The organism is Janthinobacterium sp. BHSEK (assembly GCF_056174685.1).
In genome coordinates this window covers 55653-112719 of the sequence record NZ_JBWBYV010000010.1, presented here as the reverse complement: position 1 = coordinate 112719, position 57067 = coordinate 55653, and the positions used below count along the sequence as shown (strand labels likewise).

50 protein-coding genes and 1 pseudogene (1 of these 51 running past the window's edge) are annotated in these 57067 nt (G+C 62.8%); 27 read left to right on the top strand and 24 right to left on the bottom strand.

Annotated elements, in window-relative coordinates:
* The 4 genes from AC0V2Y_RS04295 to tssK all read right to left on the bottom strand — a co-directional run.
* A protein-coding gene (locus AC0V2Y_RS04295; protein WP_475413978.1) for an EAL domain-containing response regulator crosses the window boundary here: on the bottom strand, window positions 1-1402 show its 5' portion. The gene continues 809 nt to the left of window position 1, outside the view; only the first 1402 of its 2211 coding nucleotides appear in the window; it begins with the start codon at window positions 1400-1402; its stop codon lies off the left edge, out of view.
* A 174-nt stretch (window positions 1403-1576) separates the two neighbouring features.
* Entirely contained in the window at window positions 1577-3742 is a 2166-nt protein-coding gene (locus tag AC0V2Y_RS04290) for a sensor histidine kinase (protein WP_475413979.1), read from the bottom strand.
* Window positions 3739-6792: an ATP-binding protein gene (locus tag AC0V2Y_RS04285; RefSeq protein ID WP_475413980.1), complete on the bottom strand. Its 3054-nt coding sequence runs from the start codon at window positions 6790-6792 to the stop codon at window positions 3739-3741. The genes AC0V2Y_RS04290 and AC0V2Y_RS04285 overlap by 4 nt, the downstream gene beginning before the upstream one ends.
* A 162-nt stretch (window positions 6793-6954) precedes the next feature.
* Window positions 6955-8301: a type VI secretion system baseplate subunit TssK gene (tssK, locus tag AC0V2Y_RS04280; RefSeq protein ID WP_475413981.1), complete on the bottom strand. Its 1347-nt coding sequence runs from the start codon at window positions 8299-8301 to the stop codon at window positions 6955-6957.
* A gap of 173 nt (window positions 8302-8474) precedes the next feature.
* On the opposite strand from tssK, the gene tssF reads away from it, so the two are divergent.
* The 10 genes from tssF (at window position 8475) to AC0V2Y_RS04230 (ending at window position 21111) form a co-directional block, all read left to right on the top strand.
* The gene (gene tssF, locus AC0V2Y_RS04275; RefSeq protein ID WP_475413982.1) at window positions 8475-10280 is read left to right on the top strand and encodes a type VI secretion system baseplate subunit TssF; all 1806 of its coding nucleotides are present in this window, start codon (window positions 8475-8477) and stop codon (window positions 10278-10280) included.
* Complete coding sequence (gene tssG, locus AC0V2Y_RS04270; RefSeq protein ID WP_475413983.1) at window positions 10244-11269, top strand: type VI secretion system baseplate subunit TssG; 1026 nt, start codon at window positions 10244-10246, stop codon at window positions 11267-11269. The genes tssF and tssG overlap by 37 nt, the downstream gene beginning before the upstream one ends.
* 30 nt (window positions 11270-11299) lie before the next feature.
* Window positions 11300-11554, top strand: a complete 255-nt coding sequence (locus AC0V2Y_RS04265; RefSeq protein ID WP_070219429.1) for a PAAR domain-containing protein — start codon at window positions 11300-11302, stop codon at window positions 11552-11554.
* Window positions 11555-11566: 12 nt separating this feature from the next.
* Window positions 11567-14161, top strand: a complete 2595-nt coding sequence (locus AC0V2Y_RS04260; RefSeq protein ID WP_475413984.1) for a type VI secretion system Vgr family protein — start codon at window positions 11567-11569, stop codon at window positions 14159-14161.
* The gene (locus AC0V2Y_RS04255) at window positions 14158-16026 is read left to right on the top strand and encodes a lipase family protein (RefSeq protein ID WP_475413985.1); all 1869 of its coding nucleotides are present in this window, start codon (window positions 14158-14160) and stop codon (window positions 16024-16026) included. The genes AC0V2Y_RS04260 and AC0V2Y_RS04255 overlap by 4 nt, the downstream gene beginning before the upstream one ends.
* Window positions 16019-17134 (top strand): T6SS immunity protein Tli4 family protein, encoded by a 1116-nt coding sequence (locus AC0V2Y_RS04250; protein WP_475413986.1) that lies wholly within the window; start codon window positions 16019-16021, stop codon window positions 17132-17134. The genes AC0V2Y_RS04255 and AC0V2Y_RS04250 overlap by 8 nt, the downstream gene beginning before the upstream one ends.
* A gap of 70 nt (window positions 17135-17204) precedes the next feature.
* Complete coding sequence (locus tag AC0V2Y_RS04245) at window positions 17205-17579, top strand: DUF2345 domain-containing protein (protein WP_475413987.1); 375 nt, start codon at window positions 17205-17207, stop codon at window positions 17577-17579.
* Window positions 17576-19429, top strand: coding sequence for an esterase/lipase family protein (locus AC0V2Y_RS04240; RefSeq protein ID WP_475413988.1), 1854 nt, complete (start codon window positions 17576-17578; stop codon window positions 19427-19429). Before AC0V2Y_RS04245 ends, AC0V2Y_RS04240 begins: the two co-directional genes overlap by 4 nt.
* 3 nt (window positions 19430-19432) lie before the next feature.
* Window positions 19433-20560: a T6SS immunity protein Tli4 family protein gene (locus AC0V2Y_RS04235; protein WP_475413989.1), complete on the top strand. Its 1128-nt coding sequence runs from the start codon at window positions 19433-19435 to the stop codon at window positions 20558-20560.
* Window positions 20561-20631: 71 nt separating this feature from the next.
* Window positions 20632-21111 (top strand): GNAT family N-acetyltransferase, encoded by a 480-nt coding sequence (locus tag AC0V2Y_RS04230; RefSeq protein WP_475413990.1) that lies wholly within the window; start codon window positions 20632-20634, stop codon window positions 21109-21111.
* A gap of 4 nt (window positions 21112-21115) precedes the next feature.
* Here AC0V2Y_RS04230 and AC0V2Y_RS04225 read toward each other — a convergent pair whose 3' ends face one another.
* The 6 genes from AC0V2Y_RS04225 to AC0V2Y_RS04200 all read right to left on the bottom strand — a co-directional run bounded on the left by AC0V2Y_RS04225 (window position 21116) and on the right by AC0V2Y_RS04200 (window position 24617).
* Window positions 21116-21295 carry a hypothetical protein gene (locus AC0V2Y_RS04225; protein WP_475413991.1) on the bottom strand — a complete coding sequence of 60 codons (180 nt, stop codon included), beginning with the start codon at window positions 21293-21295 and terminating at the stop codon, window positions 21116-21118.
* Window positions 21288-21665, bottom strand: coding sequence for a DUF2750 domain-containing protein (locus AC0V2Y_RS04220; protein WP_475413992.1), 378 nt, complete (start codon window positions 21663-21665; stop codon window positions 21288-21290). The genes AC0V2Y_RS04225 and AC0V2Y_RS04220 overlap by 8 nt, the downstream gene beginning before the upstream one ends.
* Window positions 21655-21939 carry a hypothetical protein gene (locus tag AC0V2Y_RS04215; RefSeq protein WP_475413993.1) on the bottom strand — a complete coding sequence of 95 codons (285 nt, stop codon included), beginning with the start codon at window positions 21937-21939 and terminating at the stop codon, window positions 21655-21657. The genes AC0V2Y_RS04220 and AC0V2Y_RS04215 overlap by 11 nt, the downstream gene beginning before the upstream one ends.
* A gap of 1 nt (window position 21940) precedes the next feature.
* Window positions 21941-22330, bottom strand: coding sequence for an Imm1 family immunity protein (locus tag AC0V2Y_RS04210; protein ID WP_475413994.1), 390 nt, complete (start codon window positions 22328-22330; stop codon window positions 21941-21943).
* Entirely contained in the window at window positions 22327-23967 is a 1641-nt protein-coding gene (locus AC0V2Y_RS04205) for a SulP family inorganic anion transporter (RefSeq protein WP_475413995.1), read from the bottom strand. Before AC0V2Y_RS04205 ends, AC0V2Y_RS04210 begins: the two co-directional genes overlap by 4 nt.
* A gap of 68 nt (window positions 23968-24035) precedes the next feature.
* Window positions 24036-24617, bottom strand: a complete 582-nt coding sequence (locus AC0V2Y_RS04200) for a TetR/AcrR family transcriptional regulator (protein WP_475413996.1) — start codon at window positions 24615-24617, stop codon at window positions 24036-24038.
* Window positions 24618-24744: 127 nt separating this feature from the next.
* Here AC0V2Y_RS04200 and AC0V2Y_RS04195 point away from each other — a divergent pair, with 127 nt between their 5' ends.
* From AC0V2Y_RS04195 to AC0V2Y_RS04185, 3 genes are all read left to right on the top strand, one after another.
* Window positions 24745-25719, top strand: coding sequence for an SDR family oxidoreductase (locus AC0V2Y_RS04195; protein ID WP_475413997.1), 975 nt, complete (start codon window positions 24745-24747; stop codon window positions 25717-25719).
* 3 nt (window positions 25720-25722) lie between these two features.
* On the top strand, window positions 25723-26598 hold the full coding sequence (gene ku / locus AC0V2Y_RS04190; RefSeq protein WP_475413998.1) for a non-homologous end joining protein Ku: 876 nt from the start codon (window positions 25723-25725) through the stop codon (window positions 26596-26598).
* A gap of 120 nt (window positions 26599-26718) precedes the next feature.
* Window positions 26719-29031, top strand: coding sequence for a PAS domain S-box protein (locus AC0V2Y_RS04185; protein ID WP_475413999.1), 2313 nt, complete (start codon window positions 26719-26721; stop codon window positions 29029-29031).
* Here AC0V2Y_RS04185 and ligD read toward each other — a convergent pair.
* Window positions 29015-31512: pseudogene (ligD, locus tag AC0V2Y_RS04180) on the bottom strand (DNA ligase D). The gene AC0V2Y_RS04185 and the pseudogene ligD overlap by 17 nt on opposite strands.
* Window positions 31513-31722: 210 nt before the next feature.
* Here ligD and AC0V2Y_RS04175 point away from each other — a divergent pair.
* The 7 genes from AC0V2Y_RS04175 (at window position 31723) to AC0V2Y_RS04145 (ending at window position 37457) form a co-directional block, all read left to right on the top strand.
* Entirely contained in the window at window positions 31723-32046 is a 324-nt protein-coding gene (locus AC0V2Y_RS04175) for a hypothetical protein (protein WP_475414000.1), read from the top strand.
* 224 nt (window positions 32047-32270) lie between these two features.
* Entirely contained in the window at window positions 32271-32612 is a 342-nt protein-coding gene (locus AC0V2Y_RS04170) for a hypothetical protein (protein WP_475414001.1), read from the top strand.
* A 39-nt stretch (window positions 32613-32651) separates the two neighbouring features.
* On the top strand, window positions 32652-32990 hold the full coding sequence (locus AC0V2Y_RS04165) for a hypothetical protein (protein ID WP_475414002.1): 339 nt from the start codon (window positions 32652-32654) through the stop codon (window positions 32988-32990).
* A gap of 277 nt (window positions 32991-33267) precedes the next feature.
* Window positions 33268-35436: a TonB-dependent siderophore receptor gene (locus AC0V2Y_RS04160; protein WP_475414003.1), complete on the top strand. Its 2169-nt coding sequence runs from the start codon at window positions 33268-33270 to the stop codon at window positions 35434-35436.
* Window positions 35437-35451: 15 nt separating this feature from the next.
* A complete protein-coding gene (locus AC0V2Y_RS04155; RefSeq protein WP_475414064.1) occupies window positions 35452-36645 on the top strand; it encodes a PepSY-associated TM helix domain-containing protein in 1194 nt (397 codons plus the stop codon).
* A 161-nt stretch (window positions 36646-36806) separates the two neighbouring features.
* Window positions 36807-37151, top strand: coding sequence for a hypothetical protein (locus AC0V2Y_RS04150; protein WP_475414004.1), 345 nt, complete (start codon window positions 36807-36809; stop codon window positions 37149-37151).
* Window positions 37152-37196: 45 nt separating this feature from the next.
* The gene (locus AC0V2Y_RS04145; RefSeq protein WP_475414005.1) at window positions 37197-37457 is read left to right on the top strand and encodes a hypothetical protein; all 261 of its coding nucleotides are present in this window, start codon (window positions 37197-37199) and stop codon (window positions 37455-37457) included.
* A gap of 67 nt (window positions 37458-37524) precedes the next feature.
* On the opposite strand, the gene AC0V2Y_RS04140 is transcribed toward AC0V2Y_RS04145, so the two are convergent.
* The 6 genes from AC0V2Y_RS04140 to AC0V2Y_RS04115 all read right to left on the bottom strand — a co-directional run bounded on the left by AC0V2Y_RS04140 (window position 37525) and on the right by AC0V2Y_RS04115 (window position 45507).
* Window positions 37525-38082, bottom strand: coding sequence for a fasciclin domain-containing protein (locus tag AC0V2Y_RS04140; RefSeq protein ID WP_475414006.1), 558 nt, complete (start codon window positions 38080-38082; stop codon window positions 37525-37527).
* A 172-nt stretch (window positions 38083-38254) separates the two neighbouring features.
* A complete protein-coding gene (locus tag AC0V2Y_RS04135) occupies window positions 38255-39697 on the bottom strand; it encodes an efflux transporter outer membrane subunit (RefSeq protein WP_475414065.1) in 1443 nt (480 codons plus the stop codon).
* A 44-nt stretch (window positions 39698-39741) separates the two neighbouring features.
* Window positions 39742-42942: an efflux RND transporter permease subunit gene (locus AC0V2Y_RS04130; RefSeq protein ID WP_092605785.1), complete on the bottom strand. Its 3201-nt coding sequence runs from the start codon at window positions 42940-42942 to the stop codon at window positions 39742-39744.
* A 2-nt stretch (window positions 42943-42944) separates the two neighbouring features.
* The gene (locus AC0V2Y_RS04125; RefSeq protein WP_475414007.1) at window positions 42945-44198 is read right to left on the bottom strand and encodes an efflux RND transporter periplasmic adaptor subunit; all 1254 of its coding nucleotides are present in this window, start codon (window positions 44196-44198) and stop codon (window positions 42945-42947) included.
* A gap of 281 nt (window positions 44199-44479) precedes the next feature.
* Window positions 44480-45340, bottom strand: a complete 861-nt coding sequence (locus AC0V2Y_RS04120) for an alpha/beta hydrolase (RefSeq protein WP_475414008.1) — start codon at window positions 45338-45340, stop codon at window positions 44480-44482.
* Entirely contained in the window at window positions 45337-45507 is a 171-nt protein-coding gene (locus AC0V2Y_RS04115) for a hypothetical protein (RefSeq protein ID WP_475414009.1), read from the bottom strand. The genes AC0V2Y_RS04120 and AC0V2Y_RS04115 overlap by 4 nt, the downstream gene beginning before the upstream one ends.
* A 191-nt stretch (window positions 45508-45698) precedes the next feature.
* Between AC0V2Y_RS04115 and AC0V2Y_RS04110 the strand changes: the two genes are divergently transcribed.
* The 3 genes from AC0V2Y_RS04110 to AC0V2Y_RS04100 are packed head-to-tail and all read left to right on the top strand — an operon-like array spanning window position 45699 to window position 48093.
* Complete coding sequence (locus AC0V2Y_RS04110; protein ID WP_475414010.1) at window positions 45699-46658, top strand: LysR family transcriptional regulator; 960 nt, start codon at window positions 45699-45701, stop codon at window positions 46656-46658.
* Entirely contained in the window at window positions 46655-47638 is a 984-nt protein-coding gene (locus AC0V2Y_RS04105) for a D-2-hydroxyacid dehydrogenase (protein WP_475414011.1), read from the top strand. The genes AC0V2Y_RS04110 and AC0V2Y_RS04105 overlap by 4 nt, the downstream gene beginning before the upstream one ends.
* Complete coding sequence (locus tag AC0V2Y_RS04100; RefSeq protein ID WP_475414012.1) at window positions 47635-48093, top strand: hypothetical protein; 459 nt, start codon at window positions 47635-47637, stop codon at window positions 48091-48093. Before AC0V2Y_RS04105 ends, AC0V2Y_RS04100 begins: the two co-directional genes overlap by 4 nt.
* 3 nt (window positions 48094-48096) lie before the next feature.
* Here the strand turns inward: AC0V2Y_RS04100 and AC0V2Y_RS04095 are convergent, their stop codons facing one another.
* From AC0V2Y_RS04095 to AC0V2Y_RS04065, 7 genes are all read right to left on the bottom strand, one after another.
* Window positions 48097-48600 carry a DUF1993 family protein gene (locus AC0V2Y_RS04095; protein WP_475414013.1) on the bottom strand — a complete coding sequence of 168 codons (504 nt, stop codon included), beginning with the start codon at window positions 48598-48600 and terminating at the stop codon, window positions 48097-48099.
* A gap of 60 nt (window positions 48601-48660) precedes the next feature.
* Window positions 48661-49536: an extracellular catalytic domain type 1 short-chain-length polyhydroxyalkanoate depolymerase gene (locus AC0V2Y_RS04090; RefSeq protein ID WP_475414014.1), complete on the bottom strand. Its 876-nt coding sequence runs from the start codon at window positions 49534-49536 to the stop codon at window positions 48661-48663.
* Window positions 49537-49611: 75 nt separating this feature from the next.
* On the bottom strand, window positions 49612-50835 hold the full coding sequence (locus AC0V2Y_RS04085) for a sensor histidine kinase (RefSeq protein ID WP_475414015.1): 1224 nt from the start codon (window positions 50833-50835) through the stop codon (window positions 49612-49614).
* A complete protein-coding gene (locus tag AC0V2Y_RS04080) occupies window positions 50832-51542 on the bottom strand; it encodes a response regulator transcription factor (protein ID WP_475414016.1) in 711 nt (236 codons plus the stop codon). Before AC0V2Y_RS04080 ends, AC0V2Y_RS04085 begins: the two co-directional genes overlap by 4 nt.
* Window positions 51539-52078 (bottom strand): GNAT family N-acetyltransferase, encoded by a 540-nt coding sequence (locus tag AC0V2Y_RS04075; protein ID WP_475414017.1) that lies wholly within the window; start codon window positions 52076-52078, stop codon window positions 51539-51541. The genes AC0V2Y_RS04080 and AC0V2Y_RS04075 overlap by 4 nt, the downstream gene beginning before the upstream one ends.
* Window positions 52079-52096: 18 nt before the next feature.
* On the bottom strand, window positions 52097-52444 hold the full coding sequence (locus AC0V2Y_RS04070) for an SMI1/KNR4 family protein (RefSeq protein ID WP_475414018.1): 348 nt from the start codon (window positions 52442-52444) through the stop codon (window positions 52097-52099).
* Window positions 52441-53004, bottom strand: a complete 564-nt coding sequence (locus AC0V2Y_RS04065) for a GNAT family N-acetyltransferase (protein WP_475414019.1) — start codon at window positions 53002-53004, stop codon at window positions 52441-52443. The genes AC0V2Y_RS04070 and AC0V2Y_RS04065 overlap by 4 nt, the downstream gene beginning before the upstream one ends.
* A 139-nt stretch (window positions 53005-53143) precedes the next feature.
* On the opposite strand from AC0V2Y_RS04065, the gene AC0V2Y_RS04060 reads away from it, so the two are divergent.
* The 4 genes from AC0V2Y_RS04060 to AC0V2Y_RS04045 are packed head-to-tail and all read left to right on the top strand — an operon-like array spanning window position 53144 to window position 56982.
* Window positions 53144-54724 carry a sensor domain-containing diguanylate cyclase gene (locus AC0V2Y_RS04060; RefSeq protein WP_475414020.1) on the top strand — a complete coding sequence of 527 codons (1581 nt, stop codon included), beginning with the start codon at window positions 53144-53146 and terminating at the stop codon, window positions 54722-54724.
* A gap of 14 nt (window positions 54725-54738) precedes the next feature.
* Window positions 54739-55500: a lysostaphin resistance A-like protein gene (locus AC0V2Y_RS04055; protein WP_475414021.1), complete on the top strand. Its 762-nt coding sequence runs from the start codon at window positions 54739-54741 to the stop codon at window positions 55498-55500.
* A gap of 8 nt (window positions 55501-55508) precedes the next feature.
* The gene (locus tag AC0V2Y_RS04050; RefSeq protein ID WP_475414022.1) at window positions 55509-56174 is read left to right on the top strand and encodes a hypothetical protein; all 666 of its coding nucleotides are present in this window, start codon (window positions 55509-55511) and stop codon (window positions 56172-56174) included.
* Between the two features lie 10 nt (window positions 56175-56184).
* Entirely contained in the window at window positions 56185-56982 is a 798-nt protein-coding gene (locus AC0V2Y_RS04045) for a DUF6624 domain-containing protein (RefSeq protein WP_475414023.1), read from the top strand.
* Window positions 56983-57067: the final 85 nt, after the last annotated feature.

The following is a 57067-nucleotide window of genomic DNA, read 5'->3' as shown; positions in this document are numbered from 1 at the left end:
TGCGCTCCGTAAAGAAGGCGTAATGGTCGCGCCCCATTTCCTTGGCGCGCACCAGGGCCGTGTCGGCGTGGCGCAGCACGTCGTCGAGGCTGTCGCCGTCGGCCGGGCACATGGCGATGCCGATGCTGGTGGTCAGCGCCAGGCGCTCGCCGTCGACGCTGAGTTCTTCGCGCAGGCCGGCCAGGATGGTTTGCGCCAGCGCCAGCGTGCGGCCCAGCAGGGCATCGTCCTGCAGCAGGATCTGGAATTCGTCGCCCCCCTGGCGCACCACCGTGTCGCCCTCGCGCACGCAGCCGGACAGGAAACGCGCCACCACCTGCAAGGCCTTGTCGCCCACAGCCTGGCCGTGCGAATCGTTGATGTTCTTGAAGCGGTCCAGGTCCAGGCACATCAGCACCACCTGCTGGCCGTCGCGCAGGGCGTTCGCGCGCGCCTGTTCGAAACGCTCGCGCAGCAGCACGCGGTTCGGCAAACCCGTCAACGCGTCGTGGTAGGAGAGGAAATCGATCAGATGCTGCTCGGCCTTGCGCTCGCTGATGTCGAGGAACACGCCGATGTAGTTGACGACGGCGCCGTCCGGGCCATGCACGGTGGAGGCGCTGAGCAGGCAGGGATAGGTGTCGCCGCTCTTGCGCCGCGTCTGCACCTCGCCCGACCAGCAGCCGCTGCTGCGCAAGCCCTGGCGCAGGGCCAGCAGCACCGCTTCGCCCGTGTATTCGGCGTGCAGGCGCATGATGTCCGTGCCCACCACTTCCTGCGCCGCGTAGCCGGTGATGCGGGTAAAGGCGGGATTGGCGGTGACGATGACGCCGGCCGGGTCGGTGATCAGGATGGCGTCCTGGGTCGCTTCGAAGACCTGGCCCGACAGGCGCAGCAATTCTTCGTTGGCGCGGCGGATCTGCACTTCGCGCGCCAGGGTGCTGGCCACCTGCTCCAGTTCGGCCGTGCGCTCGGCCACGCGCCGCTCCAGGTTGGCGCGCTCCTGCGCCAGCTGCAGCTGCGCCCGCGCCAGACGCACGTGGGCATCGGTGCGGGCCAGGATTTCCTCGGCCTGGAAGGGCTTGGCGATGAAATCGACGGCACCCAGCGCAAAGCCGCGCACCTTGTCGTCCGTATCGTATTGCGCCGACAGGAAGATCACCGGCACCTGGCTCAGCGATGGAATTTCCTTCAGGCGGCGGCACACTTCAAAGCCGTCGAGGCCCGGCATGCGCACGTCGAGCAGGATCAGCTCCGGCGGGCGCGCCTGGGCCGTCCACAGGGCCAGTTCGCCGTTCGGCGCCTGGCGCACCGCATAGCCGGCGCCGCCCAGCAAATCGCTCAACAGCTTCAGCGAAGCCGGCGTATCTTCAACGATCAGTACTTCGCCCTTCGAGTTCACTTCCGAAAAATCGCGGTGCATGTAGCAGTTCTCTCAGCTTTGGATGAGGCGCGGCGGTCCGTTGCCGCGCTGGACAAGACATTTCTTTGCGATGAACTACGTACTATCATCATAATCTTTATTGCAATTTAGCACCATCCATCGGCCCTACTTAGTCCGTCTTTTCAGCGAAACCGATGTTGTCAGCCCACACTTTCACGTGTGCGCCAGCGCCTCCTCATTCTCCAGCAAGTCGCACAGCTGGCGGTACCGATGCTGGTCGAGCATGGCCTGCAGCGGCGCCAGCACGGGCGCCGCCGCCGGCGGCAAGGCGCCCAGCAGCAGGGCCACCCTGGCCAGGTTCAATTCGCGCAGCGCCACCAGCAAGGCGGCGCGCTCCTCGCCGGCCAGCAGCTGCAAGTCCTGCGCCCGCAGTGCCGGCGGCGCCTCGTGCGCCGGCATTGCGGGCAGCGGCACGGGCGCCTGCACGGGCGCCTCGGCCGCCTGCGCGGGAATGCTGAAACGGAAGGTGGCGCCCTGCCCCGGCATGGATTCCACCGTCAGTTCCCCTTTCATCAGCTGCACGAATTCGCGCGAGATGGCCAGGCCCAGGCCCGTGCCATCCTTCGGTCCCGCGCTGTCGGCCTGCACGAAGGGCTCGAAGATGCGCTGCTGGTCCTCCGGGGCGATGCCGATGCCCGTGTCGCTGACGGCGAACGACAGCATCCATTCATCGCCGCCGCGCCGCTCGCCGCGCACGCGCAAGGTCACCTCGCCGCCGCCGGCGAACTTGACGGCGTTCGACATCAGGTTCAGCAGCACCTGGCGCAGGCGCGTCGCGTCGAGCAGCACGGCCGCGGGCAGGTCCGCGCAATCGAGGCGCAGCGCCAGCCCCTGCTGCTCGGCGCGCATGCCCAGCATGTCCATCACTTCCTGCAGCAGCGGCGCCAGCGCCGCCACGGCCGTCTGCGCCTGCAGGCGGCCCGCCTCGCCCTTCGACAGTTCGAGGATTTCATTGATCAGGGTGAGCAAATGGTTGCCCGAGCGGTGGATGATGGCCAGGTTGCGCTTTTCATCGTCCTGCATGTTCGGCGAGGCGGCCATCAGGCGCGAAAAGCCGATCACGGAATTCAAGGGCGTGCGCAATTCATGGCTCATGTTGGCCAGGAAGGTGCTCTTGGCGCGGTTCGCCGCCTGCGCCTGGCTGACGGCCACCGACAGGGCGCTCGTGCGCTCGGCCACCAGTTCTTCCAGGTGGTGGCGGTGGCGCAGCAGTTCCAGTTCGGCCTCGCGGTGCGCCGTGATGTCGTAGTTCGAGCCCACCAGACGCATGGGCCGGCCCTGCCCGTCGCGGAAAATCACGGCGTCGGCCTTGATGTAGCGGATGGCGCCATCGGGCCACAGGATGCGGTATTCGTGCGTGAACGCCTGGCCGGCGCCCAGCGCGGCGCGCAGGGCCGCCTTGGCGGCCGGCACGTCGTCCGGCATCAGCGCCCTGCGCCAGATCGCCGCCGGCGCCATGCCGCTTTCCGCGTCGGCCTTGAACTGCGCATACATCTGCTCATCCCACTGCAAGGCATCGCTGCTGACGTTCCAGTCCCAGATGCCGATGCTGGCCGCGCCCGTGGCCATCTGCACGCGCTCCTCGCTGCGCTGCAAGGCGCGGTAGCGGCTGTCGAGCAGCGCCACCATGTCGCGGATGGAGCGGTACAAGGTGCGCAGCTCGCCCAGGAACCACGCTTTCGGCGGCGTGCCGGACGCTTCGCCCTGCCCTGCCTGGATGCCGGCGGCATACTGGCCGATCGCCTTCAGAGGCTTGAGCATCAGACACCACATGAGCAGCCAGATGCTGGCCACCAGGATCACGTCGAGCGCCACGATCATGGCGCCGATGCCCAGCGCGCGCTGGCGCAGTTGCGCGTGCAGCAGGGCCGGCGTCGCATACACGGCAACGCTGCCGATGACCTGTCCGCCCATCGTCACGGGGCGCCGCTGCACCAGCCAGCCGGCTTCCGCGGACAGCGAGGAAAAGCTGCCGATGGCGCCGGACGCAGTGCGGCGCAGGACCAGCGCTTCCTTGCCGATGCCCGGCGTGAGGGAACTGGCCACCAGGTCGCGCTTGCCCAGCATGCTGCGCATGATGGCCTGCATCTGCTTTTCATCGAGATTCCACAATGGCAGTTCGATGGCCACGGCCAGCTGGTCCGCGCTGACCGACAGGCTGCGCTCCAGCTGCTGCCAGCGCTGCTCGCGTTCTGACTGGTAAAACAGCACGGCAAACACCAGCAGCAGCGCGGTGACGACAAAGGTCAGCGCCACGCTGACGGCCAGCACGATGGACACGCCGCCCAGGCGCGCGCCCCTGGATGCGTGCAAAGTCATGCGTCTTCGCCCTGCGGCTCGCTGGCCGGCTGCGCCAGCAAGGCGCACAGCGGCTGGTACTGGTGCTGTTCCAGCATGGCGGCGATGTGCGCGGTCAGCTGCGGCAGGCTGGTCGCCACGCCGGCCAGCACGATGGCGCTGCGCCGCAAATCGAGGGCCTGCACGGATTCGAGCAGCGCCTGCCGCTCGGCCGCGCCCAGCTGGCCCAGCGCCTGCTGCAGGTCGAAGGCGGCGGCCGGCACGCGCGGCGCCGGGGCGGCCGTGCGCTGGAAGCGCAGGCCCAGCTGCTGCTCCAGCATGGCGAACAGGTGTTCCTGCTCGATCGGCTTGCGCAGGAAGCCGTCGGCGCCGGCGGCCAGCGCCTCCTGCTTTTCTTCCTCGAAGGCGGAGGCGGTCATGATCACCAGGCGCGGCTGCACCAGCGCCGGCTGCGCGCGCAGCCAGCGCGTCAGCGCCAGGCCGTCCAGGTCCGGCATGCGCCAGTCGCTGAGCACCATGTCGTAGCGCTGCGCCGCCAGCATGGCTTGCGCCTGCACGCCGCCCGCTGCCTCGTGCAGCTGGAAGCCCAGCGGCGCCAGCAAGCCGGCCAGCAGCTTGCGGCAGTTGTCGTCATCGTCGACCAGCAGCACCATGCGCCCGCGCTGGGCCGGCGGCAGGCGCGCCACGCGGCCCGGCGCCAGCGCCGCGATGGCCGGCTGCCGCAGCAGCGGTGCGCGCAGCACGAAGCTGAAGCGGGAACCGGCGCCCAGGGTCGATTCGACGCGCAGCTCGCCGCCCATCAGGCGCACGAATTCGCGCGAAATCGTCAGCCCCAGTCCCGTGCCGGCCTGCGCCACGGCGCTGTCGGCCTGCACGAACGGTTCAAAGATGCGTTCCAGGTCTTCTTCCGCGATGCCGCTGCCCGTATCGCGCACGGCAAACGCCAGCGCCACTTGCCCGTCGTCGCCCGCCTGGCAGGCCAGCGACAGGGTCACGCTGCCCTGCTCGATGAACTTGAGCGCGTTCGACAGCAAATTGAGCAGCACCTGGCGCAGCTTGGCGCCGTCGAGGCGCACCAGCGGCGGCACGCCGGCACGCTCGAGCCGCAGCGCGATGCCCTGGTCGCTCGAGCGCATGCGCACCATCTCGAGCACCTCGTCGAGCAAGCCGTTCAAGTCCACCGGCCCCGCCTGCAGCTGCATGCGGCCCGCCTCGATTTTCGACAATTCCAGGATATCGTTGATCAAGGTCAGCAAGTGGTGGCCCGCGCGGTTGATGATGGCCAGGTTGTGTTTTTCTTCCTCGAACATGCTGCTCGAATCGGCCATCATCTGCGAAAAGCCGATCACGGAATTCAAGGGCGTGCGCAATTCATGGCTCATGTTGGCGAGAAAAACGCTTTTCGCGCGGTTCGCCGATTCGGCCTCGGTGACGGCCACGGACAGGGCCGCCGTGCGCTGCTGCACCAGCTCTTCCAGGTGGTCGCGGTAGCCGAGCAGCTCCTGCTCGCTTTGCTTGCGCTCGGAAATGTCGACGATGCCGCTGCGCACCAGGCGCCGCCCTTCCATCGGCAAGCGCACCAGCCGCACCTCGCAGGGGAAAATGCTGCCGTCGGCGCGCCGCACATGGCGCTCGACCATGATGGGTTCGCCCAGCATGGCGCGGCGCAGATGCTCTTCCACCATCAGGCCCAAAGGCAGGCCGTCTGGCTGCTCCGTGCTGTACAGGTCGAACGGCCCGCGCGCCAGCAGCGCTTCGCGCGACATGCCCAGCATGCGCTGCGCGCTGCTGTTGGCGTCGATGAAGCGGTCCTGGTCCAGGTCGTACACGACGATGGCCTCGGGCGCATGCTCGACGAGGATGCGGAAGCGCTGTTCGCTTTCGCGCGCTTCGCGCTCGGCATGGCGCAAACGCCGCCGCTGCAGCAGCAGGGCGCTCAGCAAGCCGGCCATGACGATGAAGATGGCGCCCACCAGCAGCACGGCGGCGCGGTGTTCGTGCCACAGCTGCGGCGGACGGTTGAAGAACAGGGTGTGCGGCGGCAGCTGGCTGATGTCGGCATCCCAGCGCTGCAGCTGCTCCCAGTCGTACATGGGCACGGGGCGGACCGGCGGCAGCAAGGCACCCGGCGCGGCAGGCGCCTTGCCGTCCAACACGGCCAGCGACATCTGCGCCACCTGCTGCGCGGCCCGCTCGATGTGCAGGATGGAGCCGCCCAGGATGCCCTTGCCGACCGTCGCGTTATACATGCCGAAGGCGGGCACATTGGCCAGCCGCGCCAGCTGCACGGAAAACTGCACGGGCGTGGCGATGTTGCCATCCACATCGCGGTTGACGTTGCCCGCCACCAGCAGCGTATTGGCGGGCAGGTGCGCCACCGCCGCGCGCATCTGCTCGAGGGACAGGTTGTCGAGATACCGCATGGCCACCTTGCCCCGCCAGGCCAGCGCCGCCTGCTGCATGCTGCGCTTCAAGGCCTGGTCGGCCTCGCTGGTGCCGACGGCCATGACGATGCTTTTGGTCTCCGGGAACAGCGCCATCGCTTGCGCCAGGGTGCCGGGAAAATCGACGTTCGCCTTTTGCTGCCAGATGGACGCCGGGCTGCCGGCCGGCAAGGCCTTGCCCGAGGTGTTAATCGCCAGCACGGGCACGCCGCGCGCCAGCGGCGCCAGGTCCGACAGCAAGAAATCGAGCGCCGGCTGCTGCATGGCGATGATCAGGTCCGCCTTGCGCCCCATCATCTGGGTGTATCTTAAAAGCAACAAATCGCGCATCTCGTTGCGCAGCGCCGGGTCACCCTGGGTATTCAAGTTCAGGTGCTCGACCATGATGTCTTCGCTGGCCAGGCCCGCAGCGGCCATGGCGGCCACATAGGTGCGCGTGTACGATTCCACGCCGGCGCGGCCGTAATCGTAGGCGTTGAGGAACAGCACGCGCTGCCCCTGGTGCGCCGGCGCGGCGGCCGGCACGGCGGCAGGGGCCGCGGCGACACAGAGCGCCAGCAGCAATGCGCGGCCGCAGCGGCGCGCCGCTGTCCCACCCATCCCGCCGCCCGGCGCTTCACGCATCATTCGCCATGCCCATGCTCACCCTCGCCTGTCACCATGTTTCAACTATGCGCCGACCATTCAGCCACCGACACTTACAAAAACATGATAACGTCAACTGCCGGGGCAAGTCTATTGCTTAGGGCAATCATTTGACAATACACGCGCTCGCTACGCCAGCCATCGTTACGCGGCGGTGCCGCTGATACCGAACAATTCCAGCTTCAACCCTTTTATGCCAGACGGCACATAAATCGCAATCGCCTGGGCCTTGATCATGCCGTCATAAATACCGCCCTTGTTATCGATGGAAAAGTAATACGTGTTTGGCCGCACCGGCACTTCGGCGGGAACCTGTGCCAGATGGCGCAACTCGGCCCCCGGCAGCGCGCGGCCCAGCAATAGTTCGATATTGTCCGGAGATGAAATCTTGAACTGCAACGGCACCGTGGCGACCAGTTCCAGCGCCGGCATATCGGCGTTTACCGCAAGACAGAGTTCGGTCTGACGGTCGATGCGCGCAGCATCGAGCAAGCCATGATAATGGGTGTTTTGTTGCGCGTCGTTGGACAGTGGAATCGGGAAGTAACGCGACAGGAGAACAGTATCGATCAGGTCGCGAATGATGCCATCGAGCTTGCCGAAACCGGGCGCCGCGTCATCGTGAGAATAAGCGGGCAAGTCGCTCAGTGTGTATTTTTTCGAAAACGTCATCAAGCCACCGGCCAATGCCATCAATTTTTCAAACAAATACACGGGATGGTGGCGCCGGTAACTGGCGCAATGACTGAGCATGGCGCTGGCCGTGCTCAAGGTATGGAGCATCCAGAACGAGGAAACATCCCCGCCATGAAATTCCACCGTATTGTTACCAGGCTGACGGTGGCGGCTGTACAGCGCCTCAATCTTCGCGCCCATGCGCTCGATCAGGGAATCGAGCAGTTTCTGCAGCGAGGAATCGGCACTGATGGTCAGGCCAGGCGGCATGAAGGCGGCATCGATTTCAAAGCTGCCATTGCCAGCGCGGTACAAACGGATCACAGGGATGGCAAGGTAATCATTCAGGGGCTCCAGTTGCGACAGCAGATACACGCGTTTCTTCAGGTAGGCGACGTCTATGCTGACCGCCTCGCTGTACAGGTCCGGGGTTTCGATATCCGCCTGTGCATAGCGCGCGCCTGCGGAGCTCACATTGCCGCCATGTGCCTGCAGTGCGGGCAGCGCGGCATAAAAGGTAAAACTATGTTCGCTGGCTGGCAGCCTGGACAGGTCAACCGCACTGGGCAATACGTCGCCAAGCGGCGCCTCAAACAGTTCGCCATCCTGAAAGACGAGCGACATGGCGTCCGCCCGCAGGCTATTGTTGGCCAGCGCATCCATATTCCAGCTGACGCCATGCACGCCCCATAAATGTGGATTGATCAATGAAGCCAGACGCTGCAGGCGCGCTTCATGGTAGCGGTCCAGCTGCTGGAATTGCTGGGGACCGATGGCCAGGCCTTCGGACCAGAGCAATTTGGATGGCAATGTCATGGCGTTCTCCCTATTGAGCGTTGGAATCTTTCTGCCTTGCCAGTCTGATATTGCCAGCGTGGAGGTCATTGATGTTGCGCAGCAACCTTGTTCAATTATTTGCGCAAACGCAATTTACCCTTGAGCAAAGGCTCGGATACTGGCCATTCCACCGCCAGGACACAGGAAGAGAGATGGAGGACTTGCTGCCGTATTTCGAACGCGAGCTGGTGATGCTGCGGCGGCATTGCCGTGAGTTCTCCGAACGCTATCCGAGAATCGCCGGTAAATTGCACATGTCCGGCGAGTCGTGCGAAGACCCCCACGTGGAACATTTGATCGAATCGGTGGCCATGCTGGCGGCACGTATCTCAAAACGGCTCGATGACGACTATCCGCAATTTACGGAAGCCCTGTTCGAAGCCCTGTTCCCGCATTATCTGCGCCCCTTTCCCTCCTGCAGCATCGTATGCCAGCCCGCCCCGGCGGCTGGTGCGGGCGTATTGCACTTGCCGGCCGGCAGTGAAATGGATGCAACGCCTGTACGTGGCGTGCGCTGCCGCTTCAAGACGGTCTACGACATGACGACCGGCGCATCGCTACTGGACAGCGCCGTTTTCGATGCGATGATCAAGGCGCCGCCGGGCGTGCGCCTGCCGGCATCGGCCAGTTGCTCGCTGAACATCGGCATCCTGCATCCCGGTGCGGCGCCCGCATCGCTGCGCGTTTTCATCGATGGCGAAGCTTCTTTTTCCGCTGCATTGCGCGATGCCCTGTTCATGCATACCGTCTGCGCATTTGTGTCGACCGACGCGGTGCAATGGATGGCCTTGCCCGCCGTGCCCTTGACGCCCGTCGGCTTCGCCGACACGGATGCCTTGATACCTTTCGGTGCTCGCTCGCAGCCGGCCTACCGCATCCTGAGCGAGTATTTTGCCTATCCGGAAAAATTCAATTTCTTTGACATCGATACCGCGGCGCTGGGCGCCGCCCTGCCGCCTGGCAGCCAGCGCCTTACCCTGCATCTGTGCATGGCCGGCTTGCGCTCCGATTCCGCCACGGCGCGCATGTTGTCCAGCATTTCCAGCGAAAACCTGAAGCTGGGCTGCAGTCCCGCAGTCAATCTCTTCCGCCAGGAAGGCGTGCCGATTTCCGTCACCCGGCAGAAAACCGACTACTCCGTGCTGGCCCATGCCACCCATGCGCATGGCTACGAAGTCGTCACTGTCGATGCGGTGCGTTTGCTGCGCCAACGCGGCGGCGAAAGCACGCTGACGGAATTTCGCCCCCTGTACAGCCTGCGCCATGGGGAGGGTGCGTCTCAACAAGGTCATTACTGGGTCTTGCGCCACGATACGGCGCTGGCCATCAACAGTCCGGGTCACGAAAAGAAAATCACGCTGGTCGACAGCGACTTCAATCCCCTGATCCATGAAAAGGCCAGCCTGTCGCTGTCGCTGACATGCAGCAACCGCGATCTTCCCCTTGCGCTCAAATACGGCCAGCCGCAAGGAGACCTGCAGCCATGCGCTGGCGGCCCGGCACTGCACATGCTGCGACGCCCCAGCCAGCCGCGCCGCTTCTCACCGGGCGCGGGCCTGCACTGGCGCCTGATTTCGCACCTGACGCTGAATCATCACGCGCTGGTCCAGGAGGGCCTGCCGGCGCTGCGCGAAATGCTGACGCTGTACGACCTGTCCCGATCGGCGACCTCGCAACGCCAGATCGGCGGTATCGCCGCGCTGGCTCACTCGCCGACCACGACATGGCTGCGGCACCGGCGCGGCACCTCGCTGGCGCATGGCGTGGAGGTACGCATCACGCTGGACGAGGAAGCCTTTATCGGCAGCGGCATGCACCTGTTTGTGCAGGTGATCGATCACTTCCTTGGGCTGTATGTGCAAATCAACAGTTTCATCGAACTGGTGGTGCTGTCACTGCAAAGCGGAGAGGAGCTGATCCGATGCAAACCAAGAAGCGGACTGCAGAATCTGGTGTAGTCCAACACTTGCTCGCCGAACCTTACCGCTATCAGTTCGTGCAGGCGGTGCGTATTCTGCTGTGCTGGCTACGCCGGCAGAATGTGTCCCATGCGCAAGCCTTCGGCCAGGTGCTGCGCTTCAAGAACAGCCTGTCCTTGAGTTTTCCGGCCAGTGAAATCGAGCAGCTCTCGCTCGACGAGAATGAACAACTGATCCTGATACCGGCTTTCATGCGGTTTCTGGGCGTCGGCGGCACTTTGCCCTTGCACCACTCGGAACGGATCGCCGCCTACCGCTTGTCGAGCAAGGACGCCGGCGTCTCGGCCTTCCTCGATATCTTTTCGCACCGCATGCTCACGCTGTATTACGCGGCGTGTGAAAAGTATCGGCTGGAATCCATGCTCCAGACCCAGGCAAAGGACGAGCAACTACTGTTGTTGTCGGCACTGGCCGGCGTGCAGCGCGATGCTCTGCCGTCGAGCGCTGAACCTGATGTCGTGACACAGGACGTCGCGGCCTGGTACGCGGGTCTGCTGCGCTGCCGCCCCGTCTCCGCGCAAGCGATTGCCCCCGCGCTGGCGGAATACTGCGGCGTACCCGTCGCCCTGCAACAATTTGTCGGGGGCTGGGACTATCTGGAAAAAAACCGGCGCAGCCTGCTGGGCAGTATCAACTTCACCCTGGCGCGCGGCGCAACGCTCGGCCTGCGGCTGTGGCGCCAGGACATGCGCGTCTGCCTGCATATCGGTCCGCTGGATCCGGCGGGCCTGCAACGCTTCCTGCCGCGCAGCGCAGGTGCGGCGGCACTGGCGAAGATGCTGGCGCTGTTTGGCGTACCGGATTTGCAATACGAAGTGCGGCTGATACTGAGTCCGCCATGCATCAAGCCCCTGCTCCTGAGTTCCAAGCCTTCAGACAGGCGGCGCCTGGGCTGGACGACGTTCTTGCAGACGGCACAAGGCAAGGTACGCGGCGCCGAGGTGCGCTATTTACTGCAGCTGGATTGAACAATTCATCCCTGGAAAAGCGAGGCAAGCATGAAACATGCGGGACGCGGCGTCATCCGGCTCGGAGACGCAACCGATCACGGCGGCAAGGTCACCAGCGCATCGTCCGGCAGCACCGTGATGGGGAAGACGGCGGCGCTGGCCGATGACATGACTTTTTGCCCGAAGTGCAAGGGCAGCTTTCCCATCACGCCGGACGGCGCCGGCGCAAAACACATGGGCAAACCGTACGCCTATGACGGCGATGCCACCGCCTGCGGCGCCCGCCTGATCACATCGCTATAAGGGAGGCAGGCCATGCATGCAAGCATCCAGGCGGCGCTATCGGCCTTCGACCTCGCCGCGCAAGAGCGGCGCCTGCTGAAGATCGATTTCCCCCATGACGATGGACCGGATGGCGCCATACTGCTGGTCAATTCGCTGACCGCCAGGGAAGAAGTATCGCGCGACTTCCGTTTCGAAGCCGAGCTGCTGTCGGACGACGCGCACATCGCGCTCAAGGCCATGATGGGCCGCATGGTGAGCATTTCCATGGTGCGCGACGATGGCACGCTGCGCCACTTTAACGGCTATGTGGGCGAATTTTGCCTGCTGCGCGCAGACGGCGGCTTCGCCTGGTACCGCATGGTGCTGCAACCGTGGCTGGCCTTTGCCCGGCTGCGCCAGGACAACGTCTCCTTTCATGGCCAAAGCGTGATGCAGCTGACCGAAACAACGTTTGCGCACTACGGGCAGCGCGACTGGAAAACCAGCATCCATGGCGACGATCCGCAGATCACTTGCGCCAACCAGCACAATGAAACCGACTACAACCACCTGCACCGGCGCTGGGAAGCCCTCGGTTGGCATTACTGGTACGAACACCGTGCCGATGGCCACACCTTGTGGCTCGCAGACAATAGCACCCTGGCGGACATGATCGCCACGGCATCCGGCGACGGCGCCATGCGCTTCCACTCCGCGTCGGGCTCCATGGAAGACGATGGCCTGCAACAATGGCAAGCCATGCGCCGGATCGGCTCCGGGCAGCTGACCTTGGCCAGTTTCGACTATAAGAATCCGCAACCACGCCTTGCCAGCGGCTACTCCCTGAATCGCCAGGGCGATGTCTTTGCGCACGAATTGTATGAAAACACGGGTGCCTATGGCTACAGGAATGTCGATGACGGGGAGTCTCTGGCACAGCGCCGCATGGAAGAAAGCGACCATCTGCGCCAGTATTTCGAGGCGGCAGGCAATCACCGTGGCGCACAGCCCGGCCTTTGCTTCCGGCTCGATGGACATTTCAGCGCCGAGGAAAAACGCTATCAGCCTGGCCAGGAGCGCCCGGACAGTATTGCCGAACGCGAGTACCTGATCCTGTCAGTGGTGCATATCGCCAGCAACAATTATCAGGCGGGCCCCAGCGCGCCATCTGACTATGCGAACACGCTCGTGTGCGTGCGGCGGGACATCCGCTGGCGCCCGGGCCGCGGCTACAACAGCACACCGTGCGTGGTTGCCGGCGTGCAGACGGCGCTGGTGGTCGGGCCGGCCGGGGAAGACATCCATACGGATGCACTGGGACGCATCCGCCTGCAATTTCACTGGGACCGCCTGGGGGAATTCGATGAACGCAGCTCGCCATGGATACGCGTCATGATGCCGATGGCGGGAGCGCAAATGGGACAGATCGCCTTGCCACGCGTGGGCCAGGAAGTCGTCGTGCAATTTCAGGACGGTAATATCGACCACCCCATCGTCATCGGCGTCGTCTACAACAGCGCCAATCCGCCGCCGTGGCAATTGCCGCAGCAGCGCGCCCTGTCCGGCTTGCGCAGCCGCGAACTGGGCGCCCGCAGCGCCAACCACCTGGTACTCGACGACACCAAGGGCGCGATCCAGGCACAGCTGCGCAGCGAGTACCAGGACAGCCGGCTGTCATTGGGCAACATCACCCGCATCGACGACAACGCCGGCCGCAAGGAAGCGCGCGGCGCGGGTTTTGAATTGGCCAGCAATGCCTGGGGCGCCCTGCGCGCTGCCAAAGGCATGCTGATCACCACCGAAGCACCGGCAGGAACTGGATCGGTCAAACAGCTCGACGAAACGCAGTCCCGCCTGGCGCAGGCACGCCAACTGCATGAGGGACTGGCCGGCATGGCCGTCGACGCAGGCGCGCAGGACAGTACCGCACAACAGGGCGCCGTGGCAGACGCCATCCAGCGGCAAAACGCCGCCATCAAGGGCAGCGGCGGCGATTTCCCGGAACTGTCCGAAGCACATCTGGTGCTGGCCAGCCCGGCAGGCGTCGAACTGAGCACGGCCCAGTCCATCCACCTGGCCGCCAGCGAGCACGTGGCGCTCAGCAGCAGCAAGCATATTTCACTCGCCAGCGGCGACAGCATGTTTGCCAGCATCGCCAAAACCTTCAGCCTGTTCGTGCACAAGGCCGGCATGAAACTGATCGCCGCCAGCGGCAAGGTAGCCATCGAGGCCCAGAATGACGAGGTGGAAATCCTCGCCCAAAAAGTGCTGTCGCTGATCAGCGAAGCGGACTGGGTCAACATCAAGGGCAAGAAAGGCGTGCGCCTGCACGGCGCCAGCCACATGCTGGAAATCAGCGACAAGGTGCAGTTCTTCACCTCCTCGCCCGTGCTCTTCAATGGCAACCTGGAAACCCTGGCGCCGAAGAGCGTGTCGCAGGAATTTAATGAACGACCACACAGCAGTTTTGACCAGGAAGTGTTGCTGGTGAATGCCGACGATACACCGGCCGTTGGCCTTGCTTTTGAAATCCTGCGCGATGACGGCAACATGCCCGGCAAAAGCGCGGAAGACGGTTCCACGCAACTACAAAAATCCACGGGCATGGACAGCTACATCATTCGCTATAAGGGAGAACTGCCATGAGCGACAACGATGAGTTGAACAAACGAGGTAATCATCCAAGTCAATTTACACAAGGTGTGGGCGGATGGGCGGAGTATGCAGTACAGATGACCAGAACCAGCGACACGGCACGCCATGAAGTCGCCAAGCCACCCGGCAAAGTGATACCGATCATTTTTCTGCCGGGTGTCATGGGCAGCAACTTACGTATGTCCAAGGCGCGGCAAAAACGGTTGGAGCGCCCCGACAATCGAGCATGGCGACCGGACGACTTGATGGGGGTGGGAGGAATGGCAGATGTTGCCGCCGGAACTGGTTTGGGCGGATGGTTCAGAGAGGCTACGCCTCAACAACGTCAATTGGTGTTTGATCCCAATGAAACAGAAGTCGAATACTACCATTACACAGAAAACAATGGGCGATTTGACGCGGAGGGACCAGAAACAATGGCTTCCGATATGCGACATCAGAATGTTCCTGACAGTCTGACACCCATCCCTCCCCTGATGGGCTCGAACAGAATCAACCCCGGCAGTCGTCCTGTTCAAGGGAAACCGCAAGCGTTCGCAACTCCAGCGCAGGTAGCGCGATGGCGCGGCTGGAGCGAAGTGCTATTTGATGGAGCTTATGGCTCCATGCTCCAACACACTGAAAAGCACATGAACAATATAGTGTTAGGCGGGAAGCTGCATCCAGTCTGGCGCGGGACAAGTGGCTTGGGTGCGTCGGTGATGAAAGATCCTTCCACGTTTGGTGGCGTATCAAGCAATCCCATAACGGAAGAAGACTTGAAAAAAATCGCGGCATGCTGGTATCCAGTTCACGCGATGGGCTACAACTTTGTGCAGAGCAATGGCGTCACTGCCGTGACAATTACCAAACGCATAAGAGGCCTGGTCAAAGGTTATCGCGAGCGAGGATTCAAATGTCATGAAGTCATTCTGGTCACGCACAGCATGGGTGGCTTGCTGGCCCGCGCCTTGATACACCCTGACTATGGAAAAATAGTCAACGATAAGGACCTGACCATACTTGGCATTTATCACAGTGTTATGCCAGCCATCGGCGCCGCCGGAGCATATAAACGCATGCGCTTCGGTTTTCAGGAAAAAGACACTACTGCGGGTGAATACGAAGCAGAGGTACTTGGCATCAATGGCATCCATGCGACCGCCATTCTGGCGAATGCTCCGGCACCGCTGGAGATGATGCCTGGCGTCGTCTACGGTGAAAAATGGCTCAGGGTGGTAGATCAGCAAGACAAAGAACTGTGGAGCTGGCCGCGCGAGGGTGCTACAGCATTGGATGCTATTTACTTGCAGCCACCGAATGCGTGGTGGCGGCTAATAAATCCAGAATGGATAAATCCGGCAAAAATAGAAGAAAAAAATGGTGGTGGTTTGATGAACGTTAATCGCAGACTAAAAAACGCGTTTGAATTTTTAGAATCAATAAAAGATACGTTCCACTCCCTTACTTATGCAAGCTACTGCGCATCACCGAAGCGTTTGAGTTATGGCAACGTCGCATTCAAAGTAATCGATGGGCTTAACAGCGGGCTACCAAATGCCAAAGAAAGACCCAAGTCACTCTCTCCTGAAAAATGGTCTCTGCACGGAGACAACGCCAAAAATGAGCTTATTGTTCAAGCTGGCCCTCAAAAACTACGATTGCGGCTAATGCCAGCCAGTGCCGCTGGCGATGAAACAGTACCCTCAAAAAATTTAGAAAAGTGCTTTAAAAAAGAACGGTTATTTATTCATGGGGTGAAAGATGGAACTGATTACGGGCACCAAGATAGCTATTCGAATCCAAATGTACTTGCATCAATGCTATATTCCATTATACAAATCGCAAAACAGCAAAGTGGACTTGATCATGTTTAGTCAAAAAAAAATTCTTTTCACCACTATTGCAATGTTTGGATTGTTCCAACCTTTCAAAGCGCTAAGTTCGATCGAGGAGAATGCCGTGTCAGAAAATATCGCTCTTACTAAACGTCTTGAAGTGCTCTTTCTAAAAACGAAATTGGCATGTTTTGGGCGCTACACCCTGCGTATACCGCAAGAGACAGAATTGATTTTTGGGGAAACATCACTACCATCAACGATTGAAATAAGAACCGATGGATTGGCAGGACGCGACAAACAAGCTCTAGAAGATATTGAACGAATAAAATTCAACAACCCCACTTCGGAAATTATCTACAATGGAAAATCCCCAGTCGAAGACATTTGGCAGATTCAATATTTTCCTGACAAATATACCAAAGATGAAGGCAATGTATATTTCAATACGTACATTACAAAAGGAAATATCACATTTACCATAGGAGACACTACTCCTGAAGGAAAAACAAGAATGGATGTCGCTGCCAAACAAATAGTTCGTGCAAATAATTTTCGATTACGCGAAGAATCTGACATACCGACCGAACCGGGAAATTGCATTCCTTACGGATTCATTAAGGGAAATAGCTATGAGGAACAGGAAATAGTTAGTGCGGGGCTGTATTTCCCCAGTTTTCCTGACGTCACATTTTCAGTAAGCTCGAATAAAAATGCATATATGGATTATTCGAGTGAATTGTATGAAAAAATGCACATTGAACTATCCCTCTTGGGCCGTATTGATATGGCCAAGAAAAGACAAGGCAATCGCTATCCCAAGCGAACCCTGCTACGCGAGGGCAAACGCAACGTCCAGCACTGGCAGGGGGAGGAATCGCTGATACGACGAACAGATGGCGTGCACGATTTTGAATGGGCCCTGGTCGGCAAACCGCGCGATGTCGCGAATCCATCTGTGCTGGAGGTGCACATGTACACGAAGGTTGCCCACAACACCGTCGGCGCCGCCGAAGCCGCGTCGCTGACGGACGAGGAGGCGATCGCATTGTGGGACAAGCTGCTGTCCGGCCTGAAGTTCCGGGTGAAAGTGCCGGGCGCGCCGCCGGGCTCGTACTACATCGATCCGGACAAGCCGGCGCAGTGACGGCCAGGTAAGCGTGGCATCAGCATAACTAGCCGAATGCAGTCATCGTACTTTTGTCCGGGAAGCCTTCATGCTCACCTTGTGTACCACCCGACCTTCCGACTTTGCCGCACAAGAGCCGCATCTGCTGAAACCAGTTTTCCTTCAGAGGCCAAATTTCTTTCCGACGACGCATATATCACTCTCGAGGCCAAGTGATGCTGGCGCTCAGGATAGCACCGGACAACAAGGCTCCGCCGCAGGCGATTTCCCGGAGCTGTCCGAACCACATTTGCTGCTGGCCAGCCCGGCAGGCATCGAACTGAGCACGGCCCAGTCCATCCACTGGGCCGCCAGCGAGCATGTGGCGCTCAGCACCGGCAAGCATATTTCACTCGCCAGCGGCGACAGCACGTTTGCCAGCATCGCCAGCTACATCATTCGCTATAAAGGAGAACTGCCATGAGCAAATGTGACGACTTGAATAAGCGCGGCAATCATCCTGCAAAGTTTAGCCAAGGCGTGGGAGGGTGGGCGGAACTCGCTGTTTCGATGACGGAAACAAAAGATACTGCTCGGCATGACGTCACCGTGCCGCCAGGCAAAGTCATTCCTGTCATTTTTCTGCCAGGCGTGATGGGCAGCAATCTAAGGATGAGCAAGGTTCGGCAAGAAGAATTGCGCCGTCCAGACAATCGGGCTTGGCGGCCAGACGATATGATGGGTGCGGGAGGCAAGACGGCGGTCCTCACAGGCAACGGCTTGGGTGGCTGGTTCAAAGATGCATCGCCACGGCAGCGTCAATTGGTGTTCGATCCCACAGAAACCGAAGTCGAGTATTACCACTATACCGAGAGCAATAGCCGCTTCGATCCAGATGGTGCGGAAACCAAAGCCGCAGATGCGCGGCATCAAAATGTGCCTGACAGCTTTACCCCCATTCCTCCTCTGATGGGAACGAACAGGATAGCGACAACATCACGCCCGAATCAAGGCAAAGCCTGCTCGTATCAAAGCCCAGCGCAAATAGCCCGTTGGCGCGGATGGAGTGAAGTGTTATTTGCTGGTGCGTACGGAACAATGTTGCGGGCTGCCGAATTGCATCTCAATAACATGATTTCCGACGGTAAGCCACATCCTGTCTGGCGTCAAACAAGTGGCCTTGGCGCACTGCTTTTGCAAGATCCAGAAAATTTTGGCGCGTCATCTGGGAAAGCCATTACCGTCAGCGATTTAAAGAAAATTTCTCCTTGCTGGTATCCCGTGCACGCGATGGGTTATAACTTTATCAAGAGCAATGGGGTATCCGCCGTCACTATTGCAGAGCGACTACGCGGCCTTGTCAAAGGCTACCAGCAACGCGGATTCAAATGTAACGAAGTCATCATCGTCACACATAGCATGGGGGGCTTGCTGGCCCGTGCATTGATACACCCCAGCTATGGAAATATGTTAGACGATAAAGATGTGAAAATTCTGGGCATTTATCACAACGTGATGCCGACCATTGGCGCCGCAGGAGCGTATAAACGCATGCGTTTTGGTTTTCAGGAAAGAGAAGGTTCCATTGCCGAAATAGAGGCCAGCATTCTAGGAATCAATGGTGTACATGCTACCGCCATTCTGGCTAACGCACCGGCGCCACTGGAAATGTTGCCAGGTGCGGCATATGGCCAGAATTGGGTGAAAATTGTAGATGCACAGGATAAAGTTTTATGGAGCTGGCCTCGCGATAAGGCCACTGCACTGGAAAGCATTTACCTTCAACCCGCCAATGCGTGGTGGAGGCTAATCAATCCAAAATGGGTAAACCCCGCAGACCTTCCTTATGAAAAAGGTGGGGGTATAGAAAGAACAATGGAGAGAATAACATCCGCTTCAAAATTTCTATCGTCCATAGAAAAAAAATTCCACCCAAAGACTTATGCAAGCTATTGCGCTTCCCGAAATTTTTTAAGTTACGGCGACGTCGTATTTAAATTAATTGAAGGTCTTCATAGTGGCTCAAATGATCCGTGGAATAAATTCGAGCCGTTACCTGAAAAATGGAAGTTACTTGAAGATGATGCAAAGGGACAACTCCTGGTCCAGGCCGGAGGTAAATTCTTAAAGTTAAGGCTACAAGCAGCTAATGCACGCGGTGATGGAACGGTGCCGTCAGACCGTTCTGCCCAGCATATCACAGGCACACTTTTCGTACATGGCACGGCGGAAGCGAACGGTTATGAACACCAGAACAGCTACGCCGATACAAATGTAATGGCATCCATGCTGTATTCCATCGTACAAATTGCCAAGACGGCAAAATGGGAGTAAGCCATGAACAATAAGATAGAGAAAACAATTTTCCTCACGATTACGGTTATTGCGATGGTATTCCTATCCGCCTACGCGAAAAAAAATTCAGCCAAGGAGATCACAATGCCTGAAAATTTCAAAATCAGCAAACGCCTGGAGACACTATTCTTAAAAACAAAAATAGTATGCTTCGGGCGCTATGCCCTAGAGGTTCCGCAAGAAGCACAACTCATATCAGGAGGGACAACAATTCTTTCGGAAATCAAGACCATACCAGGCGGAATAACAGAAAAAAACGAACGCATAGCAGAAGAAATTGAAAAAATAAAAAAAGATGACCCAACCTCTGAAATTACATACAATGGAAAAGGTCCAATAGAAAATAGCTGGCAACTTCAATACTATGATGGAGAATTCTCCAAAGAAGGCGGGCGTTTAATCTTCAAAACCTACATCACAAAAGGAAACCATATATTCATTCTTGACGGATCAACACGAAAAGGTGAAACAATAGCAGATTCCATAGAAAATCAAATGGTCCGCGCTAATAACTTACGTCTGCGCGATGAAAATGAAGTTCCCAAGGAACCTGGCTATTGCGTCAAAAATGGTTTCATGACCGATAACAAATATGATAGTCAGGAAATGGCAGATGCAGGCCTGTATTTCCCCAGCTTTCCAGACGTGACTTTTTCCATCACATCAAATAAAAATGCCTACGGTGACTATCCTCCTGCCGAATATGATGCAAAAGTACGCGGGAAATTATCATTACTTGCTCGCATCCAGGAAGCAAAAGACCAGCAAGGCAAGAATTATCCCGCTCGTACTCTGCTACGCGAGGGCAAACGTGACGTGCAGCACTGGCATGGCGAGGAATCGCTGATACGGCGTACCGATGGCGTGCATGATTTTGAATGGACACTGGTCGGTACGCCGCGCGATATCGCTTATCCAGCGGTATTGGAAGCATCCATGTACACGAAGGTCGCCCACAACATGGTCGGCGCAGCCGAAGCCGCGTCGCTGACCGACGAAGAGGCCATCGCCTTGTGGGACAAGCTGCTGTCCGGCCTGAAGTTTCGGGTGAAGGTGCCGGGTGCGCCGCCGGGTTCGTATTACTTCGATCCGGACAAGCCGGCGCAGTGACAATTGACAAACTCATGCTGGCGCCGTGCAAGCCATTGCGCTAGCATGCTCCTTTTTCCCGGAAAACCCCCATGCCCATCACCCTGCGCCCCGCCCTGCCCTCCGACATCGACGCCCTGTGGGCCCTGCGCACGGTAGCCGTGCGCGTCAGTTGCGCCACGCACTATGCGCCGGAACAGATCGACGCGTGGACGGCCTCGCCCGTGCCGGCATCGTATGGCGCCATGCTGGCTGCCGGTGGCGGCATCGTGGCGATGCAGGACGGGGCCATCGCCGGCTATGCCATGCTCGATGCGGACAAGCAGGAAGTCGATGCCGTATTCGTCGATCCCGCATACGCGGGCCTGGGTATCGGCAAGCGCCTGCTGGCGGCGCTGGAGCAGCTGGCGCGCGGGCGCGGCATCGTGCGCCTGCACCTGTCCGCCTCGCTCAATGCGGAACCGTTTTACCGGGCCGCCGGTTTTGTTGCCTTGCGCGCGGAAGCGTATGCGCATCCGAGCGGCATCAGCCTGGCCAGCGTGGCGATGGAAAAGGCGCTGGCGGCGGCCTGAACCTTCAGTCTTCTGCCGCAGCAGCGCTGGCCTCGGACTCTGCCAGGCATTGCTGCAGCTTCGCGATCAGGGCGCGCACTTCGTCGTCGCCCAGGTCCAGCGGATCGCCGTGCGCGCCGACGGCGATCAGGCAGATGGCCGAGCCGTCGTACCAGGCATCGAGGCGATCCTTGTCTTCATTCATATTGTTCTGCCTCACGTTGCAAATCCATCAATAGATCAGCCGGCGCCGCGATGGCACCCGGTCCTTGCGGCACGGGGAACACGGACGCCAGTTGGCCGTTGCCCGCCATGCCGGGCAGCCATTTGGCCAAAAGATCGTCGAGCGCGATGGCGCGGGGCTGGAAATGTTCCCACTCGCCGCCGGCGCACGCTTGCGCGAACGCCGCTTCCGGCCAGAACGGTATCGCCACCTTGCCATGGGCTTGCGCCGTGGCCCAGCCGTCATGGTGCAAACCCCATACTTCTTGCGTATCGGCCACCTTGCGCACGAAATAGCCATGGCGTTCGGCGGACGGCAGGCCCGCCACCTGCTTGAACTTTTCAGGGTGCACGGTTTCCCCCTGCCTCGTCCCATACCCGCAGCTGCGGCGTGCACCAGCCCGTCACCAGGTCGAGGGCATCCAGTATCATGTCTTCCCGCGCCTCATCCTGCGCGCCGTCCTGCGCAGACGCGCGCAATTCCTGCAGCAAGCCGGCCACTTGCGCCGCCGTCACGCCGCTGGCCTTGTAGCGCAGCAGGATGGCGCGCAGCGTCAATAAGCCTGCCCGGGCATCGAGCGCGGCCAGCAAGTCCCTGTCGATCTCGGCGATGATGGTGTGCGCCATATCAATCCGCCTCCCAGGCGATGGCGGCCGGCCGCGCGCCGCCCGTCCTGAAAAAATCGGCAAAGGCATGCTGGCAGTGTTCCACGTCCACGCACCACGCTTCCGGATATTCGTCCACCTGGCCATTCGCCAGCAGGTAGCTGCAAACGCCGTCCGCCTCCTCGTCGCCCAGCGAGTGAAAACTCAGGTCGTCCTGCCCCGACAGATACATCAGCCAGGCGTTGCCGCCATTGCGCAGCATGCACAGGGCCGGGCCCTGCTCCGCATCGGTCGCCATGGTCATCCACAGTTCGCACTGCGCCAGGGCGCGCGCGTCGGTCAGCGCCTGTTCCAGCGCAAGGATATCGTCGACGGCGCGTGCTTCGCCATGCAGGTTCAATTCCATCGTCATGTTTTGCTCCCGCTCAAATCGTTCATCGCCAGCGCCGTGCTCAGGTACAGCTTGCCGCTCAGGTCTTGCAGCAGGCTGCTCTGGCGCAGGCGGTCCATCACGGGCCCCTTCACCTCGGCCAGGTTCAGGCTGATGCCGCGCTTGGCCAGTGCGCTGTTGAGCTCGATCAAACCCAGCAAGGCCGTGCTGTCGATCTGGTTGACGGCCGACAGCACCAGCACCAGGTGGCGCGCCGTCGGATGTCCCCGCAACTCGTCTTCCACGCGCTCCGTGACGGCTTCCACATTGCCGAAGAACAGGCCCGCATCTATGCGCAGCAGCAAGACGTCGGGCAGGGTTTGCGCCTCGTAGCGCTCCACGTTGCGGAAGTGCTCGCTGTTCGGAATACGCCCCAGCACGGCGATATGGGGACGGCTGGCGCGCCAGATCAGGGTGCCCATCGACAGCAGCACGCCGATCACCACGCCCGCTTCCACGCCCAGCACCAGCACGCCGGCCGTCGTCGCCAGCAGGGCCAGCGCATCGCTGCGGTCGTAGCGCCACGACAGTTTCAGGGTATCCCAGTCCAGCAGGCTGCTGACGGCAAAGATGATGGTGGCGGCCAGCACGGGCAGCGGCAGCAGGGCCAGCCAGCCCGTGGGCGCCACCAGCGCCAGCGCCAGCAGGCCCGCCGTGATGATGCTGGCCAGGGGCGTGTTGGCGCCCGCCTGGAAATTGACGGCCGAGCGGGAAATGGAACCGGTGACGGGAAAGCCGCCCGACAGCGCGCTGGCCACGTTGGCAGCGCCCAGGCCCAGCAGTTCGCGGTTCGTATGCAGCTTTTCACCGCGCTTTTGCGCCAGGGTCTGGGCGGCGGACATGCTCATCAGAAAGATGATGAAGGCGATCAGCAGGGCCGGCGACAGCAGGGTGCGCCAATGGGCGCCCGAGGTGGCCAGGTTCAGCCCCGGCAAGCCGCTGGGCACGTGACCCGTCGTCTGCACGCCCATCGCTGCCAGGCCGCCATAGGCGACGAGCGCGATGCCGGCCAGCACCAGCGCCATCGGCGCCAGGCGCGCGCCCACATCGGCGGCCACCTTGTTCAGCCCGCAGCGCTGCAGCAGGCGCGATGCGTAGCGCTTGGCCAGCCACAGGAACAGCAGGCCGGACAGCCCCAGCACGAGGCTGGGCGCGTGCCAGTGGGGAAGCATTGCGCCCAGCAGGGGCGTAATCTGGCCCCAGATGATCAGGATGGCGGCGCCATTGCTGAAACCGCTGATCACGGGGCGCGACAAAAAGCTGGCCATGAAACCGAGGCGCAGCACGCCGCACAGCAGCAGGACGAGGCCGCTGATGAAGGCCAGCTGGGCGGCCAGCACGATATACAGGGAGGAGCCGGGGTCGGCCAGCGGCGCCAGGGCCGCGGCCGTCATCAGGGAAACGATGGCCATCGGGCCCACCGATTGCGTCATGCTGCTGCCGAACAAGGCATACAGCACGGGCGGCAAGATGCTGGCGTAGATGCCGACCACGGGCGGCAAGCCGGCTACCAGCGCGTAAGCCATGCCTTGCGGCACCATCATCATGGCGACAACGATACCGGCGGTGATGTCCCCGGCCAACAGAGGACGCCGGTATTGCCTGAGCCAAAGCAGCATGATGCGATCCCAAAATCTGAAAACCGAAGCCTATCATGCGACGAGGCCGGCTGACAGGGGGAAAGCCATCAGTCTGGCAGCAATTGCGCCTTCACGGCATCGAGGATTTCCATCGACAGCGCTTCGTCATCGACGGAGCGGGCCAGCACCATGGCGCCCACCATGGCGGCAAACGTGGCGATCGCCTGCTGGCGCCGCCGCTGAGGCGTGCCATCGGGCGCGCCGTCGGGCAACAAGCCTTCCAGCAGCGCGAACTGCTGCCGCGTGGCTTGCGTAAACACGGGGCGCGCGCCGGGCGACATGCGCGCCACGTCGACGCCCATGGCCGCCGCCGGACAGCCGCCGCCGGGCTGCTCGCGGTGCCGGGTGGTCAGGTAGCTGTCTATAATCGCCGGCAGCGCCCGCTGCGGGTCGCTGGCAACCTTCGCCCGCCAGCCTTCCAGCGATTTCTCCAGGGCGTGCTGGCACGCCTCGATCATCAAATCTTCCTTGGACGCGAAATGGCCGTAGAAGCCGCCATGCGTGAGGCCCGCGTTCTTCATCAGGTCGGCCACGCCGATGCCGTCATAGCCCTTTTCGCGGAACAATCTTGCCGCCACGTCGACGATGCGCTCGCGGTTCAGCGCCGCCTGCTCCCTGCTCACTTTCATGCTGCCCTCCTACATTTATGTCAATCATCATATAACTTTACGCCCGTTTGCGCCACTCTGTTAGCAAGCGCACCGTTTGATGCCGGCGCCGCGCAGATACTGGATCTTCGTTTCCAGGGAGGCCAGCATGAACGAAAACAAGGACCAGTCCGCCGGCAACTTGCAGCGCGCCATCCAGCAAGAGCAGGATGGCCGCGATGCCGCCAAGCCAGACCAGGAAAGCAAGCCCCCCGTGCAGACGGGCAGCCGCAGCCAGCCGGCGCCTCCCCTGCCCGCCCAGCACCTGGACAAGCCGGGCATCGAAGCGCAGATGGCATTGAAACCCCGCTTCCTGGCGCCCGACTACTGCGGCAGCGGCAAGCTGGCCGGCATGGTGGCCGTCATCACGGGCGGCGATTCTGGCATCGGCCGCGCCGTGGCCGTGCTGTATGCGCGCGAGGGGGCCGACGTGGCCATCATTTACCTGAACGAACATGCGGACGCCAACGAAACGAAGCGCTACGTGGAAGCGGAAGGCCAGAGCTGCCTCTTGATTCCCGGCGACGTGCGCGACCAGGGCTTTTGCCAGCAAGCCGTCAGCCAGGTGCTGGACAAGTTCACGCACATCGACGTGCTGGTGAACAACGCCGCCTTCCAGGAACACGCCGAATCCCTGCTGGACCTGAGCGAAGAGCGCTTCGACCTCACCATGAAGACCAATGTCTACGGCTACTTTCACATGGCCAAGGCCGTGCTGCCCCATTTGCAGCGGGGCGCGTCCATCATCAACACGGGGTCCGTGACGGGTTTGCAGGGCTCGAAACACCTGCTCGACTATTCCACCACCAAGGGCGCCATCCATGCGTTCACCATGGCGCTGGCAGGCAACCTGCTGGACAAGGGCATCCGCGTCAACGCCATCGCGCCCGGCCCCGTCTGGACGCCGCTCAATCCGGCCGACAAGTCGCCCGAGGAGATCCAGAAATTCGGCCAGGACACGGACATGCGCCGCCCGGCCCAGCCCGAGGAACTGTCGCCCGCTTACGTCTTCCTGGCCTCGCCCGCCTGTTCCAGCTACATCAGCGGCATCGTCCTGCCCGTCACCGGCAGCGTGGGAGACTAGCCGATGGCGCGCGCACTGTGGAAAGGCGCCATCAGCTTCGGTCTCGTGCACATCCCCGTCGAGCTGATTTCTGCCAGCCTCGACCATGAACTGGACTTGTCCATGCTGGACCGGCGCGACTTCGCGCCCATCGGCTACAAGCGCTACAACAAGCAGACGGGCAAGGAAGTCGAGTGGGACGACATCATCAAGGGCTATGAATACAAGACGGACGAATACGTGGTGCTGTCCGACGAGGATTTAAGGCAGGCGAACGTGAAGGCCACGCAAACCATAGCCATATTGACCTTTGTCGATGCGGCGGAGGTGCCGCTGACCTTTTACGAGCACCCGTATTACCTGCTGCCCGCCAAGGGCGGCGAAAAAGTCTATGCCTTGCTGCGCGAAACCTTGCGCAAGGCCAACAAAGTGGGTATCGCCAGCGTAGTCATGCGCACCAAGCAGCATTTGTGCGCGCTCGTCTGCGTGGACGACGCCATCGTGCTCAACACCCTGCGCTACGCCGATGAGCTCCGCGCCACGGACGACCTGGACTTGCCCGCCAGCAACCTGAAGGCGGCCGGCATTTCCGACAAGGAACTCAAGATGGCCCTGTCGCTCGTGGAAGGCATGAGCGAAGCGTGGGAACCGGAGCAATACCACGACAGCTACCGCGAAGACGTGCTGGCGCTGGTCAAGAAGAAAATCAAGGCGAAACAGACCAAGACCATCACCCCGCCCGCGCCCGCGCCGGAAGAAGAGCACGGCAGCAATGTGATCGACCTGGTCGCCCTGCTGCAGCAAAGCCTGGGCAAGAAGGCGCCCGCCGCGCCGGCACGCAAGCGGACGGCCTCGTCCCCCGCCCGCAAAGCGGCGCCCGCCAGGCGCAAGGCGGCCTGAAACGCAATACTCGGCCCGGGAGCAGCGTCAATAATACAAATGCATTGACTTTGATCAAGCTTCTCGCTACGTTATGCACAGGCCTGCCAGCCGGCAAGCCCTGTCTCGCGTGCGGAAAAAATGGATGCCGAGTTAGATCAGCTTATCCTCAGCGGCGCCCCTGGCGGCGTCGTCATCACGAACGAAGAGCATGCCGTCGTGCGCTGGACGGTGGGTGCCCAGCGCATCTTCGGCTATGCCAGCGACGAGGCGCTGGGCCGCACGCTGTGGGAGCTGATCTCTCTGCCAGGACAAGCGGAAGCGGCCCTGCTGATCGACGAACAGCTGACCCTGCACGGCAGCTACGACCGCGAATCGCTGCGGCGGCGCAAGGATGGCGAACTTATCCACGTCGATGTGGCGTGCCAGGCCGCACAGGCCGGGGCGGATGCCCCCCGCTACCTGATTTCCACCATGAAGGACACGACCTTGCTGAAGGCGGCGCGCGACGCCCAGTTCGTCGAGGTACGCTATCGCGTGCTGTTCGAATCGACGCCGGACAGCGTCATCATGGTCAATGCCACGGGCGCCATCGTGCTGGTCAACCAGCAGGCGCAGCGCCTGTTCGGCTACGCGGAAGGCGAATTGAACGGCAGGCAAATCGATAGTCTGCTGCCGCAACGCCTGCGCCATTCGCACGTGGCGCACCGCGCCCGCTATTTCGACCAGCCCCGCACGCGCACCATGGGCGCCGACCTGGAATTGCTGGGCTTGCGCAAGGACAACGTCGAGTTCCCCGTCGAAATCAGCCTCTCGCCCATCCAGACGGAGATCGGCACCTTCGTCATCAGCGCCATCCGCGACGTCAGCGACCGCCGCCGGGCCGAGCAGAAGTTCCGCGGCCTGCTCGAATCGGCGCCGGACGCCATCGTCATCGTCAACGGCGACGGCGAAATCGTGCTCGTCAACTCGCAGACGGAACGCCTGTTCGGCTATTCGCGCGCGGAGTTACTCGGACGCAATGTGGAAGTGCTGATCCCGGCCCGCTACGCGCACGACCATCCGCGCCACCGCCATGCGTTTTCCACGGCGCCGCGCGCCCGCTCCATGGGCGCAGGGCTGGAACTGTATGGCTTGCGCCGCGACGGCACCGAATTCCCCGTCGAAATCAGCCTGTCGCCGCTGGAAACGGACGAAGGCGTGCTCGTGTCGTCGGCCATCCGCGACATCTCCGAGCGCAAGCGCATCGAACGCACGCTCAACGAACAGAAAGTCGAACTGGAGCGGGCCAGCCAGGCGAAGGACCGCTTTCTCACCAGCATGTCGCACGAGCTGCGCACGCCGCTGAACGCCATCCTCGGCTTTGCCCAGCTGCTGGCCAACGAAGCCCTGCCCGCGACCGTGCTGCAAAAACGCACCTTCGTGCAAAACATCGTCACCTCGGGCCGCCACCTGCTCACCCTGATCAATGAAATCCTCGACCTGGCGAAGATCGAATCAGGCAGCCTGAGCCTGTCGATGGAAGCGGTGACGCTGCCCGGGCTGATCGAGGAAGTGCGCGTGATGGTGGAAGAACAGGCGCAGCAGCGCCAGATCCACCTGATCTTTCCGGCCTGCGACGCGCTGACGCTCAGGGCCGACCATACGCGCCTCAAGCAAGTGCTGCTGAACCTGCTGTCGAACGCCATCAAATACAACCGCCCGGCCGGCAAGGTGGAGCTGGAAATTTCGCAGCCCGATGCGCTGTGCGTGCGCATCGCCATCCGCGATACGGGCAAGGGGCTGGACGACGCGCAGATGGCCGAATTGTTCCAGCCGTTTAACCGCCTGGGGCAGGAGGCCGGCAGCGAAGAAGGCACGGGCATCGGCCTGGTCGTCACCAAGCGCCTGGTCGAACTGATGGGCGGCCGCATGGGCGTGCACAGCTGCCTCGGCGTGGGCAGCGTGTTCTGGATCGAACTCGACACCATGGCCGCGCCGCCCGACAGCACGCCGCTGGACACGGAGGGGCTATCCGAGCCTGCCGGCGAAACCGGGGACGAGGTCAACGGCCAGGCCCTGCTGCTGTACGTGGAAGACAATCCGGCCAGCCTGCGCCTGGTGGAAGACATCGTCAGCTTCCTGCCCCATCTGCGCATGATCTCGGCCACGGACGCGCGCCAGGGCATCGCGCTGGCGCTGGAACGCCATCCCGATGTCATCCTGATGGATATCAACCTGCCCGGCATGAATGGCAACCAGGCGCAGCGCATCCTGCGCAACGATCCGCGCACGGCGCACATTCCCGTCATCGCGCTGACGGCCAACGCCATGAAGGACGACATCCGGCATGGCCTGGCCGCGGGTTTTTTCCGCTACCTGACCAAACCCGTCGAGATCGCCCTGCTCAACGCCGCCATCGAAGAAGCCCTGCAACTGGCGCGCGCCACCCTGCCATTCAAGCCGGAGGAGTAAAGGCCAGCTTTTTCATGGCCGCATCGAGCCCTTTCGCGCTGCGCGCATAGCCATCCCACGGCCCGTTGCCCACGTCGAGGCGGCTGTGGACATTACCCACGTTCCATTGATCGCCCGCCTTCAGCTGGTCGAGTTCCTCCCAGGCCAGCGGCACGGAAATGCCCAGCCCCGAACGCGTGCGGGCCGACCACGCGCACACGGTGGTGGCGCCCCGGCCGTTGCGCAATAATCGATGAAGATCTTGCCGACCCGGTTGGACGGTCCGCTTTTCAGGACAAAGCGCTGGGGAATCAGCTGCGCCATGTGCGCCACGATGGCTTGCGAAAACGCCTTGACGGTATCCCAGTCGTGTTTCGGGCGGATCGGCACGACCACGTGCAAGCCCTTGCCGCCGCTGGTCTTCAGCCAGGCGGGCAAGCCCAGTTCCGTCAGGAAGGCGCGCAGCAGCACGGCCGCTTCGCGGATGGCGGGCCAGGCCACGCCCTTGCCCGGGTCGAGGTCGAACACCAGGCGGTTCGGCGTGTCGTAGGCGCCGGCCAGCGCGTTTTGCGTGTGAAATTCCACCACATTCCACTGCGCCGCCGACAGCAAGCCCTGTACGCTGGCCACTTCCAGCATGGAGGCATGCTCGGGATCGAGGCCGGGGTCGAGCTGCCGGACGCCGGGCATGGCGGACGTGTCCGCATGCTTCTGGAAAAACAATTCTCCGCCCACGCCGGCCGGCGCGCGCACCAGCGACACGGGCCGGCCCCGCAAATGCACGAGCATCAGCTTGCCCACCAGCGCGTAGTAGCGCACCAGGTCGATCTTCCTGGCGCCGCTGTCCTTGTCGATCACCCTGTCCGCATGGCTGACCTTGAAACTGGCCGGCAGGACGCCGTCCAGCGTGGATGTGTTCTGCATCGTCTTCTCCCCGTCGATCCGCTGTGGCCGCTCGCGCACGATGGCGGCCGGCTGTTTGTCCGCGCGCAAGCCGTGAAAGACGGCGTGGCGCACGGCGCCGCCGCTGGTCCATTGCGCAAAACCGACCTCGGCCACCAGCTCCGGCTTGACCCAGATGGGCTGGCGCACGCCGCCCGCCTTGCCCGCGAACGGACTCGTCTCGATGGCCAGGGCGTCGAGGCGGTGCCGCAGGTCGCGCAAGGCCGCATCGTCAAAGCCGCTGCCCACATTGCCCGCATAACGCAGCTTGCCCTGTGCATCGTGCACGCCCAGCAACAGCGAACCGATGCCTTCACGCGCGCCCTGCGGCGCCGTGTAGCCGCCGATGACGAATTCCTGGCGCAGCCCGCATTTGAGCTTGATCCAGTCGCCGGATCGCCGCGTGACATAGGACGAGCCGCGCCGCTTGCCGATCACGCCTTCCAGCCCCAGGCGGCAGGCGTGGGCCAGCAATTGCCGGGGCTTGGCGTCGAGCGCGCCGCTGAAGCGCACCAGCGGCGAGGCGGGCAAACTCCGCAGCAGCTGTTCCAGCAAGGCCCGGCGCGCCTCGACGGGCTGGCCGCGCAGATCGTGGCCGTCGAAATACGGCACGTCGAACAGGTAATACACGATGTCGCTCGTCGTTTCCGCATCGAAGGCGCGCTGCAAGGCGCCGAAATCCGGGTGGCCGCCGGCGTCGTTGACGACGATTTCGCCGTCATACCAGCCTGGCGGCAAGCCCAGCTGCTCCAGCGCCTGGCGCAGCTTCGGCAGTTTCGCCGTCCAGTCGTTGCCATTGCGCGTGATCAGGCTGACCCGTTCGCCATCGCAACGCGCGAGGATGCGGTAGCCGTCAAATTTCACCTCGAAAATCCAGTCTTGCGCGTCCGGCGGCGGCGCATCGACGAGGGTGGCCAGCTGCGGCGACAGGGTGGCGGGCAGCCTGACGGCGGGCGCTGCCGCCTGCTCCGCGCTCTTCCCGCGCCTGGGCATGGCCTGGTGCTTGACGCTGTCGGGGAATTCGTCGACGACAGAAAATTCCAGCGCCGGCCGGGCATATTCGTCTTTTTCCTTGATCAGCAGCCAGGCGGGCTGCTTTTCGCTGCGCTTGTCTCCCTTGCCCTTCATGCGCACCAGCACCCAGTTGCCGTGCATCTTGTGGCCGTAGAGGGTGAATTTCAGCTCGCCGGCCGCCAGCGCGGCGCGCGCATCGGGCGTGGCGGACTGGGCCTGCCAGGTGCCCTTGTCCCAGATGATGACCTTGCCCGCGCCATACTGTTTTTCGGGGATCGTGCCTTCAAAACCGGCGTAGGCAAGGGGATGGTCTTCCACCTGCACGGCCATGCGCTTGTCGCGCGGGTCGTAGCTGGGCCCTTTCGGCACGGCCCAGCTTTTCAGCGTGCCATCGAGCTCCAGGCGAAAGTCATAGTGCAGACGGCTGGCCCAGTGCTTCTGGATGACGAAGCTGAGCCCGTCGCCCGCCGCCTCGCCACCCTCCGCAGGCTCGGGCGTGGCGGCGAAATTGCGCTTGGCTTGATAGGTTTTCAAGGCGGCTTTCATGGCGGACCCATGCGGTGACGATGGCATCGAGTCTAGGCCGCCGCGGGCCGTGGCGCGGTACGCCAGCTAACAGAGTGCCTGCCCCGGCAAATGTAAGTGTTTGTAATTGACAGAAAACCTGTCAACGCAATTGCCGGACGGCGCGTTTTTGCCTCAGTGACAGGGGATTGATCTCCTGAACTACAACCCCACTTCTCGAGGAACTGCATCATGAAAAAACGCACTGTCAACATTGTCGCTACTCTGATCGCCGGCTTGTTCGCTACCGCAGCCTTTGCTCAAACGCCAGCCGTGCCGGCCAAGGCCGAAGCCAAGCACACCAAGGAAGTGGCAAAAGCGGAAGCCAAGGAAACCAAGGCCGTCGTGAAAGCCGATGCCAAGGAAGCCGCCGTCGCCGCCGATGCGAAAGCCGATGTCGCCAGCGCCAAGGCCGATGCCGCCGCCACCAAGGCCAAAGCCCATCACAAAGCGAAAAAAGCCAAGGCCAAGGCTGCCGAAGACAAAGCTGAAGCGACCGCGGCAGCAGCCAAATAATCCCCTCCGCGCGATTTTTTGCGCCACGAAAAAAAGACAGCTTCGGCTGTCTTTTTTCGTTTTCATGTACGCATCACGCAACAACAGCCGATAAAACACCTGATTGTAAGAAAGTGTAAACAAGGTCAACGGCAAGCTTCCGGGGCGCGTTTTATGCTCAGTGACACGGGAATCATCCCGGCACCAACAGACGTACCAGACAAACCACCACTGAGGACTGCACCATGAAAAAAGCAATTTTTACCCTGATCGCCGGCCTGTTCGCTACCGCTGCCTTCGCCCAAACGCCTGCAGCGCCAGCAGCCCCGGCAGTGCCCGCCAAAGTGGAAGCGGCCCACACCAAGGCCGTCGTGAAAGCCGATGCAAAGGAAGCGCAAGCCGTCGTGAAAGCGGACGCGAAAGAAGCGAAAGCCGTCGTCGCCGCGAAAACGGAAGTCGCCAGCGCCAAGGCGGAAGCGGCCACCACCAAGGCCAAGGCCCACCACAAAGCCAAGAAAACCAAAGCCAAGGCTGATGCCAAGCTGGCTTCGGCCACCGCTGAAGCAGCGCCGGCAGCAGCCAAGTAATCACCCAGACAATCGCTTACCACTCTCCAGGACAATACAATGAAAAAAGTTATCGCCACCCTCGTCGCCAGCCTGTTCGCTACCGCAGCCTTCGCCCAAACCCCTGCCGCCCCGGCAGCACCGGTTCCCGCCAAGGCGGAAGCGGCCCACACGAAAGCCGTAGCAAAAGCGGAAGCCAAGGAAACCAAGGCCGTCGTGAAAGCCGATGCGAAAGAAGCGGCCGTCGTCGCCGATGCGAAAGCCGACGTGGCCAGCGCCAAGGCCGACGCCAAGGTCAGCAAGGCCAAGGCCCATCACAAGGCCAGCAAAGCCAAAGTGAAAGCGGACGCAGCGAAAGCGGCAGAAGCCGTTCCGGCGGCGCCAGCGCCAGCGAAGTAATCGCGGCAGTGACCACGGGAGCGCTTCCGCCGGGTCTGCGCTTCCGTGGTGGCTTCGCCCCATTACCAAGGACAGCTTCGGCTGTCTTTTTTTTCGCGCCCGGCAATGGTTGCGCGTGACCGGCAATTACGGCCGCCAGCAGGAAGCACCCGCGTAAAACCATGTAAAGATGTAAAAAAACAACGCTTTTCAGTCACAAAAAGGCCCCATTCCGGCGACTCCTCAAATAGAATTGAGAATTATTCTCATTCTCATCCTTGATTCAGGAGCCGTTTCAATGCCAGGTCGCACCGTCCTTTCCGCCGCACCGTCCACCCCATCCTCCCCCTCCGCGCTGTCGTTGCGCCCGCTGGCCCTGGCCATTTCACTGGCGCTCGGCGCCGGCATGGCGCATGGCGCCGACGGCGCCCCCGCCGATGACGCTGGCGAAGATACGCCCGTGATGCAAACCATTACCGTCACGGGCAGCAGCGACGCGAACGCCTACACGGCGCGCAAAAGCGCCTCGGCCAGCAAGTTCGACCTGTCGCTGCGCGAGACGCCGCAGGCCGTTTCCGTGGTCACCCGCGCGCAAATGGACGATTTCAGGCTCGATAGCGCCAGCAAGGTGCTGGCGCAAACGACGGGCGTGACGGTGGAAGCGGTGGAAACGGACCGCAGCTATTACACGGCGCGCGGCTACGACATCACCAACTTCCAGTTCGACGGCGTGGGCATTCCTTTCGTCTTCGGCAATGTGATGGGTGACCTCGATACGGCGCTGTTCGAGCGCGTCGACATCGTGCGCGGCGCGAATGGCCTGATTTCCTCGACCGGCAATCCGTCGGCCACCGTCAACTTCGTGCGCAAGCGCCCGACCCAGGGCCTGGCCGCTGCCGCCGGCGTCACGCTGGGCTCCTGGAACACGCGCCGGCTCGATGCCGACGTGTCCACGCCGCTGGGCGCCGATGGCAAGGTGGCGGTGCGCTTCGTCGCCGCCCACGAGGAAGGCGATTCCCACCTGGACCGCTACTCGCCGCGCAAGGATGTCGCCTACGCCATCGTCGAAGCGAAGCTGACGCCGGACACCCGCCTGGCCGTGGGCCACAGTTACCAGAACAACCTGGCCAGGGGCGGCATGTGGGGCGCCCTGCCCGTCGCCTACACGGACGGCACGCCGACCGACTACCCGGTTTCCGCCTCGACGTCGGCCGACTGGTCGCGCTGGAGCATCCTCAACAACAGCACCTTCGCCGAACTGGCGCACCAGTTCAATGCCGACTGGCGCGTGACGGCCACCGCCACCGACAACCGCTCCACCTCGGATTCAAAGCTGTTCTACGTCTACGGCACGCCGGACAAGGCCACGGGCAACGGCTTGTTCAGCTACCCTTCGCGCTATGCCTCGGCCAACAAGCAGCGCCTGCTCGATGTCGCCGCCACGGGCGAATTCACGCTGGCCGGGCGCCGGCATGACCTCAGCATGGGCCTGGCCTGGTCGAAGTCCACGCTGGACGACGTGTCGTATTATGGCCGCGGCATCGGCACGGCCCTGCCGAACGGCACGGCCTTCGACGGTTCCTACCCGGAACCGCTCTTCGATGCATCGACCAATGGCAGCGCCTACAAGGACGAACGCAAGAATGCCTACCTGGCCGCCCGTTTCAACCTGGCCGACAATGCCAAGCTGCTGGCGGGCGTGAACACCGTCAAGGCCGACAGCACGGGCAGCGCGTACGGCGTCAGCCAGGCCAAGTCGCAGAGCGACACCACGCCCTACGTGGGCCTGGTGTACGACATCGGCCGCCATGTGTCCGCCTACGGCAGCTATACGGAGATCTTCAACCCGCAAAGCAGCATCGGCCGCACGGGCCAGACCCTGGCGGCGGCCACCGGCAAGAGCCTGGAAGCGGGCTTGAAAAGCGACTGGTTCGACGGCCGCCTGAACCTGTCCGGCGCCCTGTTCAAGACGCGCCAGAAGAATGTGGCCGAAGCGGCCGGCACCACGCCCGACCTCAAGACGTTCTACAAGGGCGTCGATTCGAAATCGCAGGGTTTCGAGCTCGATGCCTCGGGCGAACTGGCGAAAGGCTGGCAGGCGAACGCCGGCTATGCGCAGCTGCGCATCCAGGGCGACGACGGCCAGGATGCGCGCACCTTCATCCCGCGCAAGCGCTTCCACCTGGCCACCACCTATCACGTGCCGGCGGTGCCGGCGCTGAAGGTGGGCGCCAGCCTGACCTGGCAGGACGCCATCTACAACAAGGTCGACGACGGCACCACCCTGCACCAGGGCGCCTACGCGCAACTGGGCCTGATGGCCAGCTATGCCATCAGCCGCAACGTCAGCCTGTCGCTGAACCTGAACAATGTGACGGACAAGAAGCACCTGACCAGCCTGTACTGGACCCAGTCGCTGTACGCGGCCGGCCGCAATGGCAGCGCCACCCTGAACTGGAAATACTAGGGAGCCGCCATGCGACTGCGTCCTCCCATGGTTGTTCTGCACCGCTGGTTCGGCCTGGCGGCTGCGCTCTTCCTGTTCATTTCCGGCCTGACGGGCGCCGTGATCTCGTGGGACCACGAGCTCGACGCCTGGCTCAATCCGCAGCTGTTCCGCGCCGCCAGTGCCGCCGATGCCGGCCCCGCCAAATCGGGACTGGAGCTGGCGCGCCAGCTCGAGGCGCAGGACCGGCGCCTGCGCGTGAACTACACGCTCACGGCGATCGAGCCTGGTCACACGGCGCTGATCTCGGTGGAAGGCCGGCCCGACCCGGCCACCGGCAAGCCGTTTGAACCGGGCTTCAACCAGGTGGCCGTCGATCCGGCCACAGGCGCCATCCAGGGCACGCGCCAGTGGGGCGCGGTCTCGCTGACGCGCGAAAACCTGCTGCCTTTCCTGTATAAGCTGCACTACACCATGCACATTCCCGATGGCTGGGGCATCGAGCTGGGCGTGTGGTTCATGGGCATCATCGGCATCGTGTGGGTCCTTGACTGCGGCATCGCCCTGTACCTGTCGTTCCCGAACTGGCGCAGCTGGCGCAAGTCGCTGGCCTTCCGCTGGCGCGAAGGGGGCCACCGGCTGAACTTCGACCTGCACCGCTCGGGCGGGGTGTGGGTCTGGTTGCTGCTGCTGGTGCTGGCCGTCACCTCCGTGTCGATGAATCTGCAAACCCAGGTGATGCGTCCCCTGGTGGCGAAGTTGTCCACGCTCAGCCCGAACGCCTTCGACAGCCGCACGCCGCAGCCGCCGGAACACCCCATCGAGCCGCTGCTGACGCGCGAACAGGTTGTCGCGCTGGCGAAGACGGAAGCGGCAAGGCGGGGCTGGACGCTGCCGGCCGGCGGCGTGTTCTATTCTTCCGCCTACGGCCTGTATGGCGTCGGCTTCTTCGCGGCGGACAACGACCATGGCGACGGCGGCCTGGGCAATGCGTGGCTGTACTTCGACGGGCGCGACGGCAAGCCGGCCGGCGGCGTGGTGCCCGGCACGGGCAGCGCGGGCGACATCTTCCTGCAGGCGCAATTCCCCCTGCATTCGGGCCGCATCCTGGGCCTGCCCGGGCGCATCCTGATTTCCGCCATGGGCCTGGTGGTGGCCATGCTGAGCGCGACAGGCCTGATCATATGGCTGCGCAAGCGCCGCGCCCGCGCGGCGCAAGCGGGCAGCTGAAGACATCCTGCAAGCCATCCTGAAGGCGGACGCCACGCAGATGTAAGCGTTTGTAATGACCGTCAACGCCAGCGTCCGGGGGCGCGTTTTATGCTCAGTGATACGGGAATCACCCCGGCACCAACAGACATACCAGACAAACCACCACTGAGGACTGCACCATGAAAAAAAGCATTTTCAACCTGAGCGCTACCCTGATCGCCGGCCTGTTCGCCACCGCTGCCTTTGCCCAGACGCCTGCAGCGCCAGCAGCCTCGGTTCCCGCCAAAGTGGAAGCAGCCCACACCAAGGCCGTCGTGAAAGCCGACGCCAAGGAAGCGCAAGCCGTCGTGAAAGCGGACGCAAAAGAAGCGAAAGCCGTCGTCGCCGCGAAAACGGAAGTGGCCAGCGCCAAAACGGAAGCGGCCGCCACCAAGGCCAAGGCCCACCACAAGGCCAAGAAAACCAAGGCCAAGGCTGACGAAAAGCTGGCATCGGCCACCGCCGAAGCGGCACCCGCCAAGTAATTCCTTCTCACTGCATTCACCCGAAAAAACACCAAGGATCTCATCATGAAAAAAGTCATCGCCACCCTGATCGCCAGCCTGTTCGCCACCGCCGCTTTCGCCCAGGCGCCAGCCGCTCCCGCCGCCACGCCAGCAACGCCTGCCGTTGCAGCTGTACCGGCAGCGAAAGCGGAGGCACCGGCCGCCGCCAAGCCAGCGGAACACAAGAAAGCCAAGCATCACAAGGCGAAGAAAGCGGCACCGGCAACGCCAGCAACTCCGGCCGCACCAGCAGCTTCCGCACCGGCAGCTGCGCCAGCCAAGTAATCGCGGCCGCGCAAACCAAAAAGACAGGGTTTTCCCTGTCTTTTTTTTCATCCGCTTTTTTGTGTATTTATTTCGGCATCAGCACCGTGTCGATGACATTGATCACGCCATTCGACTGGTACACATCATAGGTGCTGATGTTGGCACTGTTGCCGCCTTCATCCATCACGACGATGTTGTGCATGCCGTTCATGGCGAACATCAGCTTGCCGCCGCTGGCCGTGGGCAAGGTGGCTTTACCGTTATGCATCTTGATTTCCTTCGCCAGCGCCTTGAAGTCGTATTTGCCGGGCACCACGTGGTAGGTGAGGATTTTCGTCAGGCTCGCCTTGTTTTCCGGTTTGACCAGGGTCTCGACGGTGCCGGCCGGCAGCTTGCCGAAGGCCGCATTCGTCGGCGCGAACACGGTGAACGGCCCCTTGCCTTTCAGGGTGTCGACCAGGCCAGCCGCCTTGACGGCGGCGACCAGGGTCGTATGGTCGGCCGAATTGACGGCGTTGTCGACGATGTCCTTGCTCGGGTACATGCTCTGGCCGCCCACCATGGTCGCCATGTCGGCGGCAAAGGGGGCGCTGGCGGCCAGCATGGAGGTGATGAACAGAGCTGCGGGAACGATGGTGCGCATGATGGTATCTCCTGGATGACTGCGTTTGCGTGATTGCAGGAGTATTTACGCGGCCTGTCCGCAAACGGATTCAACTGGTTTTCAAAAAAAACGGCGCCGTGCAGATGCCCGACGCCGTTTCGCGATGTTTTCCTTGCCGCGGGCCGGGGATGCCAGCCCGCGATGCCGGGAATCAGTTGGCCGCGACTTGCGGCTCCGTCTCGCCCCAGCCGCCGCCCAGGGCGCGGATCAGCGCCACCGTGGTGACGGCCCGGTTGCCGCGCAGCTGCACGGCGTTGCGCTCGATGGCCGCCAGGTTGCGCTGCGCGTCCAGCAGATCGAGGTAGCTGGAACGGCCCGCATCGTACAGCTTTTGCGCCAGGTCGGCCGAGCGGCGCGCCGAGACGACGGCTTCGTCGATCTGCTGCGTCTGGCCTGACAGGATGCGCAGGCCGGCCAGGTTGTCTTCCACTTCGGCGAAGGCCACCAGCACGCTCTGGCGATACGTCGCCACCGACTCTTCCAGCTGCGCTTCGCTGCGGCTCACGGCCGCCTTGTTGCGGCCACCGTCGATGATGGGCATCGACATCAGGGCGCCCAGCAGCCAGGAGCGGCTGCTCCACTTGAAGATATCCGAGAAGGTATCGGACGCGCCGCCGCCGGAAGCGTTCAGGGTCAACGCCGGGAACATGGCCGACTTGGCCACGCCGATGCGCGCATTCGACGCTTCCATGGTGCGCTGTGCCGAGGCGATGTCGGGACGGCGTTCCAGCAGCGACGATGGCATGCCGGCCGGGATCACGGGCAGGAAGCCGCTGTCCTGCAGCGGGTTGACGCCCGCCGTGAAGCTGGCGGCAGGTTTGCCCAGCAGGACGGCCAGCGCATGCTCGCTGGTGGCGCGCTGGCGCTGCAGGCCGATGGCTTCGGCGCGCACGGTCGACAGCTCCGTGCGGGCACGGGACAAATCGAATTCGCCGATGTCGCCCAGGTCGTAGCGGCGCTGGTTCACATGCACGCTTTCCTCGCGCAGGCGCACCGTCTGTTCCAGTGTCGCCAGCTCGGCGTCCGTGGCGCGCAACTGGAAGTAGGTTTGCGCCACGTCGGCCTGCAGCGACAGCAGCACCGAGCGGTAAGTCGCTTCCACGGCCAGCGCATCGCTGCGCGAGGCGCTGACGTTCGATGCCACCCTGCCGAACAGATCGACTTCGTAGCTGGCCGTCAGGCTGGCCTGGTAGACGTTGGTCGCCGCCACCGGCGCGCCGTTCGGCAAGCCGAGCGACACGGCGGAAGCGCGGTTGCGCTGGCCGCCCACGTTGACGCCCACTTGCGGAATGCGGTCCGCTTCGGCGATGCCGGCAATCGCCCTCGCCTGCTTGACGCGGGCGGCGGCCACGGCCAGGTTGGCGTTCGCCTGCGTGGCTTCGTTGATCAAGCTGGTGAGAGCCGGATCATTGAAGGCCAGCCACCACTCGCCGCGCGCCTGGCGCTCGGCTGGCACGCCCTGCTTCCAGCGCGTGCCGTCGGCTGCCGTCTGCACGGCGGGCGCTTGCGCTTCCTTGAACGCCGCCGGCGTCTCGATCTGCGGCTGCTTGAACTCGGGCGCCGCGCAGGCGGCCAGCAGCACGGCGGCGGCCATGGCGCTCAAGACGGGCGCCGCACGCCGGATGATTGCATTGGTTTTCAATATATATCTCCTTCCAGGTTCAATGCTGGCGCGGCGGCAGGCTTGGCGGCAGCATCGGCTGGTTTTTTCTCAAAACGCTGCGCCAGGGTGCGCAGCAGTACGTAGAACACGGGCGTCAGGAACAGGCCGAAGAAGGTCACGCCCAGCATGCCGGCGAAGACCGCCACACCCATCGCATGGCGCATTTCCGAACCGGCGCCGTGCGAGAACACCAGGGGCACCACGCCCATGATGAAGGCGATCGACGTCATCAGGATCGGACGCAGACGCAGACGGCACGCTTCCAGCGCCGCTTGCACAACGGTGCGGCCATGCTCTTCCAGTTCGCGCGCAAATTCCACGATCAGGATCGCATTTTTTGATGCCAGCCCCACCAGCACGAACAGCGCGATCTGGGTAAATACGTTGTTGTCACCGCCGGTCAGTTTCACGCCAAGCAAGGCGCAGAGGATCGACATCGGCACGATCAGGATCACGGCCAGCGGCAATGTCCAGCTTTCGTACTGGGCAGCGAGCACCAGGAACACCAGCAGCACGCACAGCGGGAAGACATAGATCATCGTATTGCCGGACAAGATGTCCTGATAGGTCAGCTCCGTCCATTCATACGAAATCCCCTGCGGCAGCACTTCCTTGGCGATGCGTTCCAGCGCCGCTTGCGCCTGGCCGCTCGATACGCCAGGGGCGGCGCCGCCGTTGAAGTCGGCTGCTGCATACGCGTTGTAGCGCTGCACGCGGTCCGGACCATAACTATCCTTGACGCGCATCAACGACGACAGCGGGATCATTTCACCTTTGTCATTACGCACTTTCAGCTGCGCGATATCCTGGGCATGTGAACGGAAAGCCGCATCGGCCTGCACGCGCACCTGGTAGGTGCGGCCAAACTGATTGAAGTCATTCACGTACAGCGAACCGAGGTTGATCTGCAAGGTCTGGTAGATCGTTTGCAGCTGCACGCCCATCTGCTTGGCTTTTACACGGTCGACGTCGGCGAACAGCTGCGGCACGTTGATCTGGTAGCCAGAGAACACGCCCGCCAGTTCCGGCGTCTGGTAGGCTTTCGCGGCCAGGGCCTGGGTGGCGTTGTACAGCGCGTCGTAACCGAGGTTGCCGCGGTCTTCGATCATCATCTTGAAGCCGCCGATGGTGCCGAGGCCGTTGACGGGCGGCGGCGGGAAGACCATGATGAAGGCATCCTGGATGCCGCCCAGGCGCTTGTTGATCTCGGCCGCGATGGCGCCACCCGACAATTCCTTGCTGCTGCGTTCGTCGAATGGCTTCAGGGTGGCGAAGACGATGCCGGCGTTCGGCGCATTGGTGAAGTCGTTGATCGACAGGCCTGGGAAGGCGATGGTCGATTCGACGCCGGGCACCGACTTGATGACGTCGGACATGCGGCGCACGACATCTTCCGTGCGGTCCAGCGAAGCGGCGTCGGGCAATTGCGCAAAGCCCACCAGGTATTGCTTGTCCTGCGCCGGCACGAAGCCGGCCGGCACGGACTTGAAGGTGAAGATGGCGGCAACGACCAGCAGCGCATACACGCCCAGCGAGGCGCTCTTGCGGCCCAGCACGCCCTTCACGCCCGCTTCATAGCGGTGCGAGGCGCGGCCGAAGAAGCGGTTGAACCAGGCGAAGAAGCGGCCGAAGACCATGTCCATGCCGCGCGTCAGCGCGTCTTTCGGCGCATCGTGCGGTTTCAGCAAAGCGGCCGACAGGGCCGGCGCCAGGGTCAGCGAGCTGAAAGCGGAGATCACGGTCGAAATGGCGATCGTCAGCGCGAACTGGCGGTAGAACTCGCCCGACAGACCGGGCACGAAGGCGATCGGCACGAACACGGCGCACAGCACCAGGGCGATGGCGACGATAGGACCGCTGACCTCTTTCATGGCCTGGATGGTGGCATCGCGCGGCGACAAGCCTTCCTCGATGTTGCGCTCGACGTTTTCCACCACGACGATGGCGTCATCGACGACGATACCGATGGCCAGCACGAGGCCGAACAGCGACAAGGTGTTGATCGAGAAGCCAAAGCCCAGCATCACGGCAAAGGTACCGACAATGGAGACGGGAACGGCCAGCAGCGGGATGATCGATGCGCGCCAGGTTTGCAGGAAGATGATCACCACCAGCACCACCAGGGCGATGGCCTCTAACAGGGTATGGATCACGGCTTCGATGGACGAACGCACGAACTGCGTCGGGTCGTACTCGATGCGGTATTCCACGCCTTGCGGGAAGTCTTTTTTCAGCTCGTCCATCTTGGCGCGCACGTCGGACGACAGTTGCAGCGCGTTGGCATTCGGTGCCTCGAAAATACCCATGCCGACGGCAGGATTATTGTTCAGCAGCGAACGCAGCGAGTAGCTGTTGGCGCCCATTTCCACGCGCGCCACGTCCTTCAGGTGCGTCACGGCGCCGTCGGCATTGGTGCGCACGATGATGGCGCCGAATTCCTCGGGCGTCTGCAGACGGCCCTGGGTATTGACGGTCAGCTGGAAGTCCGAGTTCTTCGCCGGCGAGGCGCCGATCACGCCGGCGGCCACCTGCACGTTCTGCTCGCGGATGGCGTCGACGACGTCATTGGCCGTCATGCCGCGCGCCGCCACCTTTTGCGGGTCGAGCCAGATGCGCATGGCGTAGTCGCCGGCGCCGAAGATCTGGATGTCGCCCATGCCGGGCAAACGGGCCAGTTGATCCTTGACGTTCAGCACCGCGTAGTTACGCAGGTACATATCGTCATAGCGCTTGTTGGGCGACACCAGGTGCACGACCATGGTCAGGTTGGGCGAGGACTTGACGGTCGTCACGCCGATCTGGCGCACTTCCTCGGGCAGGCGCGGCAAGGCGCGCTGCACGCGGTTCTGCACCTGCGTCTCGGCCTGCTCGACGTTGGTGCCGATCTTGAAGGTCACGGTCAGCATCATCGCGCCATCGGACGTGTTTTGCGAGGACATGTAGAGCATGTTCTCGACGCCGTTGATCTGCTCTTCGAGCGGCGCGGCCACGGTTTCGGCGATCACTTTCGGGTTGGCGCCCGGGTATTGCGCGCGCACCACCACGGATGGCGGCACGACGTCGGGATATTCGGAGATGGGCAGGCCGAATATCGACAGCAGCCCGGCCACGAATATGACGATCGACAGCACCGCCGCGAAAATCGGCTTGTCGATGAAAAAGCGGGAAAAATTCATGTTTATTCCTTGGAAGTCGATGCTGCTTTCGCGGCGATCTTGGCGTCTTTTACTTCAGGTTTTGCGGGAGCGACGGGCGCGGTCGGGTCGAAATCCATCGCCACCATCTGCGGCGTCACGGGCGCGCCGGGGCGCACGCGCTGCAAGCCGTTGACGACGATCTTCTCGCCCGCCTTCAAGCCTTCGCGCACCACGCGCAAGCCGTCCGAGGTCGGGCCCAGCTTGACGGCACGGTATTCGGCCTTGTTATCGGCGCCCACCACGTAGACATATTTACGGCTTTGATCCGTGCCGACGGCGCGGTCGGAGATCAGCAGCGCCGTGCTTTGCGCGTGCGGACCATTGCCGCCGTCGAGCTGGATGCGCGCGAACAGACCCGGCACCAGCTGGCGCTCGGCGTTGGCGAAGGTGGCGCGCATGCGCACGCTGCCCGTGGCCGGGTCGAGCTGGTTGTCGACGAATTCCAGCTTGCCTTCGTGCGGGAAGCCTGTTTCGTTGGCCAGGCCTACCTTGACGGTGACGGGCGTGCCCTTTTGCGCCGTGCCGGCCACGCGCAGATAGGTATCTTCATCGCCGTCGAAGCTGGCGTAGATGCGGTCCGTCGACACCACCGAAGTCAAAATGGCGGAAGCGTCGATCAGGTTGCCGACGGTGATTTCCGCTTTGCTGACGCGGCCGCTGATCGGCGCCTGCACCTGCGTGTACGACAGGTTCAGCCTGGCCGCTTCATACGCGGCTTGCGCCGAGCGGACATTCGCGTCCAGCTCTTTCAGGCCCGAGGCCTTTTCATCGAATTCGCGCTGGGCGATGGCTTTTTCGGCCAGCAGCTTTTCAGCGCGCGACAGTTCCAGCTTGGCCAGTTCCGCCTTGGCGCGGGCGGAAGCGGCCGTGCCTTCGGCGCGCGACACTTCGGCCTGGAAGGGGCGCGGATCGATGACGAACAGCACATCGCCCTTTTTGACTTCGCTGCCCGGCTTGAAGTTGACGGCCGTGATGAAGCCGCCGACGCGCGAGCGGATTTCCACGCGCTCGATCGCTTCCAGGCGGCCCGAGAATTCCTGCGTTTCCGTGATCTGTTTTTCCACGACGGCGGCGGCCGAGATGGGCGGGCCGCCGGCCGCTGGCGCGTCGGGCACCCTGCTGTTGGCCGAATCGCAGCCGGCCAGGCTCACGGCCACCAGTCCCGCCAGCGCGAGCGAGGCCGCGAGAGGCTTGATGAGCGTACCTAAGGTGGAAAATTGTTGAACGTTTTTCATTTTATTTCCCTGTTTTATGAAAATTTCTAATGGTATGGGCGACATGAAGCAACCCAGCTAAAAGTGGAAACTGCAGCGTATGGTGGTGCCATGGCGCCCGACGGCGCTCGATCAAAGGTAAACGGGCCGCCAGCTGTTTAAAAGCGGGCGGGGACGACGAAGCTGGCTGTGCGAGCGCACAACGCAGACAGGAAGGGAACTACACTGCGTAGTGTAGCAACCGAAACTCAAAAAGTAAACTGATTAGTGTAAGTTTTTTTGCGGTGCCGCGGATGGCGGCCTCATGACTCGGGCTCCTGCCCCAGTCCGGCGACGAAACTGCTAATTTCGCTCAATACCTGCACCTTGCAGGCGCATTCATTACGGGCGGTCGCGTCCTGCAGCGGCGCGGCGGCCATGCGCCGCACGGTGGTCTTGATGCCGCAGGCGATCAATTTGCTGCCGTATTGTTCAGCCTCGTCGCGCAATGGGTCGTCTTCGCTGGACAAGATCAAGGCCGGCGGCAGGTTCTTCAGGCGACTCGACTGCAATGGCGATGCGTACGGATGGGTACGGTCAGCGGCATTCGGCAGGTAGCCGCGATAGGCGGCGGCGCACTGGTCGGCCACTTCGGCCAGGTCCGGACAGGTCGGCAAGTGGCGCATCGAACAGGTCGACAGGCCGGGGTCGAGCATGGGCATGATCAGCACCTGGCCCGCGAGGGGCGGTCCGCCCCGGTCGCGCGACATCATGGCGCACACGGCAGCCAGGTTGGCGCCCGCTTCGATGCCCGACACCACCATCTGCTTGCCCGTCCAGCCCAGCTTGGACTTGTTCTTTTTCGCCCACAGCAGCACGGCATGCGCGTCTTCCACGGCGGCGGGGAATGGCCGCACCTTCGCCAGCGTGTAGTTCGCGGCCAGCACCACGTGGTCGGGGTTGCTCAGCACGAGGCAGCGCAGGAAGTCGTCCGCGTCGTCCAGGTCGCCGGCCACAAAGCCGCCGCCATGGAAGAAGACCATCAGGTTCGGCTGCTTGGCGCCCGGCACGCCGGCCGTGTAGACGCGCGCGCCGAGCGCATCTTGCGCGCCCTGCACCTGGATGTCGCGTATCTTCAGCGCCTGGCCAGGCGCCAGTTCGGCCGCGTTGTCGGCAAACGTCATTGCGCCACCACCGGCTGCACCGCAGCATCGCGCACCGCGTCGTTCAGGCACAACAGGGCGACGCCGCCCACTTCATGGGTCAGGGCGCTATAACCGCTGGCTTCGCTTTGCGCCGCCAACGAGTAGGCATCCGTCGATACCATCGCGGCCAGAGCGAGCGAGCTCATAGCGAGAGCAAGCACTGCAAAGATTCCATTCCGATAAGCCATGATGTTTCTCCTGTTGTCCTTCCTGCGGCAATCACATTTATGCTGCAGTACAACAACTATAGACTTGATCTACAATCTGATAAAGAGTGCAATGCCGAATTGATTGTTCAGAATCCTGAATAATCACGTGGAAAGTGATAGGAAATCAAGTGAACAAGCTGCAAGCCATGGAAGTCTTCATCCAAGTCGTCGATGCGGGCGGCTTTACGCGCGCGGCGGAAAACATGCAGTTGCCGAAAGCCACCGTGTCGACCCTGATCCAGTCGCTGGAAAGCAGCCTGTCGGTTAAGTTGCTCAACCGCACCACGCGCCACGTCAGCATCACCTCGGACGGCGCCGCCTACTACGAACGCTGCGTGCGCATCCTGTCCGACGTGCGCGAGGCCGAGGAATCGCTGTCGCGCACGCGCCTGAGCCCCAGCGGACGGCTGCGCGTGGATGCGCCCACGGCCCTGGCCAGCGAACTGATCATCCCCGCCCTGCCCGACTTTTTCGCCCGCTACCCGGACATCTCGCTGGAACTCGGCTGCAGCGACCGCCCCGTCGACCTGATCGAGGAAGGCGTCGACTGCGCCGTGCGCGGCGGAGAATTGGGCGATTTGAACCTGATCGCGCGCCGGGTCGGCGTATTGCATTTCATCACCTGCGCCGCGCCCGGCTACCTGGCGCGCCATGGCACGCCGCTGCACCCGAACGACCTGGCGCAGCACCGGGGCGTGAATTTCTTCTCCGCCAAGACGGGCAAGACCTTCGACTGGGATTTCACGCGCGCCGGCGAGCGCATCCAGATGTCCATGCCCAGCCATATCGCCCTGAACGACTCGAACGCCTACGCGGCCGCCGGCCTGGCGGGCCTGGGCATCGTGCAAATGACGCATTTCATGCTTGCGCCGCTGCTGGAACAGGGCAAAATGGTGGAATTGCTGGGCGATTGGGAATCCGACCCGCTGCCCATTCACGTGATCTATCCGCCCAACCGCCACCTGTCCGCCAAGGTGCGCGTGTTCGTCGAATGGGTCGCCGACATGTTTACCAACCACCCGGCCACGCAGCTGAAGGGCAAGAGCCCCCTGCCCGCGCGTGCCGCCCTGACCGAGGCCCAGCCATGACCGCAGCAAGCACACCACCGCACCTGCACCCGCACCGCATCGTCTTTCTCGACCGCGACAGCCTGATCGCCACCGTGCGCCCGCCCGCCTTCGCCCACAGCTGGGAAGAGTTTCCGCACACCAAGGGCAGCGAACAGACGGTAGCCCGCCTGCAAGGCTCCACCATCGCCATCACCAATAAAGTGCCGCTGCGCGCGGCCGAACTGGCGCAACTGCCCGACCTGAAGATGATCGCCGTGGCCGCCACGGGCACGGACATCCTCGACCTGGCAGCCTGCCGCGAACGGGGCATTATCGTCGCGAATATCCGCGACTATGCGCGCGCCACCGTGCCCGAGCATACCCTGGCGCTGATGCTGGCCCTGCGCCGCCAGCTCATCGCCTACCGCTTTGATGTGGAAGCGGGCCTGTGGCAGGCATCGGACCGCTTCTGCCTGTTCGGCCACCCGATCCGCGACCTGGCGGGCAGCCGCCTGGGTCTGCTCGGCTACGGCGCGCTGGGCAAGTCCGTGGCGCAGCTGGGGCGCGCCTTCGGCATGCAGGTGATCGTCCACAACCGTTCCCCGATCCAGGAAGATGGCGTGAAGGAAGTGAGCTTCGACGAACTGCTGGCCAGCTCCGACGTGCTGAGCCTGCACCTGCCCCTGACGGACAAGACGCGCAACATCATCGGAGAGCAAGAGCTGGCGCGCATGCAGCCCACGTCCCTCCTGATCAACACGGCGCGGGGCGGCCTCGTCGATGAAGCGGCGCTGGCCCAGGCATTGACGAACGGCGTGATCGCCGGCGCCGGCTTCGACGTGCTGTCGAAGGAACCGCCGCCGCCAGACAATCCGCTGTTGAACTTGCATCTGCCCAACTTCATCCTCACGCCCCACACGGCCTGGGCCAGCGGCGAGGCCATGCAAAAGCTGGCCGACATATTGATCGGCAACGTGGAAGCGTTCGAACGCGGTGCTCCCGTGAACGTGGTGGCATGAGCGCCTTGCACGAACTCGATGAATTGCTGTGCGGCGACGACGAGGAATACGACCGCCTCGACCTGTTTCAGGAGGCGGACGAACTGATCGGGCAACTGCGGACGGCCGACGTACCCGCGCTGCTGGCCCTGTGGCAAGCGCGCAGCCTGTGCTGGCAACAGCGCTTCACGCAAGCGAGCAGTTCCATCGACGGCGCCATGCTGCGCGCCCTGCTGGCCGGTTTGCTGCAGATCAAGGAGACGTTCCACGGCGTGTTCGAACTGATGAGCCGCCTGCCGCCCATGGCCGACCATTCCCCGCTCAGCGACGCCCTGCTCGATTACGCCGAGCGAGCCTGGTATGCGCAGGGGGCGGCAAGACACCGGCAAATCCAGATCAGTTGCTGGAGCTGCGGGCTGTCGGGCCGGCTGCTGAAGCGGCTGGGGCTGTCTGCCTGGAAGGATGCGGGGCTGTAGCCGCTACGGCGCGGCGGGACGCTCAAAGCTGAAACCCGGCGCATACGCGTGATAACCGTCGAAATCGCCCTTGCCGATGGCGGCACCGCTGCTGCGGGCAATCGCATACGCCATGCTGAAGTGAAAGTAGAAATTCGGCTGGATGTACAGATTCAAGTACTCATCGGCCGGCAGCGCGATGTCGGCAAAACCGGCCCGGTCGCGGCAGATGCGTCCGGGCGGCCCGTCGAAGCGTTCAGGGGGAATCGCCTTGAGGTAGCGCATGGTCTGCGCGATCTGTTCCTGCAGGCTGGCGGCATCGCTGAAATCGGCTACCTCCAGCCCCGCCAGCGGGCAGCAGCCGCGCAGGGAAAAGCTCACGGCCGCGCGTACCTGCTGGGCGAACGGCAGCATGTCCGGGTGCAGCCGCGCCGCCAGCAGCTGCGGCGCCGTGCCGGTCTTGGCGAGCATGGCGGAGAGCTGCGCCAGCGAGCGACAAAAGATGGTGACGGGGTGGCTGTTCATCATTTCCTTGTGCAAGATTCAAGATGACAAGAGTGTGCCACAGGCACCCGCGTCCCCGCAGCGTTATCGCCGGTGCTTGCTGAAAAATTCCCACATCACCTCATTTGCATCGATGGCGCGCGTGGTCTTGCCGATGGGCAGGCCAACATTGAAGGCGTCGGCACCGGGCCACGTGTGGCCGCCATCCTTGACGGTGAGCAAAGCCACGCTGGCGCCGCCCGCACCCTGTTCCAGCCAGCTTACTTGCGTGGCATCGCCGGCAGGGCCAGGCATCAGGCGCGGCTGCGGCGCGGCGCCGTCGATGCCATTGTGCCTGCGCCAGTAGGCGAAGGTGTCTTCGGCCGACAGATAGCTGGCGGCCTTGCCCTCGAACAGCACGACCTTGTCGGCCGTGCCCTGTATCAGCAGCATGCCGACCTTGTCCTTCTGCTGGTGATGCTGCCGCACGGGTTCCGGCATGGGCGCGCCCACCGAGGCAACGGCGGCGAACTGCTGGGGCAATTCCGCCGCCAGGCGCAGGGCAAAGAAACCGCCGCGCGACAGGCCCGTCGCATACACGCGCTTGTCATCGATGCGGTAATCCTGCTTGAGCTTGCTCAATATCGCCTGCGTAAAACCGACATCGTCCGTGCCTGCCAGGTAATCCATGCCGAAGCCCACGTTCCAGTCTTGCTTGATGCCTTGCGGATACACAACGATGAACCGGTGGCGCTCGGCCGCCTTGTTCATCTGCGTGTACAGCATCTGTTCCGCCATGCTCATGCCGCCGCCATGGAAATTGAAGACGACGGGAAACGCCTGCCGCGGCGCCTGGTCGTAGGCGGCGGGCGTGTAGACGATGTAGCGGCGTTTTTGCTCTTTGTGGACGAGGCTGCTCACTTGCGCCGGCGCGGGGATGCTGGTGCACGCCAGCACCAGCAGGCTGATAAGAAGTTTCATGCGGTTTTCTCCATTCATCAAGAACTTGCAGCTTATGCAAGCGCCGGTGAAATCGCGGTGAAATCTGCCTGCTTTTTATGGTTTCTGGAGGGGAATGATGTCGACGCGGTAGTGCGCCTCGCCCGGATGGAAACGGATTTCCCAGCGCATGGCCCGCGCCACGCGCCCCAGCAAGCTTTGCCCATGCGCAAAGCCCTGGATGCGCCGCGGCTGCCCCGCCGGCACGGTATTGCTGATGCTCAGGCAGCCTTGTGCAAACGCAATGTTGATGCGGCAAGCGGGGCCGCCATGGAACAGGGCGTTCGCCAGACAGTTATTGATGAGCAACATCGTCAGCTGCCTATTGCCGACCACGTCCAGCCGCTCGGGCAAGTCCAGCGCCAGCAGGCTGGCATCCCAACGATGTTCGTCGAGCAGGCGCAGCAGGCATTGCTCTATGCAGCCGCGCAACTCGACTACTTCGCCGGACACCTGCTCTGCCCGCGCCAGCGCGAACAGCACCTCGATGGTGGCGCGCATCTCGTCCGTGGATTCCCGCAGCTGCGCCTGCTCCTGCCCGCCCAGCGGCTGCGCGCCGGCCAGCGCCAGGCTGTTGTGCATCAAAGTGAGCGGCGTGCGCAGTTCGTGGCTGACGTCGCGCGCGAATGCCTGTTCGCGCCGCAACACCGTTTGCAGTTCGGTAAACGTGGTTTCCAGGCGGCGCGCAAGGAAACCGATCTCGTCGGGGCGGTCGCGCTCGCTGAAATGCACGGCGCCGCCGGGCGCCAGCTGGCGCGCTTCCCGGGCCAGGCGCTGCAAGGGCAGCACGAGGCGGCGCGCCAGCCAGTACGCCAGCAGCAGGGCCAGGGCGATCAGCGCCAGGGCCACGCCAGCGACGACACCGCCCACTTCCCGCGCCAGGCGCTGCACCACCAGCACGGGCGCCACATCCGCCAGCAGATAGCTGCGCTGCGGCTTGCCCGCAGCAACGAGGTCCAGCGCCAGCACGTGATAATGCTGGCCCGTCGTCGTGAACACTTCGCCGCGCGGGGCAGACGGCGGCACTTGCGCGCGCACCGCTTGAGGCAAGTCAAGGTAACGGCCATAAACCGTGATGAGGTCGCCGCCAGACGGCGTAAGCTTGCCGTGCTGCTGCCAGCGCATGCTGATGGCCGCCGCTTCGCGCTCGAGCAGGCGCTGCACCAGCATATCTTCCGTCACGTAGGCGATCACCAGCGCCAGACCCGTGTAGCACAGGCACAGCAGGACGGTGAAACCGGCCAGGGCCGCGAACAGCCGGCGGCGGATCGACTTGGTCATGGGGGCGCCGCAGAGTCGAAGGCCAGGCGGTAGCCCAGCTGCGGGATGGTCACGAGCATACCCGCCGCGCCAGCCCCTCCAACCAGTTCCAGCTGCTTGCGCAGCGCGTAGATGTGCGATTTGAGGGCGTCACTGTCGGGCGGCTGGCTGCCCCACAGGGCTTGCAGCAAGGCCGAGCGCGATACGGCATGCGGATGCTCGCGGCACAGCAGCAGCAAAATTTTAAAACCCGTCTGCGTCAGCGGTAGGAATGCGTCACGGTACAGGGCGCGTCCTGCGCGCGTCTGCAAGGTGAAAGGGCCCACGCGCATTTCCTGGTGCACGTGCAGCTGCTGCCGGCGCGCCAGCGCCTCGCAGCGCAAGGCCACTTCGCGCAAGTCGAAGGGCTTGGTCAGATAGTCGTCCGCGCCGTCGCGAAAACCGCGTGCCTTGTCTTCATAAGAGTCGCGTGCCGTCAGCATCAGGATCGGCACATTGCTGGGCGCGGCCGCCTTGATGGCGCGGCACACTTGCAAGCCATCGATATCGGGCAGGTTCAGGTCCAGCAGCACCACGTCATAGGGGTTGCGCGTGGCCAGCGCGACACCGAGCGCGCCCGTGCCCGCATGGTCCGTCTGCCACTGCAAGCCGTCGAGGAAGTCGAGCACCTGGCGCGCGATGCCCAGGTGGTCTTCCACCAGCAGGATATTCAAGGGCGCTTTGCTCATGGCACGCCGGCAAGGCGCGCGTACAGCCAGAAGTTGCCCGATCTTCCACGGATTTGCCGGTAGCAGCGCAGATAGCCTTCCCGCTCGAAATGGCAACGCTCGAGCACGCGCAGCGAACGCTCGTTGCTTTCCAGCACGGTCGCCTGGATACGCAGCAAGCCCAGGCGCTGGAAGCCCCAGTCCACGACGGCATTCACGATGGACGTGGCCACGCCCCGCCCCCACACGGCGGGCGCCAGGTCGTAGGCGATTTCGGCCGTGCGGTGCTGTGGGGAAATCGCATTCAAGCCGATCGTGCCCACCAGCTGGCCGCCGTCGCGCAGCACGACGGCCAGCCGTATCGGCGAAGTCGGCTGGGCCGACGCGTAATCATCGAAATTGGCCTGCAGGTCGTCAATGCTGCGCAAGTCCCAGCTCGTGTGTTTGATGACGACAGGGTCGGCCAGGCAGGCATACCAGGCGGACGCGTCGCTGCGTTCCAAGTGGCGCAAGGTCACGAGGGGATGGGTGGAACGGGGCAAGTCGGCCGGCTTCATCGTTGGCTCCTGGAATAGTCAATCGACGGGGCAATCGGCGGCCAGCCAGGCGGCGAAATCATCGGCGACCCGCTCGAAATCCTCGCGCTGCATCGAGCCATGGCCCACCAGATACACGGCGCGCTCGGCGCCATCAAGCGCCAGCATGACGGCGCGCCCGCCGCTGTCGTCGCCGATGGTGAGGTAGCCGGGGCAGGATTGCTGCGTGTCATATGTTTCGTTGCGCTCCATCAAACTTTCTGCGCCGTACAGCAATACCTGCTCGCCCCGCATGCCCTCTTGCCAGTGCTGCAGAAAGCCCTTGTAGTACGCCGGCAAGGCGTGGCCCAGCCAGCGTTCCAGCGCGTCGATCGCTTGCCCGCTCACGCGGCGTCCTTGCGCCGCGCTTCCCACTCGCGCCGCAGCAAGCCGTACAGTGCCGAATCGCTGACGTGGCCGCCGACGATCCAGCGCTCCGGCAAAAAGCCTTCCTTATTAAAACCCTGGCGTTCGAGGGCGCTGGCCGAGCCGGCGTTGAGCGGGTCGATATCGGCTTCCAGGCGGTTCAGGTCGCGCTCGACGAAGGCGTACTCGATCAGCGCCGACAGCGCTTCGTGCATATAGCCACGGCCCCAGTGCGGACGCGCCAGCGCGTAGCCGATCTCGGCGCGGCGGTTCTGGCGGTGCACGGAAAACAGCGTGCAGCTGCCCACATATTCGCCCGTCGCCTGCAGTTCGATGGCGAAGCGGAAGAATTCTTCATTCTCGAAGGCGGCACTATCCTCGGCGATCTGGCGCGCGGCGCGGCCGGCGTCATCCCAGGGCGGTTCGCTGAAATAGCGCATCACTTCGGGATCGGCATGCATGGCGAACAGGGCCGCCTCATCGGATGGCTGCGGCTTGCGCAGGATCAGGCGTTCGGTGGTGAGGATTTTCGTGTAAGCCATGCAACTCCAATCGAAGGTTCAAACGGACGATGCCTATTATTCCATGCAACTATAGTGATGTGGCAACTTTGCAAGCTTGCTTTTTAATGTAGTATGGCAATGTTTTATCATATCATTGATGCAACTTCATAATCCGCTTATGCACGCAGTAAAGAATATCCCCGACACCGACGCCCTCGCGGCGCAGCCCGAGGTCCTGGGCCGGCACAAGCGGCCGGTGACCGCCTGGGCCAGCATCGCCTTTTTCTGCATGTGCGCCATCTTGCTCGGCATGACGGTGTGGATCGTCTGGTCTTCGCGCGAAGTGCGCTTGCGCGAAGCGCGGACGACGACGGAAAACATGGCGCGCACCCTGTCCACGCAAGCGTACATGGAACTGGAAATCGCCGATGTGATGCTGGAAGATATTGCAGAACACGTCAGGAACGAAGGCAATAATGACCATACCGGCGAACGGCTGCAGTCGCATCTGCAACAGTTGTCGAAAAATATCGTGGAAATTGCCGGCGTCTTCATCTTCGACGGACAGGGAGAGCTGCTGGCCTCCTCCGGCACCAGGCAGGACGGCAACAATGCCGACCGCAAATACTTTATCTACCACCAGACGCATGCGCAGCTGGGCAGCCATATCAGTGCGCCCGTGCGCAGCAAATCAAGCGGGCAATGGGTATTGCCCGTTTCGCGCCGGGTCGAAGCAAAGGATGGCACGTTTGCCGGCGTGGTGCTCGTCACCCTGGGGCTGAACTCCTTCGAACGCATCTACGCCACGCTCAACCTGGGCAATACGGGCACGGCCTTCTTTGCCCTCGATGACGGCACCCTGATCTACCGGCGGCCATTCCAGCCCGAGGTGATCGGCATGGATATTTCTTCTGGCGCCATCTTGCAGGCCTACCGCGACCAAGGCCCCGTCGGCACGGCGATGATGACGGCGAAAGTGGACGAAATCGAACGGCTGTACAGCTATCGCCATCTGCAGCGCTTTCCCGTCATCGTGGCGGCGGGCTTGTCGAAGGACGACATTTTTGCCGAATGGCAATGGTTGAGCATGCAAATCGTGCTGGCCTCGCTGGCGGCGGGGGCGCTGCTGCTGTACCTGTTCCGCAAGCTGATGCGGCAAATTGCCATACGCGACCGTATCGAGGCCAGCCTGCGCCTGGCCAGCACGCAGTTGCAGCGCGCCAATGCGGACCTGGCGGCGCGGGCGTCGCAAGACGGCTTGACGGGGCTGGCTAACCGCCGCTGTTTCGATGAAACGCTGGCGCATGAACTCAATCGCGCCCAGCGCAGCGGGCATCCGGTGTCGCTGATCATGCTGGACGTGGATTTCTTTAAAAAATTTAACGACCAGTACGGTCATGTGGCCGGCGACGCTTGCCTGCAGGCCGTTGCCAGCGCCGTGGCGCGCAGCGTGGGCCGGGCCGAGGACCTGGCGGCGCGCTATGGCGGCGAAGAGTTTGCCGTGATCATGCCCGGCGCCAGCGCTGCGGGCGCGCTGGAAGTGGCCGAAGCCATCCGCGCGGCCGTCGAAGCGCTGCAAGTCCCCCACGCGGCCAGCGCGAACGGTGTCGTGACCGTCAGCCTGGGCGCGGCCACGCTCCAGCCCGGCCAGGAGCGGCGCGCGGACAGCAGCGAACTGATACGCCAGGCCGATGCCTTGCTGTACCAGTCGAAAAACAGCGGCCGCAACCGCGTCACCATCCATGCGCCAGCAACATGACACATACATTTCCGATGAAAAAAATTCACATCACCATGCCGCTTGCCCTGGGCGCACTGGCCGTCTGGCTGGGCTTGAGCATGGGCGGCCGCTGGCTGGAATCCGCCGGCTACGCCTTGCCGGGCGCAGCCGTCACCGGCCGTATCGGCCTGTCGTGGGCGCTGGCCGCACTGTTTGCGCTGGCGCTGCTGCTGGCATCCAGCCGGCCCCGCGAAGCGGGCCTGTGCGCACCGCAGCCCTGGAAAACAGTGTGGCTCGCCTCGCCGCCCCTGTTGTATGCGCTGTTGATGCTGTTGCTGGCCTGGGCCGGCGGCTGGCCGCAGCCGCGCGTGCTGCTGATCGTCGCCTGCAATGCGGCGCTGGTGGCCATCTCGGAAGAGCTGATGTTCCGCGCCATCTTGCTGCAAGGCATGCTGGACCGCTACGCCGTCTGGCCCGCCGTCCTGATGTCCTCGGCGCTGTTCGGCCTGGCCCATACGGCCAACGGCCTGGCCTCGGGCGACGTCAGCGGCGCCCTGTGGCAAGCCGTCGCCGCCACCCTGCAGGGCATCGGCTATGCCGCCATCCGCCTGCGCACCCGCTCGATATGGCCGATGGTGCTCGTGCATGGACTGTGGGACTACGCGCTGGTGACGGCCACCTTGCCGCACCCGGCCGAGGATGGCGCGTCGATCCTGCCGTATGTCGCCCTGCTGGCCGTGCTGCCCCTGTGCCTGTACGGCGTCTACCTGCTGCGCCCCAGCCAGCGGGCTGGCATCTCTCAACTGCAAGTATAGGAACAGACATGGCGTTTTTTTCACGCGAGTACGAGGTATTCCTGCTGCTGGCCGCGCCCGATGCCATACCGCTATGGGATGCGGCGCAATGGACGCCGTTTGCCGCCAGCCTCGACGGCCTCGTGGCGCAGGCGCAGGCGCGGGGCAAGGCTGGCGTGCGCAGCCATCAGTACAATCCCAAGGGCAAGTCGATTCCCTTTGGCCGCCTGGGCTGGGACGCCAAATCGCACGCGAAGTGGACGCACACGTCGGCCACGACGCAAGCGCGCTTCATGAGCCTGGAAGCGTGGGCGCCCACCTGGACCGTCTGCGAAAAGGACGACCAGGCGCCCGATGTGTTCCTCGCCCTGGCCAATGAATCGCTGCTGGGTCTGGCAGGCAAAACCTTGCAGTTCAGCCAGCGCCTGGTGTGCGCCATCGCCACGGACATGGGCCCGGAAGCGGCCGCCACCTTGCGGCAAGCGCTGGCGCAACTGGCCACGCAGCAAGGTGCCGTCGTCTTCGCCCATACGCGCCGCCAGTGGGGCCGCGCCTCGTCGTACGGCGGTTTCACGGGTGCCGTCCAGGACATGCTGATCGGCGGCCTGTTCCAGGCCGACGACCCGCATGCGCGGCCGCTCGATGACGCCGCGTTCCAAGACGTGTGGAGCAAACTCGACATCCACCATGCATGAACGGACTCCCATGCCACGCCTGACCTGCGCCATCCTGCTGTGCTGGAGCATCCATGCGGGCGCCTTCGAACTGCGCGGCACCATCCGCAGCAACGGCGCGCCGCTGCCGCAAGCCATCAGCATCGTTGCCGAGCGCATGCACGGCGAGCCGCAGATACATGGCACGGTCGAAAATGGCCGCTACCGCATTGAGGTACCGGAAGGCAGCACACTGGCACTGCTGCTGCAATCGCCCGGCTGGGAAGCGGAGCCCAAGCTCATCTTCAGCGCGGCCACGGCCGGCGCGCTGGACTTCCTGCTGTATCCGGCGACCGTGCCCGAAGCGGCGCTGGCGCAGGAGTTGCTGGCCATGGAAAAGGAAGATGTGGCCGCGCGCACGGATTGGCCTGCGACCGGGTCCGATATGCAGGCACGGCAGCGCATGCGCGAGACGGACGCGAAGAACGAAGCGAGGCTGCGCCACATCATCGCCAGCAAGGGCTGGCCCACGCAAACGATGGTCGGCTACAAGGCGGCGGGCAGCGCCTGGCTGATCGCCCAGCATGGATCAAATGTCTTCCTCAAAAGCAGCCTGGTCCTGATGCGCGCAGCAGCGGCACGGGGGGAGATCACGCCCTCGAAGCTGGCACTGGCGATCGACCGCGACTTGAGCAATGACAATCTGCCGCAGCTGTACGGCAGCCAGTTCCAGACTGGCAGCGACGGCAAGAGCGCCGCCTTCCCCATCGACGATCCGCAGCGCCTGGAGCAGCGCCGCGCCAGCATGGGCATGGAACCGTATACGCAGTACCAGCAATTGTTCGAGTAAAGACCAAGCATTGACAGCGCCATCCATCGCATGGCATTGTTGCTCCATGCAATCGATACACCGCCCCCTGCCCTCCATTATTGCC

What these genes read in the sequence shown, in the direction of transcription:
- AC0V2Y_RS04290 (WP_475413979.1), bottom strand. Translation starts at nt 3,742, where the DNA reads ATGACTTTGCACGCATCCAGGGGCGCGCGCCTGGGCGGCGTGTCCATC.
- AC0V2Y_RS04285 (WP_475413980.1), bottom strand. Translation starts at nt 6,792, where the DNA reads ATGATGCGTGAAGCGCCGGGCGGCGGGATGGGTGGGACAGCGGCGCGC.
- tssK (WP_475413981.1), bottom strand. Translation starts at nt 8,301, where the DNA reads ATGACATTGCCATCCAAATTGCTCTGGTCCGAAGGCCTGGCCATCGGT.
- tssF (WP_475413982.1), top strand. Translation starts at nt 8,475, where the DNA reads ATGGAGGACTTGCTGCCGTATTTCGAACGCGAGCTGGTGATGCTGCGG.
- tssG (WP_475413983.1), top strand. Translation starts at nt 10,244, where the DNA reads ATGCAAACCAAGAAGCGGACTGCAGAATCTGGTGTAGTCCAACACTTG.
- AC0V2Y_RS04265 (WP_070219429.1), top strand. Translation starts at nt 11,300, where the DNA reads ATGAAACATGCGGGACGCGGCGTCATCCGGCTCGGAGACGCAACCGAT.
- AC0V2Y_RS04260 (WP_475413984.1), top strand. Translation starts at nt 11,567, where the DNA reads ATGCATGCAAGCATCCAGGCGGCGCTATCGGCCTTCGACCTCGCCGCG.
- AC0V2Y_RS04255 (WP_475413985.1), top strand. Translation starts at nt 14,158, where the DNA reads ATGAGCGACAACGATGAGTTGAACAAACGAGGTAATCATCCAAGTCAA.
- AC0V2Y_RS04250 (WP_475413986.1), top strand. Translation starts at nt 16,019, where the DNA reads ATGTTTAGTCAAAAAAAAATTCTTTTCACCACTATTGCAATGTTTGGA.
- AC0V2Y_RS04245 (WP_475413987.1), top strand. Translation starts at nt 17,205, where the DNA reads ATGCTCACCTTGTGTACCACCCGACCTTCCGACTTTGCCGCACAAGAG.
- AC0V2Y_RS04240 (WP_475413988.1), top strand. Translation starts at nt 17,576, where the DNA reads ATGAGCAAATGTGACGACTTGAATAAGCGCGGCAATCATCCTGCAAAG.
- AC0V2Y_RS04235 (WP_475413989.1), top strand. Translation starts at nt 19,433, where the DNA reads ATGAACAATAAGATAGAGAAAACAATTTTCCTCACGATTACGGTTATT.
- AC0V2Y_RS04230 (WP_475413990.1), top strand. Translation starts at nt 20,632, where the DNA reads ATGCCCATCACCCTGCGCCCCGCCCTGCCCTCCGACATCGACGCCCTG.
- AC0V2Y_RS04225 (WP_475413991.1), bottom strand. Translation starts at nt 21,295, where the DNA reads ATGAATGAAGACAAGGATCGCCTCGATGCCTGGTACGACGGCTCGGCC.
- AC0V2Y_RS04215 (WP_475413993.1), bottom strand. Translation starts at nt 21,939, where the DNA reads ATGGCGCACACCATCATCGCCGAGATCGACAGGGACTTGCTGGCCGCG.
- AC0V2Y_RS04210 (WP_475413994.1), bottom strand. Translation starts at nt 22,330, where the DNA reads ATGACGATGGAATTGAACCTGCATGGCGAAGCACGCGCCGTCGACGAT.
- AC0V2Y_RS04205 (WP_475413995.1), bottom strand. Translation starts at nt 23,967, where the DNA reads ATGCTGCTTTGGCTCAGGCAATACCGGCGTCCTCTGTTGGCCGGGGAC.
- AC0V2Y_RS04200 (WP_475413996.1), bottom strand. Translation starts at nt 24,617, where the DNA reads ATGAAAGTGAGCAGGGAGCAGGCGGCGCTGAACCGCGAGCGCATCGTC.
- AC0V2Y_RS04195 (WP_475413997.1), top strand. Translation starts at nt 24,745, where the DNA reads ATGAACGAAAACAAGGACCAGTCCGCCGGCAACTTGCAGCGCGCCATC.
- ku (WP_475413998.1), top strand. Translation starts at nt 25,723, where the DNA reads ATGGCGCGCGCACTGTGGAAAGGCGCCATCAGCTTCGGTCTCGTGCAC.
- AC0V2Y_RS04185 (WP_475413999.1), top strand. Translation starts at nt 26,719, where the DNA reads ATGGATGCCGAGTTAGATCAGCTTATCCTCAGCGGCGCCCCTGGCGGC.
- AC0V2Y_RS04175 (WP_475414000.1), top strand. Translation starts at nt 31,723, where the DNA reads ATGAAAAAACGCACTGTCAACATTGTCGCTACTCTGATCGCCGGCTTG.
- AC0V2Y_RS04170 (WP_475414001.1), top strand. Translation starts at nt 32,271, where the DNA reads ATGAAAAAAGCAATTTTTACCCTGATCGCCGGCCTGTTCGCTACCGCT.
- AC0V2Y_RS04165 (WP_475414002.1), top strand. Translation starts at nt 32,652, where the DNA reads ATGAAAAAAGTTATCGCCACCCTCGTCGCCAGCCTGTTCGCTACCGCA.
- AC0V2Y_RS04160 (WP_475414003.1), top strand. Translation starts at nt 33,268, where the DNA reads ATGCCAGGTCGCACCGTCCTTTCCGCCGCACCGTCCACCCCATCCTCC.
- AC0V2Y_RS04150 (WP_475414004.1), top strand. Translation starts at nt 36,807, where the DNA reads ATGAAAAAAAGCATTTTCAACCTGAGCGCTACCCTGATCGCCGGCCTG.
- AC0V2Y_RS04145 (WP_475414005.1), top strand. Translation starts at nt 37,197, where the DNA reads ATGAAAAAAGTCATCGCCACCCTGATCGCCAGCCTGTTCGCCACCGCC.
- AC0V2Y_RS04140 (WP_475414006.1), bottom strand. Translation starts at nt 38,082, where the DNA reads ATGCGCACCATCGTTCCCGCAGCTCTGTTCATCACCTCCATGCTGGCC.
- AC0V2Y_RS04135 (WP_475414065.1), bottom strand. Translation starts at nt 39,697, where the DNA reads ATGGCCGCCGCCGTGCTGCTGGCCGCCTGCGCGGCGCCCGAGTTCAAG.
- AC0V2Y_RS04130 (WP_092605785.1), bottom strand. Translation starts at nt 42,942, where the DNA reads ATGAATTTTTCCCGCTTTTTCATCGACAAGCCGATTTTCGCGGCGGTG.
- AC0V2Y_RS04125 (WP_475414007.1), bottom strand. Translation starts at nt 44,198, where the DNA reads ATGAAAAACGTTCAACAATTTTCCACCTTAGGTACGCTCATCAAGCCT.
- AC0V2Y_RS04120 (WP_475414008.1), bottom strand. Translation starts at nt 45,340, where the DNA reads ATGACGTTTGCCGACAACGCGGCCGAACTGGCGCCTGGCCAGGCGCTG.
- AC0V2Y_RS04115 (WP_475414009.1), bottom strand. Translation starts at nt 45,507, where the DNA reads ATGAGCTCGCTCGCTCTGGCCGCGATGGTATCGACGGATGCCTACTCG.
- AC0V2Y_RS04105 (WP_475414011.1), top strand. Translation starts at nt 46,655, where the DNA reads ATGACCGCAGCAAGCACACCACCGCACCTGCACCCGCACCGCATCGTC.
- AC0V2Y_RS04100 (WP_475414012.1), top strand. Translation starts at nt 47,635, where the DNA reads ATGAGCGCCTTGCACGAACTCGATGAATTGCTGTGCGGCGACGACGAG.
- AC0V2Y_RS04095 (WP_475414013.1), bottom strand. Translation starts at nt 48,600, where the DNA reads ATGATGAACAGCCACCCCGTCACCATCTTTTGTCGCTCGCTGGCGCAG.
- AC0V2Y_RS04090 (WP_475414014.1), bottom strand. Translation starts at nt 49,536, where the DNA reads ATGAAACTTCTTATCAGCCTGCTGGTGCTGGCGTGCACCAGCATCCCC.
- AC0V2Y_RS04085 (WP_475414015.1), bottom strand. Translation starts at nt 50,835, where the DNA reads ATGACCAAGTCGATCCGCCGCCGGCTGTTCGCGGCCCTGGCCGGTTTC.
- AC0V2Y_RS04080 (WP_475414016.1), bottom strand. Translation starts at nt 51,542, where the DNA reads ATGAGCAAAGCGCCCTTGAATATCCTGCTGGTGGAAGACCACCTGGGC.
- AC0V2Y_RS04075 (WP_475414017.1), bottom strand. Translation starts at nt 52,078, where the DNA reads ATGAAGCCGGCCGACTTGCCCCGTTCCACCCATCCCCTCGTGACCTTG.
- AC0V2Y_RS04065 (WP_475414019.1), bottom strand. Translation starts at nt 53,004, where the DNA reads ATGGCTTACACGAAAATCCTCACCACCGAACGCCTGATCCTGCGCAAG.
- AC0V2Y_RS04060 (WP_475414020.1), top strand. Translation starts at nt 53,144, where the DNA reads ATGCACGCAGTAAAGAATATCCCCGACACCGACGCCCTCGCGGCGCAG.
- AC0V2Y_RS04055 (WP_475414021.1), top strand. Translation starts at nt 54,739, where the DNA reads ATGAAAAAAATTCACATCACCATGCCGCTTGCCCTGGGCGCACTGGCC.
- AC0V2Y_RS04050 (WP_475414022.1), top strand. Translation starts at nt 55,509, where the DNA reads ATGGCGTTTTTTTCACGCGAGTACGAGGTATTCCTGCTGCTGGCCGCG.
- AC0V2Y_RS04045 (WP_475414023.1), top strand. Translation starts at nt 56,185, where the DNA reads ATGCCACGCCTGACCTGCGCCATCCTGCTGTGCTGGAGCATCCATGCG.